52 protein-coding genes and 1 tRNA gene (1 of these 53 only partly in view) are annotated in these 57671 nt (G+C 60.1%); 30 read left to right on the plus strand and 23 right to left on the minus strand.

The window, feature by feature from the left end:
• The first annotated feature begins 535 nt into the window (after nt 1-535).
• The 5 genes from ACR0FE_RS15880 (at nt 536) to ACR0FE_RS15900 (ending at nt 6306) form a co-directional block, all read left to right on the plus strand.
• Nucleotides 536-814 carry a hypothetical protein gene (locus tag ACR0FE_RS15880; protein ID WP_480523656.1) on the plus strand — a complete coding sequence of 93 codons (279 nt, stop codon included), beginning with the start codon at nt 536-538 and terminating at the stop codon, nt 812-814.
• 144 nt (nt 815-958) lie between these two features.
• The gene (locus ACR0FE_RS15885) at nt 959-2908 is read left to right on the plus strand and encodes a S8 family peptidase (protein ID WP_480913813.1); all 1950 of its coding nucleotides are present in this window, start codon (nt 959-961) and stop codon (nt 2906-2908) included.
• A gap of 73 nt (nt 2909-2981) precedes the next feature.
• Complete coding sequence (locus tag ACR0FE_RS15890; RefSeq protein ID WP_480913814.1) at nt 2982-4061, plus strand: phosphotransferase family protein; 1080 nt, start codon at nt 2982-2984, stop codon at nt 4059-4061.
• Between the two features lie 2 nt (nt 4062-4063).
• On the plus strand, nt 4064-4990 hold the full coding sequence (locus ACR0FE_RS15895) for a T3SS effector HopA1 family protein (protein ID WP_480913816.1): 927 nt from the start codon (nt 4064-4066) through the stop codon (nt 4988-4990).
• Entirely contained in the window at nt 4987-6306 is a 1320-nt protein-coding gene (locus ACR0FE_RS15900; protein ID WP_480913818.1) for a lanthionine synthetase LanC family protein, read from the plus strand. Before ACR0FE_RS15895 ends, ACR0FE_RS15900 begins: the two co-directional genes overlap by 4 nt.
• On the opposite strand, the gene ACR0FE_RS15905 is transcribed toward ACR0FE_RS15900, so the two are convergent.
• The 5 genes from ACR0FE_RS15905 to leuB all read right to left on the minus strand — a co-directional run bounded on the left by ACR0FE_RS15905 (nt 6307) and on the right by leuB (nt 13484).
• On the minus strand, nt 6307-7854 hold the full coding sequence (locus ACR0FE_RS15905) for a trimethylamine methyltransferase family protein (protein WP_480913820.1): 1548 nt from the start codon (nt 7852-7854) through the stop codon (nt 6307-6309).
• Nucleotides 7851-9188, minus strand: a complete 1338-nt coding sequence (locus ACR0FE_RS15910) for an MmgE/PrpD family protein (protein WP_480913822.1) — start codon at nt 9186-9188, stop codon at nt 7851-7853. The genes ACR0FE_RS15905 and ACR0FE_RS15910 overlap by 4 nt, the downstream gene beginning before the upstream one ends.
• Before the next feature lie 68 nt (nt 9189-9256).
• Nucleotides 9257-10741 (minus strand): aldehyde dehydrogenase, encoded by a 1485-nt coding sequence (locus ACR0FE_RS15915; protein WP_480913823.1) that lies wholly within the window; start codon nt 10739-10741, stop codon nt 9257-9259.
• The gene (locus tag ACR0FE_RS15920; protein WP_480913825.1) at nt 10738-12402 is read right to left on the minus strand and encodes a GMC family oxidoreductase; all 1665 of its coding nucleotides are present in this window, start codon (nt 12400-12402) and stop codon (nt 10738-10740) included. Before ACR0FE_RS15920 ends, ACR0FE_RS15915 begins: the two co-directional genes overlap by 4 nt.
• Nucleotides 12399-13484 (minus strand): 3-isopropylmalate dehydrogenase, encoded by a 1086-nt coding sequence (gene leuB, locus ACR0FE_RS15925; RefSeq protein WP_480913826.1) that lies wholly within the window; start codon nt 13482-13484, stop codon nt 12399-12401. Before leuB ends, ACR0FE_RS15920 begins: the two co-directional genes overlap by 4 nt.
• Before the next feature lie 106 nt (nt 13485-13590).
• Between leuB and ACR0FE_RS15930 the strand changes: the two genes are divergently transcribed.
• Complete coding sequence (locus ACR0FE_RS15930) at nt 13591-14466, plus strand: LysR family transcriptional regulator (RefSeq protein ID WP_480913828.1); 876 nt, start codon at nt 13591-13593, stop codon at nt 14464-14466.
• A gap of 120 nt (nt 14467-14586) precedes the next feature.
• On the plus strand, nt 14587-16215 hold the full coding sequence (locus ACR0FE_RS15935) for a N,N-dimethylformamidase beta subunit family domain-containing protein (RefSeq protein ID WP_480913830.1): 1629 nt from the start codon (nt 14587-14589) through the stop codon (nt 16213-16215).
• Between the two features lie 30 nt (nt 16216-16245).
• Here the strand turns inward: ACR0FE_RS15935 and ACR0FE_RS15940 are convergent, their stop codons facing one another.
• Nucleotides 16246-16782, minus strand: coding sequence for a ZrgA family zinc uptake protein (locus tag ACR0FE_RS15940; RefSeq protein WP_480913832.1), 537 nt, complete (start codon nt 16780-16782; stop codon nt 16246-16248).
• A 243-nt stretch (nt 16783-17025) separates the two neighbouring features.
• Between ACR0FE_RS15940 and ACR0FE_RS15945 the strand changes: the two genes are divergently transcribed.
• Nucleotides 17026-18297, plus strand: a complete 1272-nt coding sequence (locus ACR0FE_RS15945; RefSeq protein ID WP_480913834.1) for an imelysin family protein — start codon at nt 17026-17028, stop codon at nt 18295-18297.
• Nucleotides 18298-18422: 125 nt separating this feature from the next.
• Here ACR0FE_RS15945 and ACR0FE_RS15950 read toward each other — a convergent pair whose 3' ends face one another.
• Nucleotides 18423-18566 carry a hypothetical protein gene (locus ACR0FE_RS15950; RefSeq protein ID WP_480441793.1) on the minus strand — a complete coding sequence of 48 codons (144 nt, stop codon included), beginning with the start codon at nt 18564-18566 and terminating at the stop codon, nt 18423-18425.
• Between ACR0FE_RS15950 and ACR0FE_RS15955 the strand changes: the two genes are divergently transcribed.
• The 9 genes from ACR0FE_RS15955 to speB all read left to right on the plus strand — a co-directional run bounded on the left by ACR0FE_RS15955 (nt 18516) and on the right by speB (nt 28113).
• The gene (locus ACR0FE_RS15955; protein ID WP_480441791.1) at nt 18516-18749 is read left to right on the plus strand and encodes a (2Fe-2S)-binding protein; all 234 of its coding nucleotides are present in this window, start codon (nt 18516-18518) and stop codon (nt 18747-18749) included. The genes ACR0FE_RS15950 and ACR0FE_RS15955 overlap by 51 nt on opposite strands.
• Complete coding sequence (bfr, locus tag ACR0FE_RS15960) at nt 18697-19182, plus strand: bacterioferritin (protein WP_170806895.1); 486 nt, start codon at nt 18697-18699, stop codon at nt 19180-19182. Before ACR0FE_RS15955 ends, bfr begins: the two co-directional genes overlap by 53 nt.
• A complete protein-coding gene (locus ACR0FE_RS15965) occupies nt 19142-20689 on the plus strand; it encodes a di-heme oxidoreductase family protein (RefSeq protein WP_480913836.1) in 1548 nt (515 codons plus the stop codon). Before bfr ends, ACR0FE_RS15965 begins: the two co-directional genes overlap by 41 nt.
• A 3-nt stretch (nt 20690-20692) precedes the next feature.
• Complete coding sequence (locus ACR0FE_RS15970; RefSeq protein WP_480913838.1) at nt 20693-21703, plus strand: imelysin family protein; 1011 nt, start codon at nt 20693-20695, stop codon at nt 21701-21703.
• Between the two features lie 5 nt (nt 21704-21708).
• A complete protein-coding gene (locus ACR0FE_RS15975) occupies nt 21709-22794 on the plus strand; it encodes a DUF1513 domain-containing protein (protein WP_170619730.1) in 1086 nt (361 codons plus the stop codon).
• Between the two features lie 103 nt (nt 22795-22897).
• Complete coding sequence (gene speA / locus ACR0FE_RS15980) at nt 22898-24787, plus strand: biosynthetic arginine decarboxylase (RefSeq protein ID WP_480913841.1); 1890 nt, start codon at nt 22898-22900, stop codon at nt 24785-24787.
• A gap of 24 nt (nt 24788-24811) precedes the next feature.
• Nucleotides 24812-26023 carry a saccharopine dehydrogenase family protein gene (locus ACR0FE_RS15985; protein WP_480913843.1) on the plus strand — a complete coding sequence of 404 codons (1212 nt, stop codon included), beginning with the start codon at nt 24812-24814 and terminating at the stop codon, nt 26021-26023.
• Nucleotides 26024-26104: 81 nt separating this feature from the next.
• On the plus strand, nt 26105-27274 hold the full coding sequence (gene nspC, locus ACR0FE_RS15990; protein WP_480913845.1) for a carboxynorspermidine decarboxylase: 1170 nt from the start codon (nt 26105-26107) through the stop codon (nt 27272-27274).
• Nucleotides 27271-28113, plus strand: a complete 843-nt coding sequence (gene speB / locus ACR0FE_RS15995) for an agmatinase (RefSeq protein WP_170615946.1) — start codon at nt 27271-27273, stop codon at nt 28111-28113. The genes nspC and speB overlap by 4 nt, the downstream gene beginning before the upstream one ends.
• Nucleotides 28114-28153: 40 nt before the next feature.
• Here the strand turns inward: speB and ACR0FE_RS16000 are convergent, their stop codons facing one another.
• Nucleotides 28154-28756, minus strand: a complete 603-nt coding sequence (locus tag ACR0FE_RS16000) for an HD domain-containing protein (protein WP_170615944.1) — start codon at nt 28754-28756, stop codon at nt 28154-28156.
• 99 nt (nt 28757-28855) lie between these two features.
• Between ACR0FE_RS16000 and ACR0FE_RS16005 the strand changes: the two genes are divergently transcribed.
• Complete coding sequence (locus tag ACR0FE_RS16005) at nt 28856-29689, plus strand: LysR family transcriptional regulator (protein WP_480913846.1); 834 nt, start codon at nt 28856-28858, stop codon at nt 29687-29689.
• Between the two features lie 2 nt (nt 29690-29691).
• On the opposite strand, the gene lptF is transcribed toward ACR0FE_RS16005, so the two are convergent.
• A complete protein-coding gene (gene lptF, locus ACR0FE_RS16010) occupies nt 29692-30834 on the minus strand; it encodes an LPS export ABC transporter permease LptF (RefSeq protein WP_480913847.1) in 1143 nt (380 codons plus the stop codon).
• 141 nt (nt 30835-30975) lie between these two features.
• Nucleotides 30976-31051: transfer RNA gene (locus ACR0FE_RS16015), tRNA-Trp, on the minus strand.
• 143 nt (nt 31052-31194) lie between these two features.
• Here ACR0FE_RS16015 and ACR0FE_RS16020 point away from each other — a divergent pair.
• The 4 genes from ACR0FE_RS16020 (at nt 31195) to ACR0FE_RS16035 (ending at nt 34121) form a co-directional block, all read left to right on the plus strand.
• Nucleotides 31195-31893, plus strand: coding sequence for a DUF374 domain-containing protein (locus tag ACR0FE_RS16020; RefSeq protein ID WP_170615939.1), 699 nt, complete (start codon nt 31195-31197; stop codon nt 31891-31893).
• A gap of 318 nt (nt 31894-32211) precedes the next feature.
• Nucleotides 32212-32976 (plus strand): hypothetical protein, encoded by a 765-nt coding sequence (locus ACR0FE_RS16025; RefSeq protein ID WP_480913848.1) that lies wholly within the window; start codon nt 32212-32214, stop codon nt 32974-32976.
• Between the two features lie 102 nt (nt 32977-33078).
• Nucleotides 33079-33327, plus strand: coding sequence for a hypothetical protein (locus ACR0FE_RS16030; RefSeq protein ID WP_480913849.1), 249 nt, complete (start codon nt 33079-33081; stop codon nt 33325-33327).
• Nucleotides 33324-34121, plus strand: a complete 798-nt coding sequence (locus ACR0FE_RS16035) for a hypothetical protein (RefSeq protein ID WP_321249054.1) — start codon at nt 33324-33326, stop codon at nt 34119-34121. The genes ACR0FE_RS16030 and ACR0FE_RS16035 overlap by 4 nt, the downstream gene beginning before the upstream one ends.
• Nucleotides 34122-34148: 27 nt before the next feature.
• On the opposite strand, the gene ACR0FE_RS16040 is transcribed toward ACR0FE_RS16035, so the two are convergent.
• The 5 genes from ACR0FE_RS16040 to ACR0FE_RS16060 all read right to left on the minus strand — a co-directional run bounded on the left by ACR0FE_RS16040 (nt 34149) and on the right by ACR0FE_RS16060 (nt 41325).
• The gene (locus ACR0FE_RS16040) at nt 34149-34394 is read right to left on the minus strand and encodes a MoaD/ThiS family protein (protein ID WP_170682168.1); all 246 of its coding nucleotides are present in this window, start codon (nt 34392-34394) and stop codon (nt 34149-34151) included.
• A complete protein-coding gene (locus ACR0FE_RS16045; RefSeq protein WP_480913852.1) occupies nt 34387-36642 on the minus strand; it encodes a xanthine dehydrogenase family protein molybdopterin-binding subunit in 2256 nt (751 codons plus the stop codon). Before ACR0FE_RS16045 ends, ACR0FE_RS16040 begins: the two co-directional genes overlap by 8 nt.
• Entirely contained in the window at nt 36642-37121 is a 480-nt protein-coding gene (locus tag ACR0FE_RS16050; RefSeq protein ID WP_170615926.1) for a (2Fe-2S)-binding protein, read from the minus strand. Before ACR0FE_RS16050 ends, ACR0FE_RS16045 begins: the two co-directional genes overlap by 1 nt.
• Entirely contained in the window at nt 37118-37984 is an 867-nt protein-coding gene (locus ACR0FE_RS16055; protein WP_480913854.1) for an FAD binding domain-containing protein, read from the minus strand. Before ACR0FE_RS16055 ends, ACR0FE_RS16050 begins: the two co-directional genes overlap by 4 nt.
• A gap of 128 nt (nt 37985-38112) precedes the next feature.
• Nucleotides 38113-41325 (minus strand): reductive dehalogenase, encoded by a 3213-nt coding sequence (locus tag ACR0FE_RS16060; protein ID WP_480913856.1) that lies wholly within the window; start codon nt 41323-41325, stop codon nt 38113-38115.
• 73 nt (nt 41326-41398) lie between these two features.
• Between ACR0FE_RS16060 and ACR0FE_RS16065 the strand changes: the two genes are divergently transcribed.
• Nucleotides 41399-42301, plus strand: a complete 903-nt coding sequence (locus tag ACR0FE_RS16065; RefSeq protein ID WP_480913858.1) for a LysR family transcriptional regulator — start codon at nt 41399-41401, stop codon at nt 42299-42301.
• On the opposite strand, the gene ACR0FE_RS16070 is transcribed toward ACR0FE_RS16065, so the two are convergent.
• Nucleotides 42292-43143 carry a LysR substrate-binding domain-containing protein gene (locus ACR0FE_RS16070; protein ID WP_480913860.1) on the minus strand — a complete coding sequence of 284 codons (852 nt, stop codon included), beginning with the start codon at nt 43141-43143 and terminating at the stop codon, nt 42292-42294. The genes ACR0FE_RS16065 and ACR0FE_RS16070 overlap by 10 nt on opposite strands.
• A 105-nt stretch (nt 43144-43248) precedes the next feature.
• Here ACR0FE_RS16070 and ACR0FE_RS16075 point away from each other — a divergent pair, with 105 nt between their 5' ends.
• Nucleotides 43249-43950, plus strand: coding sequence for an SDR family oxidoreductase (locus tag ACR0FE_RS16075; protein WP_480913861.1), 702 nt, complete (start codon nt 43249-43251; stop codon nt 43948-43950).
• Between the two features lie 2 nt (nt 43951-43952).
• Here ACR0FE_RS16075 and ACR0FE_RS16080 read toward each other — a convergent pair whose 3' ends face one another.
• From ACR0FE_RS16080 to ACR0FE_RS16095, 4 genes are read right to left on the minus strand one after another with little or no spacing between them, the layout of a single operon-like run.
• Nucleotides 43953-45224, minus strand: a complete 1272-nt coding sequence (locus ACR0FE_RS16080; RefSeq protein ID WP_480913863.1) for an NAD(P)/FAD-dependent oxidoreductase — start codon at nt 45222-45224, stop codon at nt 43953-43955.
• A 39-nt stretch (nt 45225-45263) separates the two neighbouring features.
• A complete protein-coding gene (locus tag ACR0FE_RS16085; protein WP_480913865.1) occupies nt 45264-46298 on the minus strand; it encodes an ACP S-malonyltransferase in 1035 nt (344 codons plus the stop codon).
• The gene (locus tag ACR0FE_RS16090; protein ID WP_480913867.1) at nt 46295-48487 is read right to left on the minus strand and encodes a dehydrogenase E1 component subunit alpha/beta; all 2193 of its coding nucleotides are present in this window, start codon (nt 48485-48487) and stop codon (nt 46295-46297) included. The genes ACR0FE_RS16085 and ACR0FE_RS16090 overlap by 4 nt, the downstream gene beginning before the upstream one ends.
• Before the next feature lie 22 nt (nt 48488-48509).
• Nucleotides 48510-49676 carry a pyridoxal phosphate-dependent aminotransferase gene (locus tag ACR0FE_RS16095; protein ID WP_480913868.1) on the minus strand — a complete coding sequence of 389 codons (1167 nt, stop codon included), beginning with the start codon at nt 49674-49676 and terminating at the stop codon, nt 48510-48512.
• Between the two features lie 97 nt (nt 49677-49773).
• Here ACR0FE_RS16095 and ACR0FE_RS16100 point away from each other — a divergent pair, with 97 nt between their 5' ends.
• Complete coding sequence (locus ACR0FE_RS16100; RefSeq protein ID WP_170615905.1) at nt 49774-50670, plus strand: LysR substrate-binding domain-containing protein; 897 nt, start codon at nt 49774-49776, stop codon at nt 50668-50670.
• Between the two features lie 30 nt (nt 50671-50700).
• Nucleotides 50701-51225 carry a GNAT family N-acetyltransferase gene (locus ACR0FE_RS16105; RefSeq protein WP_170615903.1) on the plus strand — a complete coding sequence of 175 codons (525 nt, stop codon included), beginning with the start codon at nt 50701-50703 and terminating at the stop codon, nt 51223-51225.
• 103 nt (nt 51226-51328) lie between these two features.
• Here the strand turns inward: ACR0FE_RS16105 and ACR0FE_RS16110 are convergent, their stop codons facing one another.
• Nucleotides 51329-52486 carry an acyl-CoA dehydrogenase family protein gene (locus ACR0FE_RS16110; protein WP_170615901.1) on the minus strand — a complete coding sequence of 386 codons (1158 nt, stop codon included), beginning with the start codon at nt 52484-52486 and terminating at the stop codon, nt 51329-51331.
• A gap of 139 nt (nt 52487-52625) precedes the next feature.
• The gene (locus tag ACR0FE_RS16115; RefSeq protein WP_170682180.1) at nt 52626-53189 is read right to left on the minus strand and encodes a TetR family transcriptional regulator; all 564 of its coding nucleotides are present in this window, start codon (nt 53187-53189) and stop codon (nt 52626-52628) included.
• 300 nt (nt 53190-53489) lie between these two features.
• Here ACR0FE_RS16115 and ACR0FE_RS16120 point away from each other — a divergent pair, with 300 nt between their 5' ends.
• Together ACR0FE_RS16120 and ACR0FE_RS16125 are read left to right on the plus strand one after the other, a co-directional pair.
• Nucleotides 53490-53954, plus strand: coding sequence for a nuclear transport factor 2 family protein (locus ACR0FE_RS16120; protein WP_480913870.1), 465 nt, complete (start codon nt 53490-53492; stop codon nt 53952-53954).
• A gap of 11 nt (nt 53955-53965) precedes the next feature.
• Nucleotides 53966-54586, plus strand: a complete 621-nt coding sequence (locus tag ACR0FE_RS16125) for a pyridoxamine 5'-phosphate oxidase family protein (protein WP_480913872.1) — start codon at nt 53966-53968, stop codon at nt 54584-54586.
• A 226-nt stretch (nt 54587-54812) separates the two neighbouring features.
• Here the strand turns inward: ACR0FE_RS16125 and ACR0FE_RS16130 are convergent, their stop codons facing one another.
• Nucleotides 54813-55475: a TetR/AcrR family transcriptional regulator gene (locus ACR0FE_RS16130; RefSeq protein WP_480913874.1), complete on the minus strand. Its 663-nt coding sequence runs from the start codon at nt 55473-55475 to the stop codon at nt 54813-54815.
• Between the two features lie 64 nt (nt 55476-55539).
• On the opposite strand from ACR0FE_RS16130, the gene ACR0FE_RS16135 reads away from it, so the two are divergent.
• Together ACR0FE_RS16135 and ACR0FE_RS16140 are read left to right on the plus strand one after the other, a co-directional pair.
• On the plus strand, nt 55540-56856 hold the full coding sequence (locus ACR0FE_RS16135; protein WP_480913876.1) for a flavin-containing monooxygenase: 1317 nt from the start codon (nt 55540-55542) through the stop codon (nt 56854-56856).
• A protein-coding gene (locus ACR0FE_RS16140) for a bile acid:sodium symporter family protein (protein WP_480913878.1) crosses the window boundary here: on the plus strand, nt 56853-57671 show its 5' portion. Its footprint extends 84 nt past the window's final position; the window shows 819 of its 903 coding nt (coding positions 1-819); its start codon is at nt 56853-56855; the stop codon falls past the right edge of the window. The genes ACR0FE_RS16135 and ACR0FE_RS16140 overlap by 4 nt, the downstream gene beginning before the upstream one ends.

Raw genomic sequence — 57671 nt, forward strand, 5'->3', positions numbered from 1 at the left:
TTGAAAAAACCAGCCTAAAACGCTATTATGATCACGTTTATACGAGTTATTGAATGTAGACGGCGGGCACCACTTTTTCTCCGCTCGGTGGCCTCAGAGCCATTGTTGCAAAGGATTGCGGCTTGAACTGCGGCTGGACCTGACCGAAGCATACAGCGCCCCTTCGACAGCAGGCTTTTCTGCCTCTGACGGAACGCCACCGCTTTCGGATGAAACACCAGACACGTGCCGTGGCATTAACAAGTTAGTCCGTATTCTTTTGACCTGATGCTTTGACGCCCGGGCGAGTTCGCATCTGCGCAGGTATTGAAAGCAACAGTCATGAGCACTCCCCGCTCGAATCTCCGACGAGAATTTGATATGGCTCCGTGTATTACGCCGGATCCCGTACGAACCGAGGTTGTGAAATGGCACTCCTTCACAAAACAGGTGTTGAGAAGACCACAACGGATCGAACCGCCTGGATCCACCGAGGGCATATTCTGCCGCGAGACCATTCGTCAGACACCACCCACCCTTTGCAAAGGGTCCGGCCGTGAATATGCGCGTTATGGTCGAGATCACCGCGTCTGCACATTTCGATTTGCAGGATCCCGAAGCACTGGCCACTCAGATGAGAAAGCTGGGGTTCGAACTCGATCCGGATCTGGAACCTGTTCCGATGAACGAGACGGGCCACGGCGCACAACGGCAGCCGACCAGCGTGATACTCAGCGGGACCATTGCCGACGCGGCGTCTCTGGACGCACTCAAGCTACGGCCGGACGTCATAAACATTTGGGGCGATACGCCAATTGCGCCTTTTGCCCCGTAGGCCGAGTTCAACCTGCTGAACCGGATTTCTTCCACCACTCAAACTCAACCAATCCCGAAATCTGTCGTGGCGACGTTCGCCGCGACCGACAACCTGCGCAACCAGTTTCCAGTTCACCAAATTTAACCCAATGGAGGTAAAAAGATGGCTGCTAAAAAAACCACGCGTGGCAGGAAGTCCAACGGCGACAACGGCTCGCCCCCAAACGGAGTTCCCCAGCCCACTGACGGCAAGGGCCGGCTGAGCATACTGGTCGAAATGCGCTATACACCCGGCGGCTCCGGTCCCATGGCGATGTCCTCGGCCGAAGGTTTCTCGGGCGACGGCTTCGCTGTCGACAATGAATTCGAGCCCGTCAGCATGGGCGGCACCGGAAGCGCCGAATTTGCCGCTTCGGGTCAGGCCCCTGACGAAACCTTCGTGGTGCGCGGCACCGTTGCAAGCGAAGACGCAATGGCAGCCTTGCGCAACCGCCCCGAAGTGGCCGGTGTCTGGCGCGACGTCCCAATCGACGGCTTCCCCGTCGACAACCCGTACGGGCCGCAGACAAGCGGCGGCATGGCAGCATGCCCGATCCCGCCCTGCGACTGCAGCCCCGGCACGCCAAAGGGCAACATGGCCGACGTCGCCACCTATCTGGGCGTCGATCAGGTCTGGGCGGCGGGGTTCCGTGGAAACGGAATCGTTGTAGGCGTTTTGGACAGCGGCATCACCGCGCAAGGCCGACCGGTCAAGACCGGAGAGACCTCGCGTCGCATCCCGCGCGTAATCGGCGGATGGCCGTCAGACTGGGGCACCGAATCCGGCAAATGGGGCAATCACGGCAACATGTGCGCCACTGATGTTCTTGGCATGGCACCCGAAGCTCAGCTTTACGATCTGCGGATTGCCGGATCTGGCGGCTCGCCCGGGACAATCAGCCGGGCATTGCAGGCGTTCAACTGGTCCATCAACCAGTTCCGAAGCAATGGCACTCCGCAAGTTCTGACAAACAGTTGGGGTATTTTCCAGGAAACATGGGATACCACCTATGCCCGCAACCCCAACCACCCGTTTACCCGCAAGGTGGTCGAGGCGATCAACGAAGGCATTCTCGTGCTCTTCGCCGCCGGTAACTGCGGAGATACCTGCCCCGACAACCGTTGCGGCGCCGATAACGGCCCGGGACGCAGCATCTGGGGTGCAAATGGCCACCCGCTGGTGATGACCGTAGGCGCGGTGAACAAGAACGAAGAGTTCATCGGATACAGCAGCCGCGGACCTGCCGCTCTGGATTCGAACAAGCCTGACTTCTGTTCCATCAGCCATTTCACGGGGTATTTCACAAGTGACTCCGGCACCTCGGCGGCGACGCCGATTCTTGCAGGTGCGGTGGCGTTGCTGAAGCAATCCCAGCCCAGCGCAACGCAGGCACAGTTGAAATCCATACTGAAAGCAACGGCCAAGGATATCGGGGCCAGCGGCTTCGACCAGCATTCCGGATCCGGCATTGTCCAGATCAAGGCCGCATATGACCGGTTGCACCGGCCTGTCCGCAGAACGATCGTCGGACCCGCATGCCCGCGCAGAACGGTGGTTGGACCCCTTTGCCCGCGCCGGACCCTGACCGGGCCGTGGTGTCCGCGTCCGACAACCGTCGGGCCGCGCTGCCCGCGCCGGACTTTGGTTGACCCATGGTGCCCGCGCCGGACCCTGGTCGGGCCGTGGTGCCCGCGTCCGACAACCGTCGGGCCACGCTGCCCGCGCCGGACCTTCACCGGACCGTGGTGTCCACGCCCGACTTTCGCCGGATGCCCGCGCCCGACCCTGAGCGGGCCGAGATGTCCTCGGGTAACGCTGGTAGGCTGTCCGCGCCCGACACTGGCCGGATGTCCGCGTCCGACGCTCGCAGGCTGCCCACGTCCCACACTGGCTTGCTTCCGCGCTGGCGACGAGGATTACTATGACAGCGGCTGGGACGACGGATACGACGACTGGGACGACGGTTACGCGATGTACGAAGACGCCTATGACGATGAATGGGTGGATGAGTACGGCGCCGAGTCCGACGCCGACTATTGGGACGACGACTACGGGTATGATGACGAGTACTAGGTCATCCTGTCGGATGTAACGACCACGCACCCTCGGGCCAACCGCCCGGGGGTGTTCCTGAGGGCCTTACGACATGACCGATGCCGCCATTCGTTCGAACACAGAACCATCGCGCAGGCCGCGTGCGGAAGAACGGGTCGCTTCTGTTCTGCGCAGGCGTAACCTGATCCCCGCAACGCGGATCGTGCAACAGGGCATGCGCATCATGGCCACCCGGCGCGACCGCGCGACAACAGCCACTGTTCATCTGGGCGGACAGGGAACGTTTCTGGTCAAATTGGGCACCCGATCAGCCAGCAACTGGAACCGGCGTGAGATAACCTGCTATCAGGCGGTACAATCGCTCAGCCCCGGCATCGCGCCCTATCTGGCGCATTCCGATCCGGATCGAGGTATCCTGATCGCCGAACTTCTGGACCCGGCCACAACCCTGCACGACTTCATGGGGCGCAACCCCTTGGATGACCCAGCCATTCTTGATGGTCTGGCAAACGTGCTGGCCCGTCTGCATCAGGGACACGTAGATGACACGCACCTTCCTCCGGCTCGTCCTTGGATGCTGGCCAGGGATTCCGGAGGGCTGCACGAACAGTTGCATCACCTCCTGCCCAATCCGGCTGCGCGTGCGGCGGTCATGGCCTGCATCAGCCGCGCTCAGGCGACATGGCGGGAATCTTGTCTGATCCATGGCGATCTCAAATGGGACAACTGCCTGCTGCAATCCGGCCCGGATGGAACGGTGCAGATCCAGCTGGTCGATTGGGAACTGGCGGGTCTGGGCGATCCCGCCTGGGACGTCGCAACGGCCGTGCAGGAGTACCTTCAGCTGGCGCAACTGCCCGCCAGCCCGGACAACAAGCCACTGGCCTCTCACCCTGAAAACGAAGCCTGCCGGGCTGCGGTTCATCTGTTTTCAGCCTACACGCGCGCCACCGGCACTTTAGGATCCGCAAATACGGATTTCCTGAGACGATGCAGCCTCTATACCGGTATCCGACTTGTCCAGACCACACTCGAGTTGCAATCGATGGAAAGCCCGGACGGGACGCGCAGTCAGGTAGCCTTGGCCATGGCGCTGAGGGTGTGCCAGACTCCGAAATGGCTTGAAACCCTTCTTCGGGACGGGCCGCGAATTGGAACAGGATCGGTATAGCAATGGGTGCTGATGCGCTGGACGAGGCCTTACCTGCGGCGTTTGACGTCATTTCGCGGGTATTGGCCAGTGAACCCCTTAGGAGCGGCGATCCCGCCCCCCTGACGGATGCGCTCTATCGGGACTGGTATTGTGCGGTCGGTGAAAAACCGGGCCTGAATGCAGAAGACCGCGATCTGTGCGAGTTGCTGAGAACAGCGCACGCATCCTCGCACCGATGGGAGGAAGGGTGGCATGTCGCGAAAGTGTCCAGACGCGGCAAGGTTGCCGTAACGCGCGGACACGAAAGGCGGGTGCTCCACGTGATCGATTGCCTGCCCGAAGATGGCCGTGGCGCGCGTATTCGCCCCGGCGACACCGTTTCGGTTGTGGCCCGCCGGGATTCCGAAACCATGAACCCTGGCGATTACGTCACCTTCTCGAAACCCTGGCATGCAAACCGGCACCCGATTGTCCGGGTGTACTGGAACGCAATGCCAATAGGTGCACCTGTTCTGGTTCACGCGCTGAGTCAGGCTTTGGGCGACGCATTCCCATATTTCCTCAAGTGCCCCAGACGCCCGGCCGAATATGATCGCCGGGATGCGCTTGTCCTTTATCTGCCCCGACCAGATTTCGCAAAGGCAGCCGAGGCCATCGCCGCTACCGCCAGGCGTGCATGCGACGACCTGTGTGATCCGGTTCCCCCCCTGACCAGAAAGCTTTGCCCCGGGGTCAGCGTGGCCGACGACCCGGCAGCACGGGGAGAAAGCTTTGGGTCGTCCCGATGCGCGTTGGTGGCGCGGGGTGTCCTGCGCTGCGTTGATCGAGGTATCGAACAGCCCACGGACTGGGTCAAATCCGTGCGCGCCGTATTCTCGTCCGAAGGCATCGCACCGGATCGGCCATGGGCCGAAGCTGCCGACAGCCTGGAGTACGCGTTGCCGTGAGGAAACTGGCCCCATCACCCCCGCCTTCTGGAGGCGACCAGGGCCCGGCCTTTCTTGCGGTCGCCACTGCTATCGCGGATCAACTGGTGCGCGATGCTATCCGGGACGAAGATTGCTGCACCTGGCTTGGGTATGAAATGGATCTGGTCGACGGGGAATGGCGGTCCGTTTACCAGACAATCGACGAATCCCTTTACGGCGGACTGGCCGGGGTTGCACTGTTCCTTGCGGAGATGTGGCGGCAAACCCGCAATCCAGCCTACGCCAACACCGCATCCGGCGCAGCCAACGGCGCCATGCACCTGATACGTGAACGGCGCAGCGTCACACCGCACGGATGGTACAGCGGCCTCATCGGCACTCTGAGCACCGTTCGGTCCGTGTACGACATGCTGCCAGAAACGGAGATTGCAGACGATACGAATATTCTGCGCGAAGCTCTGACGGCGCCGCCCCCACAGGATGGCAGCTTTGACCTGATCGCCGGGCCATCGGGAACGATTGCGGGCTTGCTGACACTGCACGGCTCGGAGTCAGGCGATAATATCTTGCGCGCCTGTCACCTCAATGGCGAATGGCTGTTGGACCGAGCGCAGTCCGGACCTGGTATCGGACTGTCATGGCAAGAGGAAAATGCGGAAACGTCACACGCCTTTCCGCATTGCGGCCTCGCACACGGTGCCTCTTCCGCCGCGCTCGCGCTGCTGGAGCTTTGGGCCGCGACCCGGGACGAACGTTATCGCAAAGCCGGTTTCCGCGCCTTTGAGTACGAGCGGCAATGGTTCGATCGCCACCAATGCGGTTGGCCCGATCTGCGCGATGTCAGGGCCGATCAGGCCGGTGACCCCAAAGCGATGGTTTACCCCACCTACTGGTGTTACGGGTCGGGCGGCATCGCGTTGTCGCGGCTTCGGGCCTGGCAATTGACAGGCGACAAGACAGCCCTTGCAGAAGCCAACGCCGCCATCTTCGCCTGCAAGCGACGGGCGCGGCAGGCTCTGACCACCGAACGCTCCGGTTTCGAAGAAAACGCAAGCGTTTGCCATGGCCTTGGAAGTATCGTCGAACCCCTGATCTACTCAACTCATCTCCGCCCTGATCCCGAGGCAATAGCCCTGGCCCGCGAACTTGGTCTGGCAATGCGACCCCCTGCAAACGAGGAATGGAGATGCGGCCTGGTCGAAGGCGGTGAAACACCAGGCCTGATGCTTGGTTTGGCGGGGATCGGGCGCATGTATCTGGGCCTCTGCGACCCAGGCCGGTTCCGGCCATCCGGCCTTGTATTGCCTGCGCCCGAGCGCGGGGATCCGGCCTGATCAACCCTTGGCGCGTCCCAGCCGGCGAATGGGATACCGCGCGCGGATTTCCGCGTCCAACCAATCCGGGATATGACCGGGGTCGGGGGCCGCCAGCAATTCGCGGGTACGCTGCCGGGCCCGTTCCAGCAGATCCCTATCTGTCGCCGCCGCCCATTCCTGTGGCGTGCGCCGGTCCGCCATCGCCGGATAGTAATAGTCGCTTTCCATCCGGTTCAGCGTCTGATCATGCGCCAGAAAATGTCCCGGCCCTCCGACACAGACATCGCGGATGGTTTCAAGGGACAACGTGTCTTCCGAAACCTCGAACCCGCGCGTTGCGCGCATCACCGAACCGATCATGTCATTGTCGAGAACAAAGCTTTCCAGCGAACAGCCCAGAAGCGAACCATACATCCCTGCCGCCTCGTAGATCAGGTTGGCACCCGACAGCGCGGACAACAGCTCGGTACAGCCCTTTTCATATCCGGCCTGAAAATCCGGCATCTTGCTATCGGTCATCCCTGCGCTGACTGCGCAGGGAATGTCATAAAACCGCGCCATCTGTGCACAGGCCGCCATCAGCAGCCCCTGTTCCGCACTGCCGCCCGACATCGCACCGGTACGCAGATCACTGACAAAGGGTAAGGCTCCAAAAGTGGCCGGATGACCGGGATTCAGCAGATTGACATATACCAGCCCTGCCAGCACCTCGGCGGTCTGCTGGGCAACCGCCCCGGCCAGCGGTGCGGGGCTGGTGGCGCCCGCCTGCCCCGCCGAAACCAGCTTTAACGGAATGCCATGGCGCGCGGCAGTCGCGATGACTTCCAGCGCCTCTTCGGCAAAGTTCAGCGGCGGCACCACAAAACAGGTTGAGATACAAAGCGGCGGCCGTGCCCGCAGCGCCTCTGGACCGCCGGTGATCATCGTCAGCATACCGACGGCCTCTTCCAGAACGGCTGCCGAACCGAATGAGGTGCCAACCGGCTTGGCCGTTCCCTTCAGGCATGCGTAAAGCGTGTTCAGATCCATCTCGCGCGGGTCCGTGATGTCCCGCGCCACCACGGTGCGCTGGAACATGTGGATGTTGGGCAGCGCTTCGGCCAGCCGCGCCATATCGTAAAGATCGCGCAAGGTCGTGTCGCGGATCTGACCGGTTTCGCTGTCGATGATATGAACCGCCGCACCCGACGTGCCGAAATGCGTTCGCGCACCTGACGGGTCCAAATCATGCTCGGGCCGCTGGCCAAACAGGTGAAACCCGCGGCCGGCGGTTTCCAGGACCCGCCGCACTATAGGTTCGGGAAACAACAGCCGCCTGTCCGTGGTCAGGGACCCACCAGCAGCACAGACCGTGTCGATGCAGTCCCGGGTCGCCCCTTTCAGCCCGATTTCCCCAAGAATACGCATCGCCGTGGTATCGATCAGCAAAAGTTCCCGGGCCGAAAGTGCGGCGAACTTTCCGCCTTCGATCCCCGGCCAGATCGCCTCGGTCACGCCCATTCCCGCGCCATCCTGTCTTGCGTGTCTGCGGGCCGCGCGACCGCCGTTGCGTTTACGTGCAGTCATCGGTCGATCCTGTCAAAAAACCTGGCAACGTTGTCCGCCTGCGGCCAGTTGAGTGCAGTCTTGTAACTGTCCTCAGGCAATCCAGTCAGACCAGAAAACTTGTCCGCCAACTGGTCAGGCGTCATTGGGTTGGATGGATGACCCAGAGGGGCGGCGCAGGTGGCCTGGACAATCTCGCCACTTGTCAGTTCAACCCTGAGCCTGTCTGGCTGATCCGGGTCATAATTCAGCGCCGGGTTTTTGGCCTGTTCTGCCTTGACGGTGGTCAAATCGATCAACCGGGCAACTTCGGGGTCGGCCCAGAACGCATCCGCGCTGTCGCGCAGCGATAGCTGTCCCTTTGCCAGAACTTGCGCAACACAGGCCGGAGCCGAAAACAGGGCTTCGGTACGCGATGCCGGGCGATCGAATGGCAGGATTTCATAGTGGAAATCTGGCATGAATGCCTCGATGGCCGTAATCCCATGCACGCCCCCGGCCAGTCGCGAACGGATTTCCACCGCCGCAGTCATCAGGCGGTGCGTGTATCCGCACGAGGGCCAGGGTTTCAGGATCAGCCCATAATCGGACAGAGCCCAGTCCCGCCCCAACCGCGACATGACGCCTGAGAACCGTTTCGCATCATAGTCACTCAGAAGCCCTGCAAACCCGCGTTCGTGGTCCATTACATGCGGTTGCCCCGTCAGGCCCTGGGCTGCCAGCAAGGCGGCCTCAACACCGTTGCGGGCGGCCCAACCGGCCTGCAAGGGCTTGGCGTTGGACCCGAATTGCCTTGTGTAGCCCGCTGCCTGCGACACCGCGAAAGACAGGGCATGCACTGTCTGGCCCGCCGACAGCCCCAACAACCGCGAAACCGCCCCGGCGACACCGATGACACCCAGCGTGGCCGTGGAATGAAACCCACGTGCATAATGCGCCAATGACACCGCTTTACCCAATTGCATGATGATTTCGGCCCCCACGGCATAGGCCGTCATCAGGTCCTTTCCGGAAACCGGGGTCAGATGCGCGGACGCCAGCAAGGCGGGCAGCAGAACAACAGTCGGGTGGGTATTTCCCGGCTCTTCCCAGTCATCCAGATCCCAGGCATGGCCCGCGACCCCGTTTACCAGCGCGGCAACCGGGGCCGACAGGGTCTGATCCGCACCGTAAACACGGACCGGACCGCGCGCGACCAAGGCCAACGCCGCCCGTGTTTGACGCGCCACCGCACTGTTCGCGCCAGCCAGTATGCACCCGAAACAATCGACGACCGCCGGGGCAGTCTGCGCCTGTACAGACGGGTCCGGGCGGGCCGCAACCGCAAATTGCGCAAGTGTTTCAATGGCCGTCACGGTGTACCCCCTTTCGGCTGAGTGGACCCGGAAAGCAGCGTCATCCAAATGCCCATCCTCGCACCCACTCAATCCGCGAAAGGATCAGGTTGATGCGGGTTCGTCGACAGCCAGACGGATTTGGTCTGCATGAAACAGCGCATCCCTTCCCAGCCGTTTTCGCGCCCGTAGCCTGATTGTTTCATGCCTCCAACCGGCGACTGGGTGGCTGCGTCGAAGTAGTTGTTGATATAGACGGTCCCGGCCTCGATCCGGGACGCCACCCGCATCGCGCGTGCGACATCGCGGGTCCATATCCCGGCGGCCAGCCCGTAAACCGTATCATTGGCGATGCGAATGGCCTCGGGCTCCTCGGTCCAGGCTTCGGTGCTGACAACCGGGCCAAAAACTTCGTTTTGCGCCAGATCGGCAGAGTTCGGGACATCGGAAAAGATGGTGGGACCGATATAATAGCCCTTGTCCCGGCAGGCTGTGCGTCCGTCCAGTCGCAGGTTGTGACCGGCCTCCTCAGCGGCGGCGATCCGGCTCAGAACAGATTCATAATGTGGCCGGTTGGCTATCGGCCCGATTTGGGTTGCGGGATCAAGCGGGTCGCCGACCCGCGCCTTTTTCACGACATCCACCAGGCGGTCGGTGAAATCTTCGATCACTTCGGCATGCACCAGCAGGCGCGAGCCGGAAATGCAGCTTTGCCCACCGGGTGGAAATATCCCGGCAGCCACGCCATTCACCGCCAGTTCCAGATCCGCATCCGGAAACACGATTTGCGGCGACTTGCCGCCCAGTTCCATCACCACCGGTTTGACCTGTTGCGCAGCCGCGATTGCTGCGGCCCGCCCGCCAGCCGTGCCGCCGGTAAAACTGACCATGCGCACATCCGGGTGTTCGATCATCGGTTTGGCGGTTGTCGGCCCATAACCTGTGACCACATTCAGAACCCCGGGCGGCAGATCGGCCTCGAGCAAGATGTCCATCAGCTCAAGCGTCGAACAACTGGAATGCTCCGAAGGTTTGATCACAACGGTATTTCCCGCCGCCAGACAAGGCGCAAGCTTCCAGATCAGCGTACCCAACGGAGAGTTCCACGGCAGCACCTGTGCCACCACGCCGAACGGCTCCCATGTCATGTAGTTGTGGATGTCCGGTGCCTCGGCCGGAATCACGCGGCCTTCGAACTTGTCGCACATGCCTGCGTAATAATGCCAGCTGTCGATCTGCCACTGACCCGGTTGCAAGCCCGGCGTGATCATGGAAGGCAGCTTGCCGTTGTCCTGTGTCTCAATCACCCCAAGACGCTCGGCGTGTCGGGAAGTCACGTCCCCGATCCGGCGCAGCACCCGCCCACGTTCGGCGGGCTGCATTCGACCCCAGGGTCCGTCGTAAAATGCCTTGCGCGCCTCCTCGACCGCTCGGTTCAGATCTGTTTCGTGGCAATCCGGTACACGGGCCCATACTTCTCCGTTGGCGGGGATTTCGCTGTTGATATATGCGCCGCCCGCCGGGTCGTGCCATTGGTTGCCGGTAAAGTACCGAAAGGTCCGGATATTGCTCATGACGCGGTCTCCATTGGATGTTCAGCGGGAAGAGGTGCCCGGCCAAGGATCATGTCGGCGGCTTTCTCGGCCATCATCACAACAGTTGCGTAAAGGTTTTCGGTGATCTGAGCGGGCATGGCCGAGGCATCGCAGACCCGCAGCCCCTCAACCCCGTGCACGCGCAGTTGGGAATCCAGCACATCACCCATCCGGGCAGTGCAGCACAGGTGATGGCCGGTATAGGCGGTTCTTCGGATGGCATCGGTAATCTGCGCATCGGTTTTGGCCCCAAGCCACGGGCCGATTTCACCCGTCAGATATTGCGCGATCTGGGGTTGTGCCATCACCTCGCGCATCGTGGCAACGCCACGCTTCAGACACTCCAGGTCGCGGGGGTCGGCGAAGTAATTGGGGTCGATGACCGGGTGCAGAAGAGGGTCCGGGCCGGACAATCGAACCGTACCCTCCGAGATCGGGCGTTCCAGATTGATGTCGATCTGCACACCAGGCCGCGCCATCTTTCGCCCACGCACCAGTAACTTGCGGCCTAATCGGTTCAGCAACGGCACAGTTTCATGCGCACCGTCACCCAGGTTTTCCTCAACCACCATCAGGGTCATGTGCACCTGAAGCTCGGGCCATTTGGGGTCGTCGAAGGCGCGAAACAGCACTGTCGAGAAAAAAGCGCCGCCCCCGGGGCCCGATCCGTTCAGCAACCATCGTCCCATCAGCAGAGCTGCCCTGTCCAGACGCTGATGTTTGGCGTGGCTCAGGTCCGCGCGGTCCGAGCCGAACTGCATCGACACATTCGGATGATCCGAAAGATGCGCGCCAACCGAGGGCAGGTCGGCCAAAACCTCGATATCATGAAGCCGCAGATGATTTGCCGGTCCAATCCCCGACAACATCAACAACTGCGGCGTCCCGATGGCGCCCTGACACAGGATCACTTCGCGCTCTGCCCGGATGACCTCGCCCGTCAAGGTCAGCAGTCCGACGGCACGGCAGTCTTCGGTGACAACCCGCGCAACATGAACGCCAGTGCGGACGGTCAGGTTCTTTGGCCGGGATTTCAGGTAGGCAATCGCCGCCGACTGCCGGACGCCTTTGGCAACCGTGCTGTCATTGTGCGCCACTCCTGTTCTGTGCGGACCGTTCAGATCGTCCAGTTCGCGATGCCCGGCGGCTGCCGCCGCCGCGATAAACGCCTGCTCCATCAGGCCGAAATTGCGCGCCGGTTCCGTCTTCAGGGGGCCATCCGCGCCATGCCAGGCATCCCGTCTGTCACGGGCACCTTCGGCCCGGCGGAAATAAGGAAGGACCTCGGCGTAAGACCAGCCCGCCAGCCCCTTCTGCCGCCACAGATCATAGTCCGCCGCGACACCGCGCATGTAGATCATGCCATTGACGATCGAGGACCCGCCCAGCGCCTTGCCACGCGGATAGTAAACACAACGGCCCCCCAATCCGGGCTGAGCAACGGATGTATAGCCCCAGTCCAGCCTTGGGTTGCCGAACACGAATCCGTTCCCCGCAGGCATCCGAATAAACAGATCGCGCCCCTCTCCGCCCGCCTCGACCAGACAGACCGATATGTCCGGATCTTCGGCCAGCCGCGCCGCTAGAACGCATCCGGCCGAGCCGCCTCCGGCGATGACATAATCGAACGAACCACTCATTGCGGCAACCTGTCCAGAATGGCGCCGGTCATCTCGGCGCCGGTTGCTGCGCCGCCCAGATCGGGCGTCATGATCCCGTCCCGCAATGTGGCAGAAACAGCTCTGTGCAGGTGGTTTTCAGGGTCGGGCAGGCCAAAGCTGTATTTGAACATCATCCCGACCGACAGGATCGTCCCCACCGGATTGGCGATCCCCTGACCCGCAATGTCCGGCGCAGACCCGGCGGTGCTTTCATACATGCCAAACACCGGACCACGGGCGGGACTGGCGCTCAGACTGGCCGAGGGCAGCATACCCAGTGACCCCGCATACACCGCCGTCAGATCGCTGAGCACATCGCCCATCTGATTGCAGCACAACACGACATCAGAATCAGCAGGCCGCTGCATCAACTGATAGGCGCAATTGTCGGCGAACATGTTTTCGAATTCGACATCCGGGTATTCCCGCGCCACCTCGGTCACGACGTTGCGCCACAGTTTGTAGCTTTCCATGACATTGGATTTGTCGCAGCTGACCAGACGCCTGCGCCGTTCGCGAGCCAACTGAAACCCACCATGTGCAAACCGGGCGACTTCGTTTTCGTCATAAGCGGTCAGGTCATAACCCTGCCGCACCCCATCGACCCGACGCTGGCCGCGTTCGCGGGCAAACATCGCACCGCCACACATTTCGCGCAGGATCAGCACGTTCGCCCTGTCGGCAACACCGGCCCGGAACGGGGTCCGGTTCATCAATCCTGCCCATGCCCGCGCGGGCCTTAGCCCCAGATAGGTCTGCAGATGGTGGCGCAGATACATCAGCCCGTCCTGGCATTCCGCGCCGCCGGATACCCGGATGTCATCCCAGTCGGGTCCGCCGACCGCGCCCACCAGAACAGCATCCGATGCCTTTGCAAGTTCCAGAACCTCGGGCGTGCAAAACGTGCCATGCACCTCCCACGAAGCGCCGTGCAGCAGCCCGTGCCTGACGCTCAGCGCAATACCGTATCGCTGCGCCAGCACTTCGGCCACCTGCAGTCCATAGCCCACGATCTCGGGACCGATGCCATCGCCACCCAGCGCAAGAATCGTCTTTTCCATGGAACGACCCTGATTTGCTTCCGCAAACAGATTTGCCCGCTTGCAGCGAAAGAAAAAGACGGAAATGATGAATGAATATTGTTCCTACAATGAATGATTGTGACGCATGTCCATTCCCCTGCACCAGATCAACGCCTTCGACGCCGCGTCGCGCCACCTTAGCTTTTCCCGTGCAGCCGAGGAGTTGAACGTGCTGCAACCCGCGATCAGCCGCCATATCGCGGCGCTTGAGGCGGAACTGGGGACCCGGCTTTTTGCCCGCACCAAGCCTCGCCTGACCCTGACAGAAGACGGGGTTTTGCTGGCCAAGGCAGTGTCACAAGGATTCGGGGCCATCCGAGGCGGGCTTGACGCGGTGCGAACCCGCGCGCACAAGGACACGATCGTGGTCAGCGCCAGCATCGGTTTCACCAGCCTTTACCTGTTGCCGAGACTGGCCGGGTTTCAGGCGGATCACCCCGACACCAAGCTCCAGATTGTCACCCGGGATCAGAACCCAGACTATGATCCGGCAAAATGTGATGTCGTTATTCTTTTCGGCGAACACGGCATTCCGGGTTGCCCATCGCTGCAAATATTCCCCGAGCGCATGGTGGCCATTTGCCGCCCCGACCTGCTGCACGACGGGCAACCCTATTCCCGCGCGGCATTGGCCGGGCAAAAACTGCTGCATATGTCCGAGTGTGACCATAACGGCGATTGGGGGCGGTATTTCCAGGGAACCGGAAAGAAAGTGCCGCCACCACCCGGCCATGACACCTACCTCAGTTTCATGGTCTATCTGCGTGCCATTCAGAATGGTCTGGGCATCGGCATTGGCTGGAGGCCCTTGATTGACGAGTTTCTGGTCAACGGAACCCTTGCGCTAGCCTGTGACCACGAGCATGAAAGCAAACGCGGCTACTTCTGCTCGGTCACGGCTTTGGGGAAAACAAAAACCGGCGCCCACCTGTTTGAGAACTGGATCGCGCAGGCGGCATGATGCGCGGTCCAGTGCCCCGCCGACAACAGCGTTTTCACTTTTCTGCTTGCAGGTTTCTCGCCATGATCGAACCACCGTGCAGGCACAGCGGATCGCAGCAACCCGATACAGGATAGCCCCATGACCAGATCGGAAAATCCCGGCCCCGCAACAACGCCGCGCACACGCGCCAAGGCCCGGCACATTCTGGATAACTATTATGTCGGACCGGCCGGAGACGGCTCACTTCTGGAAATTTGGGGCTATACGGACCGCATGTCCTATGCGCCGGGCGATCGGGTTGCGTTGCGGGTTTCGACCACTGCCCAAAACTGGACACTGGAAATTGGCCGCGACGGGCAGGATTACGAGCCGCTGCTTCACGAAACCAACCTGCCCAGCATGCACCAAACCACCCCGCCGGACTGTTCGGTGAATGGATGCGACTGGGCAGTCGCCTACGAATTCACCATCCCCGATGACTGGCGCCCGGGCGGATACCTGATCACCTTCAGTGCGGAGCAGGACGGCGACCGGGTCGAAGAGCATCACCTGTTTCTGCTGCGCCGCGCGGCGGATCGCGCGCCCGCCCCTTACGTTCTGGTCTGTGCCACCGGCACTTGGTTGGCCTACAACTGCTGGGGAGGTTCGAACCATTATCAGGGCATCACGGGCCCAGACGGCGACGCGTTTTCGCCCGTGGTTTCGACCCGGCGCCCCTGGACCCGTGGGTTTTGTAAATTGCCCCACGGCGCCCCGCGCGCGGTTCCCGAGACCCCGCATGTGCCCGGTGGAATGGTACGTTACCCCTACATGGAATGGGCCTATTCCTATGGGTACTCCAAGAAATACGCCTCGGCAGGATGGGCCAGTTACGAGCGGCATTTTGCTGTGTGGGCCGAAGCGAACGGTTTTGATCTGGATTTTGCCACTCAGCACGATCTTGATGCTGACCCGGACCTGCTGAACCGCTACAAATGTGCGATTTTCGTGGGTCACGACGAATACTGGTCTGCCCCGATGCGCCACGCCGTGGACCGGTTCACGGAAAACGGCGGCAAGGTGGCGCGGTTTGGCGGAAACTTCCTATGGCAGACCCGGATCCAGGATCAGGGCCGTCAGCAGGTCTGCTACAAGTACAATGCCGATCAGGATCCTCTGGTAGGAACAGACCAGGATAATCTGGTCACATCCGCATGGGAGGTCGCCCCCGCCAACTGGCCCGGCGCACAGACCTTTGGCGCAAACGGACTGGGGGGCGTGTATGCCAGTCTCGGACGTTGCGCGGGTCAGGGCAGCGGCGGTTTCACCGTCTATCGCCCCCGGCACTGGGCGTTTGCAGGTACCCAACTGGGTTACGGCGACCACCTGGGGGCGACCTCACGCATTTTCGGGTACGAGGTGGATGGCGTCGACTACCGGATGGAGGATGGCCTGCCCTTTGCCACCGGAAATGACGGCACCGATCCAGAGGTCGAAATCCTTGCGCTGGGTCTGGCTACAAATGTCGAACCCGACCACGGCGTCTGGGGTGAAACCGTCTACATCGGTAACGATGATGCCACGTTCAAAGCGCAGGCAATCTTTGGAGAGGTCACCGAAGAAACGCTGGACCGTAGCACCCGCGGCAACGGGGTGATCGTGCACTGGCACCGCGGCAAGGGTGAGGTGTTCAACGCCGCCACCTGTGAATGGGTCATGGGGCTGACCCGGCGGGACTGGCAGGTTGAACGGATCACAAGGAACGTACTGACCCGGTTCGGTATCTGAACGTCGCGGACGCCGCGGTTGCTTTGCGTGCTATTGGGTGCAAGCCAAACCGGCAAACGGGTCTGTGCGGGAAACTTCCTTTACCTGACCAACATCGCCGCAAACAACCTGAAGTCGCAGCATCCCGGCGTTCGGAAACCTGTCGAAATACGCGAACTTTACTCGATCAAGCTGCTCTGCGTTCTGGCAAGTGATCCGATAGTCGGCAACAAATTCCATATGCCGTTCGTCACCTGCCTTGTCGCTCTGCCCCTGTGCGACGCTGGTCAGCGTTACATTCGCTGAGGCGTTAAAACAGCCAGCTTCGATCGGAGGTTCAAACAACTCCAGCGGTTTGGACAGGTCCGACACGGCCCGGGCTACCAGCACGCGATCGTCGTTGTTTTCCGCCGGATGTTCGAACCCGACGATGTCCGCTCCGGGCGCGGAAAATGAGAGCTGTATGCTCGTATCGGAGTGGGTAACGATCAGTGTTCCCGTACCGTGGCTATGCTGCTGATCAATAGGGGATTCTTCGGCCAGAACAACGACTGGCATCAGGGAAAATGCGACCATCGCTGCTTTCATAACCAGTGCACCGTTCAAAAAGAATCACTGGCTTTATTGTATTCCGATCCGTCAATCGCGCAATGTCAGCACCCCAACCAGACCTCGCCAGATATGGGTAGGGGGCGCGGTCGGAACATAATTCGTCTATTTCCGACAATAAAACTCAGGTTGACATTCCTGACTAATTAAATCAGCTATAGGCGGAACGGTGCCTGCCACAAGACACCCGAACTATTGTTTCTGACAGGAAAGAAAATCATCATGACCAAACGCTTTGCCGCTGCGGGTACGTTGACACTACTTGCCGCAACTTCAGCAATTGCCGCTGATGCGCCCTCCCGGGCAGACGTTCTGAACACCTATGCCAATATCGCCGAAGCCACGTTTGAAGACAGCCTGATTGCCGCGAAATCCCTGCAAACCGCCGTCGACGCACTGATTGCCGATCCGTCCGACGCCACGCTGAACGCCGCGCGCGCCGCGTGGGTCGCGGCCCGCGTGCCCTATCAGCAGACCGAAGTCTATCGCTTCGGCAACGCCATCGTCGACGACTGGGAAGGCAAGGTGAACGCTTGGCCGCTGGATGAGGGGCTGATCGACTATGTCGACGCCTCCTACGGCGGACCAACCGACGAGAATGAGTTTGCGGTGCTGAACGTCATCGCCAACCCCAGTTTCGATCTGTCTGGCAACACCATCGACGCCGCCGAAATCACGCCCGAATTGCTGAGTGAAACCCTGCACGAAGCAGACGGCATCGAGGCCAACGTCGCGACCGGCTATCACGCCATTGAATTCCTGCTTTGGGGCCAGGATCTGAACGGCCACGGCTCGGGCGCGGGAAACCGTCCTTATACCGACTATGTGCAGGGTGACGATTGCACCGGCGGCAACTGCGATCGTCGCGCACAGTATCTGAGCGCCGCAACCGAACTGCTGGTCAGCGATCTGGAATGGATGGCCGCCCAGTGGCAGTCAGGCGGTGCGGCACGCGCCGCGCTGGCCGAAAGCGACAAGGCCGGTGTCAGCGCCATCCTCACCGGCATGGGCTCGTTGTCCTATGGCGAACAGGCGGGTGAGCGGATGCGCCTTGGCCTGATGCTGAACGACCCCGAGGAGGAGCATGATTGCTTCTCGGACAACACTCACAACAGCCATTACTACGACGGGCTGGGCATTCAGAACGTCTATCTGGGCAGCTATACCCGCATCGACGGCACACCGGTTTCCGGTGCGTCGCTGTCGGACCTGGTACTGGCCACCGACCCGGCGCTGGACGCTGAGATGAAGGTCAAACTGGCAAACACCATGCAAGCGCTGGGTCGTCTGAAATCGACAGGCGAGGCAGGCTTTGCCTACGACCAGATGCTGGAACGCGGTAATGAAGGCGGTGAGGTCCTGATCATGGGCGGTGTGAACGGCCTGATCGACCAGACCAAGACCATTGAGCGTGTCGTGGCCGCGCTGGACCTGGATCTGGTCAGCATCGAAGGCTCGGACAGCCTAGATAACCCAGGTTCGGTGTTCGAATAAGACCTGTCTGGCCGGGCACCCCCTCCCGGCCTGACTGAACCGGAAGCATCTGAACGTGGGTGCTTCCGGATATCCGGATCACCGGGGTTTGATGTGAAAAGCCGCATCCGAACCCCCAACTGACATCAAAGCTCGACCGCAAAAATGGGCACATTACCATGATCATCTGCCACTGCACACATATCTCGGACCACGACATCCGCGCCGCGATCGACTGGATGCGCGCGTCTGACCCGCACACGGTGATCACGCCCGGAAAAATCTACCATGCGCTTGGGAAATCAGCGGATTGTGGCGGATGCATGCCGCTTTTTCTCGACTCGATGCGGTCCTGCGATAATCTGGAAGTCCCCATGCAACTCCGCGCCCTGCGCAGCGGAGCAACACAGGAGAGTGCAGATGAAAGGCGACCCCAAAGTCATCGAATACCTCAACAAATCCCTGCGGCATGAACTGACGGCGGTCAGCCAGTACTGGCTGCACTACCGCCTGCAAGAGGATTGGGGCCTTGGCCATATGGCCAAGAAAAGCCGCGAGGAAAGCATCGAAGAGATGGGCCATGCCGACAAGCTCATCGAACGGATCATCTTCCTGGAAGGGCATCCCAACCTGCAAAAACTCGATCCTCTGAGGATCGGCCAGACCCCGAAGGAAACGCTGGAATGCGACTTGGCGGCGGAACAGGATGCCCGCGCGCTTTATGTCGAAGCCCGGGAATATTGCCGCGAGGCGGGCGATTATGTGTCGATGTCATTGTTCGAGGATTTGATCAGTGATGAAGAAGGCCATATCGACTTCCTCGAAACGCAGCTCGACCTGTATGAAAGGATCGGCGAAGCCAATTATGCTCAGCTCAACGCGTCGAAAATGGACGAAGTGGACTAAACTCTGTCTTTTGTCGGTGGTCACGTGCGTGGCCACCCCCTCCCTGTCCGCCGAACTGTGTGACATTCATCTGAACTTCCAGCCCAGAACCGAGGAAGAGCGCAACCGGATCTCCGCCGTCACGGCGTTGCCCGATGATTTTAGCGCGCCGCAACGGTTCGAGGACCTGCCCGCCGGGGCGGCCACCGTGCGGGCGCGCCAGGACGCCGATGCCTTTTCACAACCCTCGGGCAATCTGAGCTTCGAGCAGGATCTGGATTTCCGAGTCGGCAACGGGCTGTTCAGAAAGATTTGGGTCTCGTCCCCCGCATCTACATTGGCCTCGGACGGTCTGGGCCCGCTTTACAACGCCCGATCCTGTCAGCGATGCCACATCAAGGACGGGCGCGGCCATACGCCCAACGGCCCGGACGACAGCGCGATATCGATGTTCCTGCGCGTGTCTGTTCCCGGTGGCCCCGACGACGGGTATTCCGAGATCGAGGACTACATCGCCACCCGACCCGAACCGAATTACGGCGGCCAGATGCAGGACCTGGCCTTGCCCGGCCATCCGGCCGAATACCGGCTGGATATCGCATATGAGGATGTCCTCGTTGAACTGTCGGAAGGCGAAACTGCCATCCTGCGCCGCCCGACCTACAGCGCAACAGATCTGGGATACGGCCCGTTGCACCCGGGCGCGATGCTCAGCCCACGCGTGGCGCCACAGATGATCGGATTGGGGTTGCTTGAAGCCATCCCGGTCGACGATCTGCTGGCCAACGCCGATCCCGAAGATATGGATGGCGACGGAATTTCCGGACGCCCGAACATCGTCTGGTCAGCGGAATTTGGTGAACCCATGTTGGGCCGGTTTGGCCATAAGGCCGGAATGCCGACGATAATGGAACAATCCGCCGCCGCCTTTGCCGGTGACATCGGCATTTCCAGCCCGCTCTACCCGGCCCCGCACGGCGATTGCACTGACCGCCAGACTGCTTGCGTTGCGGCCCCCCATGGCGATCAGGACATTCGGGAATTCGAAATTGACCAGCAGGGCATGGACCTGGTTGCATTCTACAGCCAGAACCTTGGCGTTCCGGCCCGACGCGATGTTGATGATCCGCAAGTGCTGCGCGGGAAAGAGGTGTTCTACACCTCCGGCTGTGTTTCCTGCCATACGCCCGCCTTCGTCACGCACCGCATGGACAACCGGCCTGAACACAGCTTTCAGTTGATCTGGCCGTATTCCGACCTGCTGCTGCACGACATGGGCGAGGGGCTTGCAGACAACCGCCCCGAAGCCCGCGCCGATGGCCGGGAATGGCGCACCGCACCGCTGTGGGGCATTGGCTTCACCGAACAGGTGTCCGGCCATACCCAGTTTTTGCATGACGGGCGCGCCCGGTCGCTGCTTGAAGCCATCCTGTGGCATGGGGGTGAGGCGCAGGCGGCGCGGGACAGTGTTGTTTCGATGCCAAAAGCCGACCGCAATGCCCTTGTGCGTTTTCTCGAAAGTCTCTGACTCATGCGAATTCTCACCTTACTGGCTGCCCTCATACTGCCAATAGCTGTCCACGCTCAGGATCGTCAGGCTGTACTCGCGGACACGGTGCAATCCCACATCCTGCCGCGTTTTGCGCAGCTTGCGGACGCGTCCGGCACACTGAAAGCATCGTCGCAGGCGGATTGCTCAACGGACGCCCCCGATCTGCATGCGGCTTATCACGATGCCTTCGACGCATGGATTTCTGCCAGCCACCTGCGCTTTGGCCCATCGGAAACCGATGACCGCGCCTTTGCCCTGGCGTTCTGGCCCGACAGCAAGGGTTTCACGCCCAAGGCACTGTCAGTGCTGATCGCCCGGGAAGATGATGCGGTCTATTCCGCCGAAGGGTTCGCGGAAACATCCATCGCTGGGCGCGGTTTCTTTGCTTTGGAGCAGGTTCTGTTCGACCCGCAACTGTCCGTGGCAGGCGCGGATAACTATCGCTGCGCGCTGGTTCGGGCCATCGCGACAGATATCGAACGGAATGCGCGGGCTATCGACAACGACTGGCAGTCCTATGCCGGCAAAATGGCTCGACCCGGACCCGACGGCCCCTACCGGTCCGATGATGAAGCGATGCAGGAACTGTTCAAAGCCCTGATCACCGGTCTGGAGTTTACCGCCGACACCCGCCTTGGCCGCCCTATGGGAACGCATGACCGCCCCCGCCCCAACCGGGCCGAGGCACGCCGGTCCGAACGATCCCTGCACCATGTAGAATTGTCGCTGATCGCCTTGCACGATCTTGCCACTCATCTGTCGACTGGTCATCCCGGGATTGCCGATGATCTGGACGCCACCTTTGCAAGAGCCATAAGCCGGGCACAATCACTGGACGATCCGGCCTTTGCGGGTGTCGCCGATCCACAGGGACGCATCCGGGTCGAAGCGCTGCAACAGTCGATCAACGACATCCGCGCTATTGCCTCTACCGAACTCGGCCCGACCCTTGGCATCAGCGCCGGGTTCAACTCACTGGACGGAGACTGATCCGCATGACCACCCGCCGCCGCTTTCTGGCCGGTCTGACCGCCGCCGGTCTTGCCCCCATGAAAGGGTGGGCGTCGGTGGGCGGCCCGGACTATCTGGCTGCGGCGTTATTCCCGGATGCTACGTACCGCCTGGCCGGGTTGGATGTGAACGGAACCATCCTGTTTTCCCTGCCATTGCCCGCCCGGGGCCACGCCGCCGCCGCGCATCCACACTTGCCGCAGGCGGTGGCCTTTGCCCGCCGTCCCGGTACCTTTGCCGCGGTGATTGATTGCGCCACTGGGGTGCAAATCGCCGGGTTGCAGGCCCCAAAAGGGCGCCATTTCTATGGCCACGGTACCTATTCGCGAGATGGAACAAGGCTGTACACGACCGAAAACGACTATGACGCTGGCGCGGGCATCATCGGCATCTGGAACGGCCAAGATTACACTCGGATCGGAGAGATTTCCTCGGGCGGTATCGGCCCGCACGACTTGCGCCTGATGCCGGATGGCGTTTCTTTGGTCGTCGCCAATGGCGGGATCGAGACCCATCCCGACACGGGCCGCACCAAGCTGAACCTGCCGGTGATGCAACCCAACCTGACCTATCTTGACCTGTCCGGCGACATTCTGGAGACGGTGGAACTGCCGCGCGCGATGCACAAGAGCTCGACCCGTCATCTGGCGGTGCGCCGGGATGGACTTGTTGCCTTTGCCATGCAATGGCAGGGCGACGCGACCGCTCACCCGCCGTTATTGGGCCTGCATCACCGTGGTCAGGCGCCCAGGCTTTTGGCGGCACCCGACACCGATCAAGCCACGCTTCAAGGCTACGCAGGAAGTATCGCGTTTTCTGCCAATGGCGAAACCGTCGCGATCACCTGCCCGCGCGGCAACGCGTTGCATCAGTTCAATGTCGCAGACGGGCGACTGGCCAGCATCCACCAGCTTGACGATGTATGCGGGTTAAGCGCAGGGCCCAAGGGGTATGTCTTTACCACCGGCACCGGAGTGATCGGCAGCCTGAGCGGCATCAGCGCCAACAATTTGGCCCAACTGGACTGCCAATGGGACAACCACCTGATCCCTGTCCGGGCGTTTGGCTGAACCTCGGCATTTTCCATCGCATAGATTACACTTGGACGAATCAAACTGCTGCCGTATTGGCGGGCGCAAAACCGGCACTCCAGACGTACAAGGACTGACTTGATTGAAACATACGCCCAACGCACCGCATTCCATCTACGGGGTTGAGAAATGGGGCAAAGGCCTCATCGAGGTGACGAAGCAGGGCGAGATCGGTCTGCGCAATCCCATGGCGCCAGAGGCTGCGGCAATCAGCCTGCCCGGCATCCTGAGCGACCTTGAGGAACGCGGCATCAGGGCCCCGATGCTTTTGCGTATCAGTTCCTATCTGGAAAACGAGATCGCTCATATCAATGAAAGCTTCCGCGATGCGATTGCCCGTACCGGCTACAAGGGGCACTATCGCGGTGTCTTCCCGATCAAGGTGAACCAGCAGGCGCAGGTCGTGGACCGGATCGTCGAGTTCGGGAAGAAGTACAATTACGGCCTGGAAGCCGGATCGAAACCCGAACTGGTGATCGCGCTTGCCCATCGTCTGGCCAGCGAAGCACTGATCGTGTGCAACGGCGTCAAGGATGCCGAGTTCATCCAACTGGCAATCCTCAGCCGCAAGATCGGCTTTAACACGGTCATCGTGCTGGAAAGCCCGAAAGAGGCCGACACGGTGATCGAGGTCTATAACGATCTGGGCATCGAGCCCCTGATCGGTGTCCGGGTCAAATTGACCAACCAGATCATCGGCAAATGGGAAGAAAGCTCGGGCGACCGGTCCGCCTTTGGCATGAACACCGATCAGCTGGTCGCTACTGTCGACAAACTGAAAGCGGCCGGTCTGCTGCATTGCCTGAAGCTGCAGCACTCGCATCTCGGATCTCAGGTGCAGGACGTCAACGACGTGCGCCGCGCCGTGGGCGAGGCCTGCCGCTATTACACCGAGCTGACGCGCGAAGGCGTGCCGCTGACCCATCTGGACCTCGGCGGCGGCATGGGTGTGGACTATACCGGCGAAAAGAAAGCCGCCGAGAACTCGATCAACTACACGGTCGAGGAATACTGCGCCAATGTCGTCGAAACCGTGGCCTACGCGATGGATGAGGCCGAAGTGGCCCACCCGACTCTGGTCACCGAAAGCGGTCGCGCTGTGGTGGCAACCTCGTCGATGCTGCTGTTCAACGTGCTGGAAAGCACACTCTACGATGCGCCCAACGGGCCCGAGGTGGAACCCGATGATCACCATATGGTTTCGGACCTGGCCGCTGTGTCCAGTTACCTCAGCAGCGACCGGTTGCAGGAATGCTGGAACGACGCCACCTTCTATCGCAATGAACTGCGTGCCCTGTTCCGGCGCGGCTATGTCGACCTGCGCCAGATGGCCCGGGCCGAGCGCATTTACCTGTCGCTGATGACCCGCCTCAAGGCGCTTGCGGCCAGCGACGATCTGGAAACCGATGTGGACGACCAGCTTGAAAAAGTGGCCGATATCTACCACTGCAACTTCTCGCTGTTTCAATCCCTGCCCGATGTCTGGGCCATCGACCAGTTGCACCCGATCGTCCCGCTGCAGGGTCTGAACGAAACACCCGACCGCCGCGCGGTCCTGTCCGACATCACCTGCGACAGCGACGGCAAGATCGACCGCTTCATCCTGGCCGATGGTGTCTCTCCCAGCCTGCCGGTGCATTCGCTGCCCGAATACGGCGAATACTTCATGGGCGTCTTCTTTGTCGGCGCCTATCAGGAAACGCTGGGCGACCTGCATAACCTGTTTGGTGATACCAACGTCGTCACCATCGACCTGCGCGCCGACGGAGGCTTCGACCTGCTGCACGAGCAGGAAGGCGACACCATCTCCGAAGTTCTGTCCTATGTCGAGTTTGACCCCGGCGATTGTGTCGCTGCCTTCCGCAAAATGGTGGACGAGGCGATCTCGACCGGTACTCTGAAAGCCAAGGACCGCAAAACCCTGATGAGCGCCTACCGCGACTCGATCAACGGCTACACCTATTACGAATAACCCCCTGTGAGAGGAGAAAACCCCATGGGCAAAACACTGGTTGTCGGCGCAGGCGGCGTCTCCCACGCCGCCGTGCACAAGATGGCGATGAATTCGGACATCTTCACCGAGATCACTCTGGCCAGCCGCACGAAATCGAAATGCGACGCCATCGCCAAATCGGTGAAAGAGCGTGTGGGCGTTGATATCGCCACCGCAGAACTGGACGCCTACAAGGTCGAAGACACGGTCAAGCTGATCAAGGAGACCGGCGCGGAAATCCTCGTGAACCTCGCCCTGCCCTATCAGGATCTGGTTCTTATGGATGCATGTCTTGAGGCCGGTATCCATTACCTCGACACCGCGAACTACGAGCCCGAGGATGAGGCCAAGTTCGAATATCACTGGCAGTGGGCTTATCAGGAGCGGTTCAAAGAGGCTGGCCTGACCGCCATCCTCGGCTCGGGTTTCGATCCGGGTGTGACCAGTGTGTTCGCCAAATGGCTCAAGAAACACAAGCTGGACACCATTCGTCAGATCGACGTTCTGGACGCCAATGGCGGCTCGAACGATCAGGAATTCGCCACCAACTTCAACCCGGAGATTAACCTTCGCGAAGTATTGGCCGAAGTGCGCCACTGGGAAGGTGGCGAGTGGAAGCACTCCCCCGCCATGACCCATAAGGTCGAGTTTGACTTCCCCGCCATCGGCCCCAAAAACATGTACCTGATGTATCACGAGGAACTGGAGTCGCTGTCGACCCACTTCCCCGAGATTGAGCGCGCCCGCTTCTGGATGACCTTCGGTGACGCCTATATCACCCACGCCAAAGTGCTGGAAAACGTCGGCATGACCCGTATCGACCCGGTGATGCACGACGGCAAGGAAATCATCCCGATCCAGTTCCTGAAAACCCTGCTGCCCGATCCTGGCGATCTGGGCGCGGAAACCAAGGGCAAAGCCTGCATCGGCGACATCGCCACGGGTCAGGCCAAGGATGGCTCGGGCGAGAAGACCTATTACATCTACAACATCTGCGACCACGAAGAATGCTACCGCGAGGTTGGCAGCCAGGCCGTCAGCTACACCACCGGCGTCCCCGCCATGATCGGCGCGGCACAGGTGCTGAAAGGGAACTGGACTGAGCCGGGCGTCTGGAACATGGAGCAACTCGACCCGGATGATTTCATGGACATGCTGAACGACCATGGCCTGCCGTGGCAGGTTCACGAACTCGACGGTCCCGTCGAATTCTGATCTGGTCTTCATCTTTTCCCAAATACTCCGGGGGTCCGGGGGCAGGGCCCCCGGCCTCTCCACCCCAAGGAGACGCCGGTTATGTCCGACATGATGACCACACAAGCCGGGGATGCCGGAGCCTTCCGCAACTTCGATCTCAGCCGCGTTCCCACGCCGTGCTTTGTGGTCGACGAAAAAGCCGTCGAACGGAACCTGAGCATCCTCGCCGATATCGGCACCCGCTCGGGCGCACATGTGCTGAGTGCTCTGAAAGCCTTCTCGATGTTCTCGCTTGCCCCGCTGGTACGCGAACATCTCGGTGGCACTTGCGCCAGTGGCATCTACGAGGCTCGGCTGGGCCGCGAGGAATATGGCGGTGAGGTCGCCACATTCTGCGCCGGGTACAAGGACGCGGATATCGACGAGATCCTGTCACTGTCCGACCACATCATCTTCAACTCTCCGGCGCAAAAGGATCGGTTTCTCGCCAAGGCACAGGCTGCGGGCGTTCAGGTCGGCTTGCGCATCAACCCGGAACACTCCGAGGGTGAAATTCCGAAATACGATCCCTGCGCCCCCTGTTCTCGGCTGGGAACGCCCGTCAGCCAGCTCACCTCGGAAACCCTGACCGGGGTTGATGGCCTGCACATGCACACGCTCTGCGAGCAGGGATTCGAGCCGCTGCAGCGCACGTGGGACGCCGTCGAACCGAAACTCATGCCGTTCATGGGGCAACTCAAATGGCTGAACTTCGGCGGCGGGCACCATATCACCCGCGACGACTATGACCGCGACGGGCTGGTCGCTTTCATGAAGGGCATCCGCGAAACATATGGCATCGATGTCTATCTTGAACCCGGCGAAGCCGTCGCACTGGACGCAGGCGTTTTGATTGGCGAAATCCTCGACCTGCCGACCAATGGCATGAACCTTGCGATCACCGATATCTCGGCCACCTGCCATATGCCCGACGTGATCGAAGCCCCCTATCGTCCGGCTTTGATGGATGAAGCCGAGGCTGGCCACACATACCGTCTGGGCGGCCCGTCCTGTCTGGCGGGCGACGTGATCGGCGACTACACATGGGACAAGCCGCTGGAGATCGGGCAGCGCTTCGCCTTCCTGGACCAAGCCCATTACTCAATGGTCAAGACAAACACATTCAACGGCGTGCCGCTGCCGACCATCGCGCTGTGGAACAGCGAAACGGACGAACTGAAAATCATCAAAAAGTTCGGCTATGAAGACTTTAAGGACAGACTCTCATGAGCATTTTCCTCGACAGTGAACTGACCGCCTCCGAGCGCACTGAAGATGCGCGGTTCCACGTGATCCCGGTGCCGCTGGAGCGCACGGTGTCCTATGGCTCGGGCACGGCCAAAGGGCCCGAAGCAATTATCGAGGCCTCAAATGAGCTGGAGCGGATCGTCGGCAGCGCTGAACCCTGCCTGCAGGGCATCTTCACCGAGCCGCCATTGGATTGCGATGCCTCGCTGCCGGAAATCATGGAACGCCTGGCCCAACGCACCGAAGCCGCAGTGCGCGCGGGTAAGGTGCCGGTGACGCTGGGTGGCGAGCATTCGCTCAGCTACGGTGCAGTCATGGGTGTTGCCCGTGCGTTGGGTCAACCAATCGGTATTGTTCAGGTGGACGCGCATGCCGACCTGCGCAACGCCTATCAGGGCGAAAAACACTCCCACGCCTCGGTCATGCATCTTCTGGCCGAGGAAGGCATCCGACTGGCCCAGTTCGGCGTTCGTGCCTTCTGCAAAGAAGAGGCCGAGAGCCGTGTACAAAACAACGTTTTTCACGTCGATGCCGAAGAACTGGTGACCGACAACATCCACGCCATCGACCTGCCCGAAGACTTCCCGGAACTGGTTTATGTCAGCTTTGATGTTGATGGACTGGACCCGGCGATCATGCCGGCAACCGGCACCCCCGTTCCCGGTGGGCTGGCCTATTACCAGGCGCTGCATCTGGTGGAACACGCGTTGAAGGGGCGAAAATGCGTCGGACTCGATGTGGTCGAACTGGCCCCCGATGGCGATGCCGCATGGGATTTTACCGCCGCGCAGATCGTCTATCGTCTGATGGCAAGCTGCTGATCGGTTCAGGCGGGCGGCTCAGGCCCGCCTGTCATTTTTCTTAATCAATTTTGCCGTCGTCCGCCGTCTCGTTCAATTCCATGTGGCCTTCTCCCTTGTTCAGAACCCGGCGCAACATGGGTTCAAAGAACTCCAGCGGTTTGGTCGGGTAATCGGGGTCGAAGGCGCACTGGTCGTATTCGTGGCAGAAATACCGGCAGTCTTCCCAGTACGGGCTGTCACGATACTTGTCGCGGGCGTTGCGGTCGCCACCCAGGAAGTGATTGTAATAATACCCCTGAAACACGCAGTGATGCTTGAGAATCCAGTAGGTTTTTTCGCTGACATAGGGCTTCATCATCGCCGCTGACAGCTCACCATGGTTGTAGGGGGACAGGATATCGCCTGTATCATGCACCAATGCAGCGATGACGATCTCTTCGTCGGCCCCGTCGTTATAGGCACGGGTCGCGGCCTGCAGGCTGTGTTGATAACGGTTTACAGGATAGGGCGTCCACTCTTCATCGAGCGAACGGATTGCATCCAGAATGCGATCCGGCAGAGCCGCGTTATAGGCGTCTTCGTATTCCATCACCGCCAGAAAATCTTCCTTGGTGGCGTTTTCGAAACTGGTCCAGGTGGGTTTGTGGCTTTTGTCCAGCATGGCGCGTCCTTTGGCTGAAGTTGCGCATCATGATAGTGCAATCCCTGTGGCCAAAAAAATGAATTGATTTTATCGGTTCGATCAAAAAATACTTTCGGCATGCAGATCAAAGCGCTCGAAACATTTCTGTGCGTTGCCGAGGTCGGAGGCTTTCACGCCGCGGCCCGCAAGCTGAACGTGACCCAGACTGCCGTCAGTGCGCGTATCCGCGCGATTGAAGATGAAACGGGAAAGCAACTGTTCAATCGGGGCGCGGGTGGCACCACACTGACTGATTTCGGGCGGCAATTCCGCCCTTACGCTGAACAGATGCTGTCGCTTTGGTCCTTTGCTTCACACGACCTGCCGTCTCAATCCCAGAACCGCATCGCCTTGCGGCTTGGCGCACAGCTGAGCATCTGGGATCCGTTGCTGGTTGATCTGGCCGTGCGGTTCGAACGGCAGTCCGGAAAACTGTTGCTGACGCTGAACTATGACCACGATCTGAACATGGTCGACGCTGTCGCGACGCATGTTCTGGATGCCGCCCTGACCCATGAAAAACCGGCCGATCCGCGCGTGGTGTTTCACGACTTGGGCACCGAGCGCCTGATACTTGTCCGAACCCGGGGCACGGCCGACACCGGCCAGGATCTGGTATTTGTCAATCTGGAATTGGGTGAAGTCTATCAGGACCACGTGAAATCCGTGGCCCGACAGGCGCCGGGGCAGACGATTTTTCTTGGCAATTGCATGATGGCGCTGCGCTATGTGTTGCGCCGGGGCGGAACCGGGTATTTCCCGCGCTACGTCATCGAAGACCACCTGCGATCGAAGGAACTGATCCCGATTGAGGGGGCACGTGACCTGTTACTGCCGCTCTATCTGGTGACCCGCCGTGATGGCGCGGGCATCGACGATATCCTGAGCTGCCTTGCCGATCTTCGCGGCTGAACTCAGGTGCCTGCCTGCGGCATTGTCTGGCTTTCGGTTCGCCGCATCACGACAAGCGGCCGGCCCGCAACAAACAGGAACATGCAGGAAATCAGGATGCCCCCGAAGGCCGGCAGATACAGCATCGGCCACATGGCAGGATCGGCGATGACAATGGGAGAGATAAATCCGCGAACACCCTCCAGCAGAATAAGGATGGTGAAAGCCCCGAATATCTGTGGCCAAAGGCCAAACCGCGAGAAACTGCCCAGCATCAGCGTGGAATACCCCGCCATCGCGACAGCAATACAGATCGCGATCCAGGAGAACCGCTGGTGCAGCTCCTCGATCATCTCACCCTGACTGAATCCTTCCGCTGCCGAGATTGCGTCCCGGTCATTGAGCAACTCGATTGTCGGAACCGCTTCGAGGCTGCGGTCGTTCATGCCGCGCGAACTGGTCAACCCGGATATGTCGTAAGACGCGTCCTGAAACAGGGTCGAAGACAACGTCCGGCCTTCACGGTCCAGGCGCAGCGCAATCCCGTCCAGCATCACAAGATGCAGACCCGCATCATTGTTGACCAGATACGCCGTCTTGCTGGAATAGCTGGCCGAGTTCAGTTTGTCGCGACGATCGGAAACAAACACTTCGTGCAAAGTACCGTCCAGATCAATGCTGCCGATATAGACCGTCACCGAAGCGGCCGGGTGCAGAAATTCACCCTCGTTCAGCAATTGCGCGGTAACGTCCCCGGCGACTTCGGCCTGCCGCTGCTCAAGCTGATCGACGGATGCTGGGCGCAGGAAGATGCTGATGACCGCCATCATCAGCCCGGCAATGACACCAAAAACCAATACTCCGCGCGCCAGCCGCCACGGGCTTGACCCGGTGGCCAGCATCACCGTCATCTCGCTTTCCCGACTCAGCCGGTTGGTGGCGTAGACTGCGGCAGCAAATACGGCCATTGGCATCACCGTGCGGATCAGCGTCGGCAGCGTCAGGGCCGTGAATTCAAGAAACACTATGGCCGACTGACCACCGCTGATTACCCGGTCAAACAGGCTGACTGATCGGGTAATCCAGAAGACGCCAACCAGAACCAGAGTGAAAAATCCGAACAGCACCAGCAACTGCCGCAGGAAGTAACCATCGAAACGCGACATGTATCCCCATCCCGGTGCGTTCTGTCTGCACGGGACAATAGGCCATTCATTCGCCGGAGGGAACAGCGATTGCCCGTGAAACTGAACCCGCACAAGGAAGGGTATCCCCAACCTGGGCTTCGTCGACAACATGGAAGGAAATGGCAGGGGCAGCAGGGTTCGAACCCGCGACCTACGGTTTTGGAGACCGTCGCTCTACCAACTGAGCTATACCCCTGTGGTGCGACCCAGATATGCCAGCCGCGCGGCGGACTCAAGAGGCTTTTTGCGATTCATCGTCAGATCACCCCGGGGACAAACAAGTTGCACAGAACGCGCAGTTCTTTAAGACAAGGTCTGGTCAGCAAAAGGATACAATACGTGAGCCTCCGCAAGAAAATCGCAGACAGCGAAGCCGTTCTCAACTGGGCGGCGCGGCGGATCGCCAGCTACATCCGGATGGTTCATCGCAACACGAACTGGCAGCGCCTCGGGTTTGAGGAAATGGACAAACTGGTGGAACAGGGTGAGCCGGTGATTGTTGTGATGTGGCACCAGCGGCTGACGCTATCGCCCTACCTCTTTCCATTGGACAAGGGACGGGTTTGTACCATCACGTCGGCCGCGCGCGCCGGCAGCATGGTGGGCCGGGTGCAAAAGCTGTTCGGATTGGACTCGATCGCCATGACCAGCCGGAAACGCCACGTCGCCTTGTCGCGCGAGGTGCTGGGGATGATCAAGCAAGGCATTTCGATTGGCATTGCCGCCGACGGTCCGCGTGGGCCCGAACGGGTGTTGTCGACCGTGCCGCTGGTTTGGGCCCGCACCTCGGGTAAACGGGTGTTTGGCATTACCTTTTCTACCCGCTACGGGCGCGAGGCCGGAACGTGGGACCGCATGCTGCTGCCCCGCCCCTGGCGCAATCAGGGCGTTTTCCTGTGTCGGGAATGGACCGAAACCGTCCCCCGCAAAGCCAGTGAAGAACAGATCGAAACGCTCAGGCAAAGCCTTGAGCACCACATGAACGATATCACGGCAGAAGCGGACCGGATGGTCGGGCGTGAACCCTGGCAGGGTTAACAGCCAAGCATCAATTCCAGCCAAAACAACCGGACTTCAACTGCTTCGAACAAGGTGTAGTTGATTTGTCTTCTTGCAACAGTCATTTCGAACGGCAGGTTTCGCCGGTACTGCATTCTCGCAGCGGTTGAAATTTTCAATTAACGTCGGTGCCGAATCACGAGATACGACACCATGACTGATTCAAAGCAAAAGCAAGATTTTTCAGAACGAATACAACGCATTCAGCAGAAACACGGCACCCCTCCGCCACCGCAAGTCCAAACAGAAGCTCCGCCCAGTGAACCGGCGCCGAAAGGTCATAATCTCCGCAACGCGATGATCTGGGCCATATTGGCGGCCATGGCCGGGGTTGCCGGGTTCCACGGCCTGATGATGTTCGACGAGTGGAAACTGTCGCAAGCAGCGGCCCCAGACAACCAGCCGGCCCCACAGCCACAACCCAAGCCTGTGCAGGACGTTCGCCAGATCACCGATCAAGGCTGGAGCATTCCCAGCCCGGGTCTGGCAACTGCGGGCCGGGGACAATTGACCGTGTTGGATGTGGCGACGGGCTTTGAATCTTCAGTGAAGGACGCCCCACCCAACGTGCTGATCCCTTTTGCCGTTAACTCCAATTGCACCTTCAAAAGACCGCAGCCGAATGATGTTGCCTATAACGTGCGCATGGAGACCGGCACGCTGCTGACAACGACCCATGTGTTCTCGAACCGGGCCATCGCAAATGCACTGATCGACCAAATCAAGGGTGTGCAGGTTTCGGAAAAACACTATCAGAACGGATCCCGGGCGCAGGGACGGATGTTTGCCGTGGACGTGTTTGTCACGGACACGTCGGCACCCGTCTATCTGGTGCTGCAAAGCTTCCGCCAGAACGTGATCTGGAACCTGCAACTGGCCAGGGGTGTCACCCTGTCGCATGTCGCGATGATCGGCGAGAACTCGGGTCTTGTGGTGCCGGAACAGGACATGCCGCTCGAGGCAATCAGGATCAGCGACTTTGTAACGAACTTTGAATTTGGCGCGAATGATGACCCGGGGCCTTGCATGGTTGCACCATGGCGAAGGCCACAGGTGCATTAGCCCGCGCAGACCAAGGCGGATAACGGAAATGATCTGTACACGAACCAAATTTACAGCTTCAACACCGGTTACCGCGCGTTTGACGCATGGTACCGGCAGGTCATGGGTGTGCCTGCGGACACCAATGTAACAGCCCCCCACAGTGCGGCCCATGTCCTGGTGGGCGACCTGCCGGACCAGCCAATCGAATATCGCAGCATGGCCGGACGTGATGTCTATGTCTCGGAAAACGACTTTACGCTGATCGGAGATGACACGTTTGAGGACACGCATATCATGCTGCTGACCGCCGCGGTCGGTGGTGACCTTGCGCTGCTTGATCCCGCGCCGCAGGAGGTTTCCCGGCAATGAAACTGATAGGTACGGCCCTGACTCTGTCGATCCTCGCCCTACTTGCGGTTTGGTATCTGCCGACGATGTACTGGGGCTATCAAATCAGCCGCGCGGTTTCACAGGCGCAGTCCGGCGACGACGCGGCGTTTGAAACCGTGGGTGAACTTGCCGAAGGCCCACCACTTGTTGCCTGGCTGCGCAACAACAAGAAGCTGAACGCAGCATTCAACCCCACGGACCTGACCACAGGCCGCTATGTGTCATACAAGCTGGAAATGCCGTTTGAGGCTTTGCTGAAGCCCGGAGAAACCCTGCCAGAGCCGGATTTTCAGGAACTTTATGCCCATGCACGCGCGCCGCAAACTCTGGCGGGATACTGTTTCGAAGTACTGGGCAACCTGGGAACAAAATGTGATGTTTCCAAATCCAACGCCACGCTTTCACGGGATGGAACCGTCAGGATCATCGGAAACCTGCAATATGTCCCGGATTACGAAACCGGCGATCCGTCAGTCGTCAAGAACGGCGAACTCATCTCGGCCCGGGTGCGGCTGATTGGTGGCCGCGATCTTCACAACACTCTGGGCAACCGCGCAGAGGTGTTCGAAAAGGTACGCAAAATCTGTACTGAAATCCGCACCTTGCTGGGAAACTGCATTATTTCTTCGATCAGTTTCGAAATCACCCCACGGGACGGCGTTCAAATTCTGCGGGCCTCGGCCCGTTTCGACGCCTTCGCCGACAGCACGCAATATCGACGCGACTCTCTGCAATCCGCCGTGGATCAAATAGCCGAAGGTCTAGTGAACTGATCGTTGCCCCTTCCGGGTCAACCTCGCTTAGCCGCCACGCAGGCGTTGCATCAGGTAAATCTCGCTGCCTTCCGGGATCGGTTCGGTCAGTCCCGAGGCGATGACGCGGCCGTCGATGGCGATCGACACACCGGCATCAATCGGTGCCTGCAATTGCGGATGCGCGCGAACAAGTTCGCGCAGCAGCTCGCCGGTGGTTGTGGCCTGCACCTCGACCACCTGCTGGCCCCCGGTCAGAGACCGGAGGCCGGACCAGAGGTGGACTTCAACCATTGTCCTTGAGCGCCGCCAGAATGCGGGGCGGCGACATTGGCAGTCGCTTCATCCGCACGCCCGCCGCATTGGAGACAGCGTTGGCGATGGCCGCGAGCGGCGGCACGATGCCGGTCTCGCCCACGCCGCGCACACCGAATGGGTGGCCGGGGTTGGGCACTTCGACAATCACCGTGTCGATCATCGGCAGATCACTGGCCACAGGAATGCGATAGTCGAGGAAAATCGAGTTCTGCAGCCTGCCATCTTCGCCGTAGATATACTCCTCGTTCAGCGCCCAGCCGATGCCTTGCGCGGCACCGCCCTGATACTGACCTTCCACGTAAGTCGGGTGGATGGCCTTACCGGCATCCTGAATGACCGTATAGCGCGTGATCGCGGTTTTGCCGGTTTCCGGATCGACCTCGGCATCGACGATGTGGGTGCCAAATGACACGCCCGCCCCTTCCGGAGTGGCTTCGAAATGCCCCGAGATCGGACCACCGGTCGCACCCATATCTGCGGTGATATCGGCCAGCGGCATTGGATCGAAATCGCCTGCGTTCGGACCCGAAGGCACGGCACAGCCGTTTTCCCATTTCACCGCATCGACCGGGATACCCCATTTGGCCGCCGCGCGTTCACACAGACGTTCCACAGCGTTTCTGGCTGCCTTGATGGTCGCCAGCCCGCTGGCATAGGTCACGCGCGAGCCGTGGCTTACGTCATTGTAGCCCAGCGTCGCCGTATCCGCGACGGTGACACGAATGTTCTCGTATGGGATACCCAGCACTTCGGCCGCCATCAGGGCCATCGACGCACGCGAGCCACCGATGTCAGGTGTGCCGACCATAACCTGGGCCGAGCCGTCCTCGGACAGCGCAAGCGAGACGCTGGTTTCACCACCGTGATTGAACCAGAACCCGCACGAAATGCCGCGCCCCTGCCCCGGTTTCAGCGGTGCCGAATAGTGGGGATGGGCCTTGGCCGCCTCAAGTGTTTCGACCAGACCGATACGTTCGTAAGTCGGGCCATAACTGGCTTTGGTGCCTTCGTGCGCCGCGTTCTTCAGACGCACGTCCACCGGATCCAGCCCCAGCTTTTTGCACAGCTCATCCAGCACGGATTCCACCGCAAAGGCCCCCATGGGCGCACCGGGCGCGCGATAAGCGGCTTGTTTCGGACGGTTGGCCAGAACGTCATAGCCGACCTGACGAACATTGGTCAGGTTGTAGGGCGCAAAAGCGCACATGGCGGTCATATCCCCGGGCGCTCCCGGAAAGGCACCGCCCTGCAGTCGGAAGATACCTTCGGCCGCCGTGATCGTGCCGTCTTTCTTCATGCCGATTTTGATATCCATCGACGCGGACGAGGTCGGGCCGGTAGCTCGGAACACCTCAGAGCGGCTCATTACGATCTTAACAGGCCGGTTGGCCTTGCGGCTCAGCGCCAATGCAACCGGTTCGATGAACACGGTGGTCTTGCCACCAAAGCCACCACCGATTTCCGAGGCGGTCACCCGCAGCTGCGCCGTTTCAATGCCTAGCAGCGTGGCGCAGTATTTCTGCGCGTACCAATGGCCTTGCGTGCAGCACCACAGCTCACCCTTGCCGTCACTGCCCAGAGATCCAAGGCAGGCGTGCGGTTCGATATAGCCCTGATGCGTTGCCTCAGTCACAAAACTGTCTTCCAGGATCAGATCCGCCTCGGCAAACCCGGCCTCGACGTCGCCATGGCCGCTTTCGTGATATCGCACGACGTTGGGGTGCATCCCTTCGGGCACGGAATAGTCCGCAGCCCCTTCGCGGATTACCGGCGCATCAGGGGCCATCGCCTTGTCCACATCCGTGACGTGGGGCAGCACTTCGTACTCGACCTCGATCAGCTTGAGCGCATCGCGCGCAGCCAAAGCCGACGTGGCCGCAACCGCCGCAACAGCGTGACCATCATAGAGGGCCTTTTCACCCGCCATGACGTTTTCCAGCACGCTCCAGAATTCGCCTTCCAAACCGGGCTTGAAGGGCACATCCGCGAAATCGGCCCGGGTCACAACGGCTTTGACGTCCTTCAGCGCCTCGGCCTTCGATGCGTCGATCTTCACGATCCGGGCATGCGCATGAGGGGAACGCAGGATCGCGCCGTGCAACATCCCGGGCGCATAAGCATCGGCGCCAAACCGGGCCCGGCCCGTCACCTTATCCAGACCATCCGGCCGGTCAGGACGGGTACCCACGAAATTGAATTCGGATTTCCGATCGTCGAGTGCCATTACGAAGCCTCCCGCATCTCAGCTGCCGTATCCATCACGGCACGAATGATCTTGTCATATCCCGTGCAGCGGCACAGGTTGCCCGCCAGCCAGTACCGGGTCTCCTCCTCGGTCGGGTTCGGGTTCTTTTCCAGCAGGGACTTCGCCGCAACCAGAATACCCGGCGTGCAGATGCCACATTGCAGGGCGGCGTATTCGATGAATTTCTTCTGCAGCGGGTGCAGAACATCGCCATCCGCGATACCTTCGACGGTTTCGATCTGCTTACCTTCCGCCTCGACACCCAGCATCAGGCACGAGCATACCAGACGGCCATCAACCGTGACCGAGCACGCGCCGCAATCGCCGGTGCCGCAGCCTTCTTTGGCGCCGGTCAGGTTCAGCTTATCACGCAGGCAGTCCAGCAGGGTTTCGCGGGGATCACACAGGTATTCAACCGCGTCACCGTTCACGGTGGTGGATACGTGTAACTTGCTCATGCTTGCTCTCCCTTCGCGCGGGCATAGGCGATTTTTGCGGCGCGCTTTGCCAGAACACCCGAAACTTCGGTGCGGAATTCGATTGTGCCGCGTTTGTCGTTGATCGGATTACAGGCGGCGGATGCAGCCGCAGCCAGTGCATCAAGCGCGGCGTCGTCCAGAGTGGTGCCGATGATGGCCTTGGCGCAGTCTTCGACCAGCAGAACGGTCGGGGCCACCGCACCCAACGAAACACGCGCCTCGGTGATCTTATCACCATCCAGGCGCAGGTTCACGCCGACGCCGACGACGGCGATGTCCATCTCGGTACGTGGAATGAAGCGCAGATATGCGTCTCCACCGTTGTCTCCCCGCGCCGGAATGTGGACCGCGGAAATCAACTCGCCTTTGGCCAGCGAGGTCTTTCCGGGGCCGACAGGAATATCTTCGACCGCGACCTCCCGCATGCCGCCAGGACCGGTCACGGTCACCGTGACACCGGCCGCTACCATGGCCGGCACGGAATCAGCCGCAGGCGAGCCATTGCACAGGTTGCCCGTCAAAGTCGCGCGTCCCTGTACCTGGGTGGAGCCGATCAGATCCATTGCCTCGACCACGCCGGGCCAGTCGCGGCCAAGTTCGGGGTGCTCGCTCATTTCGGCACCGGTGGCGGCGACGCCCAGGGTCCAACTGCCATCGGCGTTTCGGGTGATGTCCCGCACCCCATTGATTTTTTTCACGTCGATCAGTGTATCGGGGGTCACCAGTTCCGAACGCAATTGCACCAGTACGTCGGTGCCGCCTGCAAGAAACCGGGTCGTGCCCGTTGCATTCGCTGCCAGCGCCGAAGCTTCTTCGAAACTGTTGGGGCTGTGATAGTCCATTTGTTTACCTCGCACCTGTGGATCAGGATTAACTGGGGTTTGAACGGGACGTTAGTGCAGCAACCAGGTGGCGTCCATGGCCGGAACGACCAAAATTTAGGTTTCCCAAAGTCGTTTTTGAACAATTGTCAGAGGTCAATCTCGATCACGCCATCCGCATTCGCGGCGCGGCTTTGGCATAAAATGATAGCTCCTTCGCGCTGCCGGTTCGACAACACAAAATCACGATGCTCAATTTCGCCCGAGATAACCCCGCATTTGCAGACCCCGCAAATGCCGTCGGCGCATTTCACATCCACATGAATTCCCGCCTCATTCAGAACCTGCGCGGCATCCTTGTCCGATGGGACGGTCAGCTCCCTGCCTGACTTTGCTAGCTTCAGAATGAACGGATGGTTTTCGTATTCGGGTTGCTCGGGAACCGAGAAATACTCCAGATGCCGGGCGTCTTCGGGAAAACCCTGTCGTTCTGCCGCTTGTATCACGCCGTCCATATATCGATCCGGACCGCAGGTATAAACGTGCCATCCTTCCTGATAATCAGACAGGATGACATCCAGATCGGCCCGGGTGTTTTCGTCTGAAAAATGGTAGTGCACATGATCGCCCCAGGGCGCTGCGGCAAGGTCCTGCAGGTATCCAGCGTCCGCCCGCGTACTGGCGGAATAGTGCAGCTCGAAGTCTCTGCCCAGCGCGTGCAGCCTGTGCGCAAAGGCAATCATCGGGGTGATGCCGATACCGCCGCCCATCAGGAACGTCTTGCTGGCAGTCTCATCCAGTTCAAAGTGATTGATGGGTTTTGAAATGAATACCTTGCGCCCCTTGCCGAAGATACGGTGCAACAGCGCCGAACCGCCGCGCCCTTCATCTTCGCGCAGGACGCCGATCTGATACGTGGTCCGGTCAGCAGGATCGCCCGACATGGAATACTGACGCAGAAATTCCGGGGCGACCAATACATCCAGGTGTGCGCCGGCAGTCCAGTCCGGCAAAGGCGTACCATCCATGGCCGAAAATTCGTATTTCGTGACATCCGGAGTCATCTTGTCGACCCTGGTCAGTTCAACCCGCATCACCGGTGCGTCTCCGGCAATCTTATAGCGGTGAACCACACTCATATCCCCGGCAGCTTTGCGCGCCTTGTACTCGTCTGCCGAAACCAGAGCGTCATAGGCGGCGATCCCGGCCTCGCGGTCCATCGCGAACGGATAGGGCCATGGGTGCGGGGCCAGGTAAGCCGGGTAGACGGCCAGCGTCTGATCCTCGTATTTCAGGTCCAGATCCTTTTGCAGGTCACGCCGGTTCAGGGGATGGGTCGAAGGGCGATAGGCCCCGTCCGCCTGCAGCTCGATATCCCACCACCATTTCTTGGTGTCGTTCAAACCGCCATTTCCGACCGCGTCGTCCAATCGCGCCAAAACGGGTGCGGCGGATGGGATGTTCATCGCTGCCCAGCGGAAAGGGCGTTCGCTGAACAGGCCTTCAAGGTTCCAAGGGCAGGTTTTCATGCACCGCCCGCACATGGACCCGCCCGGTGTCGTGATCCGATAGGTGGCGCATTTCTGGCTGTCAGATTTCCAGATTTCATAGCCGTTGAACATCAGTTTCGGTCCGGCAGTGATCGCCCCCGAGGGACACTCGCGCGCGCATTTGTTACAGGACTCGCAAAAGCTTTGCAGGCCAAAGTCGATGGGCTTGTCGTGGCTCATCGGCATATCTGTCGTTACCACGCCCGATTTCAGACGCGGGCCCAGATAGGGGTTCAGGATCACCTCGCCAATGCGGCTGACTTCGCCCAACCCCGACAGCAACAGCAGAGGTGGCTGAAGCACTTCGCCATCCATCACCGTATGCGCCTTGGCCTTGTAGCCCAGATTGCGGATTTGCTGGGCAATCACTCCGCCCAATAAGGAAAATCTAAGATACGCACGCATGGACTGGGCGACGCTGATCCAATCGTCACCGCTGGCGCCCTCCATCGTCTCATACCCTTGGTCAATGATCATGCTGACGGCCTGATCATGGGGCGGGTCGATGACTTCGCCGGTTGCGTCGTGGGAATACCAGGCCCAGTCCGGGCATCGGCTGAGACCGACCGCGTCGACCCCAAGATAGTAGGACGCCGCCTTGATCTTCGCCGCGTTCCGCTGCGCATCTGTTGGATTGCGTCCTTCGGCGCTGTCGCCATCCTGCAGCAGAACGAAGGCACCCAGCGCGCGCCTTTGTGCGAAGCTGGGCGCGGATTTGCGGACATAGTGCCCGCCTTTGGCCGCGTCCTGCAGGGGCTTGCCCATATCTCCGAATTGCGCGCGGGCAAACATGTCCGCCCGTTTCGGCACGCGGGCCACGTTTTCTTCGTCAATGTATGTGGTTGGATCGTCGACACGCGTCAGCTTTTCGAACGGATGCGCGCCATCTACATAGCGGCGCTTGGCATACGGGTCACGGTTCAGCGCACCTTTGGCGAAACCTGCACCCAGCCACCACGCGGGACCCTGAGTTTTGAACCACGGTTGCCGCGCCATGGGCTTCAGGGGCCTGTCATGGGCGATCTTCATCTCGGTGGTGATTGCAGCCAACCCGAACCGTTTGCCAAGCCAGGGGGCGACAAGCGCGCCGTCCTCGGCCGTGACCAGCCCCGCGGCAACGGCCAACCTGTTCAGATCCACCTCGGACGACATGTCCGTGTGCGCCCGCGCATCAAACCCGAGCAATCGGATATAGTTGGCAATCACCACCGCGTTTTCGGTCGACAAAAGGCAGGCACGATGGTCCTGTGCATCTCTGATCCACTCTGTCCCCGGCTCATCCGCGTCCGGGTCGCGATGATGTTCGTACAGGAAAACAATCGCATGTCGGTGAGCGTCTATCGAGCCGGTCTCCGCCTCCATGCTTTCCTTCAGATCCGCCATGATCACATCGATGCCCGAGGCCAGCGTCTTGGTCTGGCGCGTTCTCAGGGCGTGGGCCAGCCGGTCGATGTCGCGATTTCTCCGGGGTTCGGGCAACAGCGCCTCAGTCGGCAGCGGTCCGCATCCGATCATTGAGGCATCATTGAAATAGCCAAACGCCTTCAGATGATTGGCCCGCTGCAACGGGCTGTCCGGAATTCCCGCAATCGCGGGGTTCACGAACCCGTCACGGATAGCATCCATCATGGCCTGAAATTCGCCCATCGCGTTCACGATGCTTTCAGGCTGGTCGGGGCGGTGAAAGCTGAGCTCTTTCATCGGCGGCACAAGCGACAGATCCGGAAGGTTGTCCTGCCGGGCCAACCGCTCCATTGGGTAAGCCCCCATATGGACGGGTCGGTTCTTGTCCGAGAAAAAGCGTATTCCCATTCGCGCCTCCTGATCTGAAAGCTGCCTATCCTGCCGTGGACAGTAAATCCATTCATGAATAATCATAGATTGTATGAGCAAAACTGATTTTATTGATTTGGATGGCAAGGTGCTGCGCATCTTCCTGACAATACTCGAGGAAAGCTCGGTCTCGAAGGCGGCCGACCGGCTTGGCGTTACGCAATCCGCAATCAGTCATACACTGGCGAAGCTGAGACTGGTGTTGAACGATCCGCTGTTCATTCGTTCAGGCCAGGGCCTGACCCCGACCGAGCGCGCCTTGTCCCTGAAAGAGCCGGTTCAGACGCTGCTCGACGATATGCGGGCCCTGACCCACGAGCGCCCATTCGATCCCTTGTCCGAAGAAATGGCGTTCCGTATCGCCACCAACGACATGCCGCGCGAGCTGATCTTTCCCGAACTGCTGCGCGCCAGCCGCGCGGACGGCATTCGCGTTGAACTTGGTTTTATTCCGTCAGGCGTTCCCGACCCCGACCTGCTGCGCGGTGACAGGTGCCAACTGATGCTGACGCCGCTGCCGCCGGACGGGCCGGACATCATTCAGAAGCTGTTGATCAGCAGCCCGCTGATGATTTTCTATGACGGCGCGATGCGAACGCCTCCGGACAGTTGGCCCAGCTATTGTCAGGCGGAACATGTCGAAGTGCGGTTTGCCGATGGGCGCAGTTCGCGCGCGGTGATGCGCGGCGTTGATCAGTCGCAGATCAGGCCACCCACCGTGGCCCTGCCGCATTTCAACGCTATTCCATCTTTCGTGAAAGGCAGCGATCTGATCTCGACCGACACGGCGCTGATGAAACAGGGGCCGTTGTCTTCGCTTGATTGCGCGCCGCTTCCGTTCAGCTGCGACCCGGTTTCGATCTACATGGTCTGGCACCAACGGTCGACCAACGACCCCGCGCATCGGTGGCTGCGAAACCGGATCGAAGCGGTCGCGGCAAGGCTTCAGGTCTGAGACAACAGCCAGTCGCGAACCAACCCGACCAGTTCAAGCTGTCGTGGAATGGCAGGTGCCACGACGTGAAACCCCATATCCCCGATCAGAACATCCGGCAGTGCTTGCACAAGACGACCGGATTCCAGTTCCCTCTCTACCAGCGGCGCGTTTGCCAGCGCGATCCCCTGCCCCGACATCGCCGCATCGATGGCAAGGCTGGTCTGGCTGAAACTCATCATCCGGGGTTTGCCGGTTACTCCGACACGCTCAAGAAAAAGCGGCCAGAGTCCGTGCGTATCGTTCAGCAGGACCTGGCCCAGAAGATCACGCGCAGCCCTCACATTCCCTGCCAGGTCCGGACTGCAAACGGCGACGAACTCGGTCGAAAACAGGGGTGTTACGACCAGCCCGGGCCCGAAAGGTGCGCGACCCTGCCTGACGGCGATGTCCACATTGTCGATCCGGAAATCTGCCAACCGCTCTCGGGCGTCTACCTGAACCGAGATGTCGGGGTGCAGGTCCGTGAATGTGTTCAGGCGCGGGACCAGCCATTTCGACGCGAAACTGGGTGTAACCGAAATGGTGATCTGTCTTTTGCCGGCCAGGTCATTGACGGCCTCTTCGATAAGCTGGAAGGCCCGTTGCAGCGGTGCGTGAAACCGCCGCCCCGCTTCGGTAAGGCGCAACCCGCGTGGCATGCGGTCGAACAGTTTTTCCGCCAACCGCGCCTCCAACCCGCGCACCTGCTGCGCGACCGCGCCTTGTGTAACGCCGAGTTCATCAGCGGCGCGTCGAAAGTTCAGGTGTCGTGCCGAAGCTTCAAAAGCCCGCAATGCATTCAACGGAGGTAGAGCGGCCATCGCAATAACCAGTAGATTTTCTACTGTTTTATGGCAGAAGAACTGATTGGTCAAACCCGGCCGCAACCTCCACATTCAATCCAGGCATTCAATCGGAGAGAAGAAATGGCAAAAGTGGCTCTGATCACGGCAGGCGGCAGCGGCATGGGGGCGGATGCGGCCCGGCGGCTGGCGGCGGATGGCTTCAAGGTCGGCATCCTGTCCTCATCCGGCAAGGGCAAGGCGCTGGCGGATGAGTTGGGCGGCGTCGGTGTCACCGGATCGAACCAGTCCAATGACGATCTGCAAAGGCTGGTTGATACGTCCATGGCACAATGGGGCCGCATTGACGTGCTGGTCAATTCCGCCGGACACGGACCGCGCGCGCCTGTTCTGGAACTGACGGACGAGGACTGGCACACCGGAATGGACGTCTATTTCATGAATGCTGTCCGCCCGACACGGCTGGTCACACCAATCATGCAGACGCAGGGCGGCGGATCGATCATCAACATCTCGACCTTCGCCGCATTCGAACCGGATCCGGTGTTTCCGACCTCAGGCGTGTTCCGGGCTGGGCTGGCGGCCTTTACAAAACTGTTTTCGGACAAATACGCAGCAGACAATATCCGCATGAACAACGTCCTGCCCGGCTTTATCGACAGCTTGCCCGAGAAAGAGGAATTCCGGGCGCGCATACCCATGGGAAGGTACGGTCGCAGCTATGATGAGATCGCGTCCGTCGTTGCCCTGCTGGCATCCGAAGGAGGCGGGTACATCACGGGTCAGAACTTTCGCGTCGACGGTGGCATCACACGATCCGTCTGACCTCACAACCGTGCCTTCACCAGATGCATCAACGCCGCGCCTGTTTCGAAAAAGGCGCGGCGCAATCCTGTCCAGCCTTCACGATGCGCATCCACGGGCTGTACTGGCAGCACTGACGGATCATCCATCAGAAGGCTTTCGGCCATGAGACGCCCAAACACGGTTCCCGGCCCGATGCCGCGCCCGGAAAAGCCGTGTGCGGACAAGGCGCGCGGTCCAATCCAAGTGATTTTCGGGATGTGATCCGATGTCATTGCAATTCGCCCATGCCAGCCATCTGTCAGCGGCTGATCCGCCAGTTGCGGATAAAGCTCGGCCATCTTGCGGCGTACCCACCCGGAATGAGCCCACCGCCCGGCGTGGCCCAGATCCCCCATCGCGCCGATGATAAAGCGCCCATCGGCATCCATTCTGAAGGATGTCATGATCAGGCCGGTGTCCCAGCACCCTTCGCCGCCCGCAAGGATGCTTTCGCGCACATCATCCGGCAAAGGCTGCGTTGCGTATTGGAAATAGTAGACCGGCACATAGGCAGGCGCGGTTTCCTGCAGGTCGCAGTGATAGGCGTTTGTCGCCTGAATGAGCGCCTTGGCCCGAACAACTCCGCCTTCCGTGATCAGTGACCAGCCGCCCTCGTTCTGTGTCAACGAACGCACGGGGCTGTTCGTGAACACCCGCGCCCCGGCCGCGATTGCGGCCCGGGCAAGCCCCTGAACATAAGATAGCGGCTGGATGGTTCCCGCTCGGGGGTCAAAAAGCGCACCGTGAAACGCGGAACTGCCGGTACGTCTACTGGTATCCTCGGCAGTCAACAGCTCGACCGGCGCGCCGGATGCGCGGAGCTGCGCATGGCGTTTCGCAATGTCCTGATTGCCTGCCGGGGAATGTGCGCAATGCAATGTCCCGTTCCTGACCGGCGCACAGTCAATTCCGTGTTGCCCGATCAGGCGAAAGACTTCGTCCGGAGCCCCGGCCAACAGGTCAATCAGTCGGTCGCCTTCCGCCTTACCGAGATACGCGCGGATGTCGTCCGGAGGCAGCCATAGGCCCGCATTGGACAGCCCCACATTGCGCCCCGATCCGCCGTGCCCGATCTCCTGCGCCTCGAGCAGACAGACCGATGCGCCTGCTTTGGCGGCCGTCAGGGCAGCGGAACAGCCGGTGTACCCCCCGCCGATTATCGCCAGATCCACGGTCAGATCGGCAGTCAGCCGGGTGCTGTCCACATGCTCGCGGCTGGTATTCAGCCACAATGGCTTTTCATGATCGCTCAACTCGACGCCCTCGGATTCGCACCAGTCCTCATCGGTGTATCAGCCGGTTACCAGCATTCTCTGATCGTCGCGACCCATGGCAATCAAAAGGGGCTCTGCCTCCTGTCGGCCCTGAAACGCAGCCTTGTCGGCCATGCCCTGCCAATTTGCCAGAACCAGTGATTGCGCGACCGCGCCACCAAGCGTTGCGCCCGGCCCGGTGACAATGAACAGATCGGGGGCAAACTCGCGCGCGGCGGTCTGCACGGCACGTGAAAAGTCATAGGTTTCCGTGACCTGATGCCCCAGCGTGTAGTCCCAAAGCGCCTCTGTGTCGGTTGCGCCGGGCCACCAGATCTTGCCGCGTCCGTCGATCAGCGGCAGATCCGGCTGAGCGAACAGTTCCTGGCCAAGCAGGGCACGGCCCCTAGCTGCAACCGGTGCCTGAAGCCCGGTATGGAACGCCGCGTGATTTGCCAGTCGCATAGGAAACCGTTCCTGCACCACCGGCTGCGACTGCTCAAACGCTTTCAGCCCGTCCTCGTTACCCGCCAGCACAAGCATCCCACCCAGATCAATGGAGAGTGCCAGAGCGTGTCCGTTTAACGCATCAATTCTCGCCACATCTGCCAGCAACTCAGCCTTCCGTGCAGGATCGTTCACCCAATCGTCACCCACAAACGGATATACCAGCTGACCACCAATCAGCTGTTCCTGCATGAGGGTTCCCATCGTGTTAACCACCCGGAACCCATCTCGCGTACTCAACGCGCGCGCGGCGGCCAGTGCGATATACCACCCCATCGAATTGCCGGTAACGGCCACAATTTCGATATCGTCCGAAAGCGACTGAGCATCCGCAAGCGACGCCGCATAAATCAGGGGTGAGGCCACATCGCCTCTGGAGTACTTGCCGACCATATAGCGCTGAGCGCCATCCAGCGCCGTGACACCTTCCTGACCCGCTTCGGCGCGAATGGCATCAAACCCGGCGAACATGTTCATCCGATCCGAATGGTGTCGGTGCAGATAACCCAGTTCGGGCTTGTTATAGGTACCCCGTCCGGGGCAGATCACAACGGCGGTTCGGGTCATGGCTGCACTCCGGTCAGCTTCAGTGCAGAGGCGACGATACCATCTTTGGACGGCAGCGGCGCGGCATAGGCGGGGCCCGTCGCTATGAAACAATCTTCGGCCACGATGCGGGCGGTTGGTATCCCGTCACTTTCTTCGCAAAAGAACGTCATCAGCGCCTCGGACTGGCTTCCGGTCCTGCGGCATTCGTCCACGATCAACACATGCCGGCACGGTTTGGTAGCCTGCCGCAACGCGTCTTCCGGCAGGGGGGCCAGCCAGCGCATATCGATGACACGCACGCTCAGCCCTGCGGCCTCCAGTTCGGGCAAAGCCTGCCGCGACAGGTAATGTCCGTTGCCATAGGTCACGATCGCAAGATCGGTTCCTGCGCCATGCACGCCCACATCCCCCAACGCAATTCTCTGGTCGGGCGAAGGATAGGTCGTCATCCAACCGCCATCCTGCGGTGCATGCAGATCCCGCATCGGATACAGCGCGATGGGTTCCAGGAACACCACCACCCGTTGCTCTTCCCGGGCCAGACGGGCACACTCGCGCAACATTTTCGCTGCATCCACTCCGTTCGACGGGCAGGCAATGATCACACCCGGTATGTCCCGCAACACTGCCAGCGAGTTGTCGTTGTGGAAATGCCCCCCAAAGCCTTTCTGATATCCAAGGCCCGCAATCCGCAGAACCATCGGGTTCGAGAACTGCCCGTTCGAGAAAAACGGCAGAGTCGCCGCCTCGCCCCGGATCTGATCCTCGGCGTTGTGCAGATAGGCGAGGAACTGAATTTCCGGGATCGGAATGAACCCGTTGTGCCCCATTCCGATCGCCAGCCCCAGGATGGATTGCTCGTCCAGAAGGGTGTCGATGACCCGATCCGGCCCGAACCGTTGCTGCAGCTTCTGGGTTACGCCATAGACACCGCCCTTGCGCCCGACATCTTCGCCCATGCAGACGATCTCGCGATGTTCCAGCATCAGATCGGTCAGCGCCCAGTTGATCAGGCGACTCATCGGTTGCGGTTCATCCATTGCCCGCATGTCACCGCCAAACGCCGTGGATCGCGCACCGGCGCTGGGGCCGTTTGTGGGTTTGCAGACGCGTTTTGGTGGGACCAGGCTGGCCACAACGTCTTCGGCACTGGTCAGATGCGGGCGGGTCGCGGCCTCGGCGGCGATCCGGTCAGTACGGGCGCAGGTCTGGTTATAGATTTTCAATGCCTCGTCCGGCGTCATGGCCCCGGCCTGATCCAGCAGGCGAACGGTATGCAGCAAGGGATCGTTGGCTTCATCGGCCTCGACCTCGGATTTGCTGAGATAGGTTGTCGGCACATCCGCCCCCGCATGGCCATAAAGACGAACTGTTTTCAGATGCAGGAAAGCGGGCTTGCGGCGCGTCCGGACATATTCGGCGGCCTCCTGTGCCACGGCAAAGGTTTCGAAAATATCCAGCCCGTTGGCCTGGAAGTACTTGATGCCCGGCCGATGCTCCATCGAGGCCTGAATCCAGCCTTTTGGCGTCTTCATCGAAATACCGATGCCGTTGTCCTCGCAGACAAACAACAAGGGCAGCGGCGTTGACTGCACACTGGTCCAGCCGGCCGTGTTGATTGCACCCTGTGCAGTCGAGTGATTGGCCGACGCATCACCGAAGGAACACATGGCGATCCCGTCTGCGGGCAGGTCCCGATGCTCGGGGTCATGACGCCGGGCGGCACCCAGCGAATAGGCCGCGCCCACGGCCTTGGGCAAATGACTGGCAATGGTCGAGGTTTGCGGCGGTATCATCAGCGCCCGGGATCCCAGCACCTTGTGCCGGCCGCCTGACGTCGGATCCTCTTTCGAGCAGGCAAAGCTGAGAAGCATGTCCCAGGCGATCTGCTGACCAGGGACCTGTTCAGCCCGCGCAATCTGAAACGCGGCATCGCGGTAGTGCAGAAAGGCAATGTCGGTCGGCCGAAGCGCGTGGGCCACGGCCGCCATGCCTTCGTGCCCTGAAGAACCGATGGTATAAAACCCTTGACCTGCCTTCTGCATCGCCCGGCTTGTCCGGTCCAGCGCACGGCTGAGAACCTGCGATCGGTAGAGCGAGACAGCCTCGGGCCCGCTTAGCCCCGGATGCGGCGGCGCGCCTTCGGGCAAGTCGCGACGGGCGACGCGGGTCAGGAAGTTGTCGTGAACGATCTGGGCGCGGTCCATTGCAAATCCCCGGTCTTTGAATTCAAATCTTTTCGACGGCGGCCGCGATGCGGCTCAGCCCTTGTTGCAGGCTTTCGGTGGCATAAGCAAAAGAAAGCCGCAGATGCCCCGGCATCCCGAAGGCCCGCCCCGGCACCAGCGCGACACCTGCTTCCTCCAGCAGGTAACGGCAAAATTCGTGATCGACCGGCATTTTAGGTGGAGTTTCGGGGAACACATAAAAAGCCCCGTCCGGCACCGCACATTTCATCCCCGCCGCATTCAGACCACGGACCACCAGATCACGGCGCGCCTGCATTTCGGTGCGCCGGTCCACCAACAAATCCTGCGGTCTGGTAATCGCAGCCAAAGCCGCAGCCTGCGCGACCGAACACGTACCCGAAGTGATCTGCCCCTGCACCGCGATCATCGCCTTGATCAAGGGTTCAGGCCCAATACCCCAGCCGATCCTCCAACCGGTCATCGAATAGGCTTTGGACACGCCGTTTACAGTCAGCGTCCGGTGCGCAAGCTCGGGCAAGGCCTCGACAAACGGGGAAAACGGCACATAGGACAAATGCTGATAAATCTCGTCGGCAATGACCCAGACCTGCGGATGACGTTGCAACACCGCGCCCAAAGCCTGCAATTCCGCCTTGGAATAGACTGCTCCCGTCGGGTTTGACGGCGTATTGAGCAGCAGCCAGCGCGTGCGCGGCGTGATCGCCGCCTCCAACTGTGCTGGCAAGAGTTTGAAACCTTGCTGTTTCGGGCACTCCAACACCACAGGCACACCGCCCGCCAGCCTGACCATGTCTGCATAGCTGGTCCAGAACGGCGCCGCGGTGATAACTTCATCGCCCGGGTTCAGGGTTGCCATCAGCGCGCCGGACAAAACCTGCTTGGCACCTGTCGACACGATGACATTCGCGGGCCCGACCCCCGCTTGGCCTGCAATCGCCGCGCGCAGGGCCGGTGTTCCCCCCGTGGCCGGGTATCGCGTCTGACCCTGAACAGCAGCAAGATGCGCGGCCTCGACCACGTGCGGCGGCGTGGGAAAGTCGGGTTCTCCAGTGCTGAGCGCGATCACATCCACGCCCTCGGCCCGAAGACGCGCCGCATGTTCGGAGATCTGAACGATTTCCGAAAGCTCTATCCCGTCGAGCCGCTCGGCCCGGTTAAACTCGGCCACTGTTTCTAGACTGCCCATTTGCCAGATTCCTGTTACCCATCAGCCTGCCCTGTATCGGGCTAGCAGCTTCGCAATGCCAGTGATATTCCATCCGAAAGGTATGAGGATTCGTTATATGATTGCGCCGCGCCGTTTTCTGCCTTCGATCCCGTCGTTGCTGGCGCTGGAAGCGGTTGATCGCCTCGGCAGCGCCTCGGCAGCGGCCGAGGAACTGTCGCTGACGCAAAGTGCGATCAGCCGTCAGCTCAAAACCATGGAGGAGCAGCTGGGGGTTGAACTGATCCGGCGCACCCAGATGCGCCTGCATCTGACACCGGCGGCCAAGGAATATGTCCAGATTGCCCGAACCGCACTGCACCAGCTTGCGCAGGCCTCTCTCAAGCTCAAGGCAAACCCGACGGGCGGATCGCTGAGCCTGTCCATTCTGCCCGCGTTTGGCATGCATTGGCTGGCCCCCCGGCTTCAGGATTTTGCACGCCGTCACCCCGAAGTGACCGTGAACCTGAATACCCGCCTCAGACCGTTTGACTTCCAGACCGAGCATTTCGATGCCGCCATCCATTTCGGACAACGGGACTGGCCCGGCGTCAATTACCTGCCCATCATGCGGGAAGACATTCTGCCTGTCTGCGCCCCGGATCTTCTGCCAAAGAATCAAGGCGATATTGAATGGCTGACATCGGCCCCATTGCTGCACATCGAAACCCGCCCGGACGCGTGGGAGCAATGGTTCGCGATACAGGGACACCCCGTCAAAGGCTTGACCGGAATGATGTTCGATCAGTTCTCAACCATGATTCAGGCCACAATCCACAGGCTGGGTGTCGCACTGCTTCCCAGCTATCTGGTTGCCGAGGATCTCAGGAAAGGCAGACTGTCGCTGGCGTGGCAGGGTCCGCCGGTCAGCCTGGGTGACTATTACCTGGTGTGGCCGCAGCACCGACCTGCCGCAACACCGCTTGTTTCTTTCCGCACCTGGCTTGAGGGGCAGGTCGCAACACCACCGGATTAAGCGGCTGGACCGCTGTCAAAGGAGGCCGAATTGGACGACAAGATCACCATTCGCGAAACGGGCGCATCAGATCGGGCACAGATTCTGGAATTGTACCCTGAAGCGTTCCCGGACGAAGATCTGACACCGCTGGTCGCGGAACTTCTGACGCTGGAAAAGGATATCCTGTCACTGGGTGGGTTCATCGGTGATCGGCTGGTGGCCCATGTCCTTTTCACCACCTGCCGGACAGAAAACGACCCGGCACCGGGGGCCCTGTTGGGGCCGCTTGCCGTTTCATCGGACCTTCAGCGACAGGGGATCGGCACACGGCTGGTCAACGCAGGCATCAGCAAGCTTGAGACACTCGGGAACCAGCAGGTCTATGTGCTTGGTGATCCGCAGTATTACAGCCGTTTTGGGTTTCTTGCGGAAGACCGGGTATCCACGCCCTATCCCATTCCAACGGAATGGGCCCCGGCGTGGCAGTCCCTGCACATCAACCGGAACCAGACAAAGGCGTCTGGCGTTCTACACCTGCCAGATCCGTGGATGAACCCTACTTTGTGGGGCTGATCCATCTGCTGTCACGAACGCAGCGCGCCCCGGCGCGCTGCGCGGCCCAACAGGAGGAGGTGTTCCGCAAGGAACATTGACGACTGGCGGGAGCGTTCAGGACTCAGACGTCCAGGGAACGGGCGATGAGCTCCTTCATCACCTCATTTGTCCCGCCGTAGATCATCTGAACCCGCGCATCCGCATAAAGGCGGGCAATCGGATACTCCATCATGAACCCGTATCCACCAAACAGTTGCAGGCATTCATGCATGACCTCGTTCTGAACCTCGGAGCCCCAGTACTTCACCATTGACGCCGTGGCCGCATCCAGTTCGCTCGCTTCAAGCTTTCCGATACAGTCATTCACAAAGCTGCGCAGAACTTCGGCCTTGGTCTTGCATTCGGCCAGCTTGAATCGCGTGTTCTGAAAATCCATCACGCGCTGGCCAAAGGCTTTTCGTTCCTGCGTGTATTTCACCGTTTCTGCGATGGCGAAGTCGATCGCGCCCAGTGCCATGATGCCAATGGTCAGACGCTCCCAGGGCAGCTGCTTCATCAACTGATAAAAGCCCTGCCCCTCTTCCGGGCCGATCAGGTTCGTCATCGGAACCTTGACGTCTTCAAAAAACAGCTCGGCCGTGTCGTTGGCCTTCATACCCAGTTTCTTCAAGTTGCGGCCCCGACGAAACCCCTCCGCGCCGTCGGTTTCAACCGCAATCAGGGACACCCCTTTGGACCCCTGCGATTTGTCGGTCTTCGCCACCACAAGGACAAGATCGGCTGTCTGGCCATTGGTGATGAATATCTTGGATCCGTTGATCCGGTACGAATTGCCATCCTTATCAGCCGTGGTTCGCACCGCCTGCAGGTCTGACCCGGTTCCCGGCTCGGTCATGGCAATGGCGCCGACCATCTCGCCGCTGGCCAGTTTTGGCAGCCATTTCTGTTTCTGATCTTCGCTGCCATAGGTGGTGATGTAATGGGTTACGATGGACTGAATCCCAAATCCCCATCCGGCATCGCCTCGTGAAGCCTGTTCGTACAGCGTGACCGAGTCGAACCCCATGCCGCCACCGACGCCGCCGTAAGCCTCGTCAATCGAGCCCGCCATCAGGCCGGTCTCGCCCGCTTTCGTCCAGAACGCGCGATCAACGATCCCCTGATCGACCCAGCGATCAATGCTCGGGACAAGCTCGTCATCCATGAACCGGCCGGCCATTTCGGCAAACATCCGGTGTTCGTCGGTGACCCATGCGGCGGTCGAAGTGAAAAGCGACATATCGTATTCTCCGGTCTTTGATAGTCCGATGCTATCCCCGGCCCCGAATTCTTCCAATCCGCGTGACGCCGCGTCCTTAATCCTTGCTACGCGACGTTCCATTACGCGGTCTGGCGTCTGACCTGCTCATCAAATCCGATCATGTCAGCGCGTGGTCCAGCAGAACCTGCGCCGCCTCCTTTGCATCCTGCGCAGGGTCGCATTTTTTCAGAAGAACCGCCGTCACAATCGCGCCTTCTTGCAAAAGCAGCAGCTGGCACCCCAGACTTTCGGGATCACGAACCCCGGCCTTGCGGCACAGATCGGTCATGTAGTCCAGAAGCAACCGCTTGTGCTCGGCCGCCTGAACGTGGATCGGGTGGTCTTTTTCCTGATACTCCGCCCCGGCCTTGATGAACATGCAGCCGCGGTATTTGTCTTCCTCGAACCATTCCTTCAGCACATCGAAACTGGCGATCAGCTGACCGGCGGGCGTTTCGGAAAGGTCTTCAATCCTTCGGACGAACCAGTTTCGGAAGTTTTCATCTCGCAGGCGCAATGCCGCAAGGATCAACTCCTCCTTGGTGCGGAAATGCTTGTACATCGATGTTTTGGATACGCCTGTTTCAACCACCAGCTTGTCCATTCCGGTGGCATGAAAACCGTCCCTGTAGAAAACCTCCAAGGCCTTGCGGACAAGCTCATCACGTTTGTTGGGGCGCATTCCTAGCTCCTGATTGTACCAATCAGTACATATACAATTTCTAAAGAGGCTTCAATGACAACAATTAACATATTGTTTTATAACGCTATTACCAAAGTCAGGAGGGTGAAGTCGAATATTTTGAAAAAAGGGGCTTGAAAACATGTACCGATCTGTACATCTTATCATCAAGATTGACCGATCTGTACACCAAAGGATTTCAACGATGCGACGCCGTGCCAGCCTATTTTCACCGCAGTACGTTCCCTTTCTTCTGACTCTGGCGCTGATCACGGCCGCCTTAACCTGAAAGCCTGTAATATGAACCGCCCCCCTTTGCCGCCCTTCACGCATGTAACGGCCACCCGGAAAGTGCGCATGGCGGAAAACGCCTGGAACAGCCGCGACCCGGACGTCGTAACGCCCGCCTACACGGAAGACAGCCGCTGGAGAAACCGCGCCGAGTTCCTGAGCGGCCACACCGAGATTCACGCGTTTCTGACACGAAAATGGGCCAAGGAGCTTGAGTACCGCTTGATCAAGGAATTATGGACCTATCGCGACCATCGCATCGCTGTACGGTATGCTTATGAATGGCACGACGACAGCGGTCAGTGGTTCCGGTCATATGGCAACGAAAACTGGGAATTTGCTGAAGACGGCCGAATGGCCTCGCGCCACACGTCGCTGAATGACCTGCCGATCACGGTAGAACAACGCATGTTCCACTGGCCCGCAGGACAGCGCCCCGACGACCATCCCGGCCTGTCTGATCTGGGTCTCTGAAAGGACAGCCCATGCCACGCGCGTTTTCCGAACTGACCTTCACCCCCGCCGTTCGCGCCCATCAGGAGAGGATGGGTTCGGCGCGAAGTTATGCCAAGTTCCTGGACAGCGGTCCGCAAAAGGGGCACCTGATCGGAGAGGCTGAAAAGGCATTCATTCAGGCCCGCGATAGTTTTTACCAATCCACTGTATCCGAGACCGGTTGGCCCTATGTTCAATTCCGCGGCGGTCCAGTCGGGTTCCTGAAGGTGCTGGGGCCGCAAACCCTTGGATACGCTGAATTTTCAGGCAACAAACAGTACATTTCACGCGGGAATTTGGACGGCAACGACCGGATTGCCCTGATCCTGATGGATTATGCCAATCAGCGCCGTCTGAAGATTCTGGGACGGGTCGAATTCACCGAAGGCGAAGCCGCAGCCGCCAGTCTTTACCCTGACAACGCCGAAGCCCCCGCCGAGCGCGCAGTGATCATCAAGGTCGAGGCCTTGGACTGGAACTGCCCCCGCCACATCACCCCTCGTTTCACCGAGGCCGAGCTTCGGCCTCACCTGAATTCGCTTGGCCAGCAACTGGCGCAGCTTCAGGCCGAAAACGAAAAGCTCAGGCAGCAATTGGCAGGGCGATCCTGAACACGACGTCAACAACGCTCCTTACCCTTGAATTAGAACAAGGAATTACCCGAATGATGCGATCAACAATGAATTTGGCCAGCGCGCTGTTAGCTGGCATCGTTTTTTCACTGGCAGTGACTTCGTTTGGGTTCTTTGCCTCGCCCGAAGCGGTTCGAACGTCTCCGCCCGCGGCGTATAACTCGCTTCTGCTGATACAGTTTGAATCCAGGTAACGCCGAACCGTCTAGGGGTTTGCGGATCGAACAAGCGCTTCGATCCCTGCCGCGCAAAAATCGATCAGTTCGTCGGTCCCGGCAAGTTGTCCGCCTTCTGACAAGGCATCCACCCGCCATGCACTGTTGAGATGCGCCAGAACTGCGGACACCGAATACACCTGCCCGCTGGCCAGCAAAGCGGCATCAACCTTCGGGTACAGCACAGCGATTTCCGCAATGAAACGCCGCGCCGTTGGGTCGAAGCATTCCGCCGCGATGGCGCGCCAGCGCGGGTCCACAGACACATGCGCCACCAGACGCCCATAGGCCATCCATCCCGCTCCGCCCGTTTCGGCTAACGTAATGTAAGGCCGAATGAAGCAGTCCAGAACACCGCGCAGTGTTGGCTGACCAGCTTCTTTCAACGCGTTCAGGGCGTCCAGCCGGATTTGGGCCAGTTCATCCGCGCGACGCGCAACGGTCTTGTGAAACAACTCTTCCTTGCCGCCTCCGTGGTGATGCACCAACCCGACTTGCACACCGGCTTTGGCCGCGATGTCCCTGATCGACGCCCCTTCGAATCCGCGATCGGCAAACAGCGCCTCGGCCGCGTCCAGAATGCGCGCCCGGGTCTGCAGCGATCGTTTCGATGGTGCCCTTTGTCGTTTTATTTCAGTCACTTTGGCGGTCATGAAAATCATCTTGCCTTATTTTGTACGATCGTTCAACTTAAGCCGTGCGAACAGGGGAGAGTTCATGTCAGAAAAGCGCGAGGCATTCGCCCTCATCGGGGCGGGCCCGATGGGGTTGGCTGCGGCCAAGGTGCTAAAGGAACAAGGTATTCCATTTCAGGGGTTCGAGCTGCATTCGGATGTCGGTGGTCTGTGGGACATTGATGCCCCCAGATCAACCATGTATGAAACTGCGCACCTGATCTCGTCAAAACGGATGACGGAATTTACCGACTTCCCAATGGAGGATGGTGTCGCCGAATATCCGTCGCATCGGGCAATGCGGGATTATTTTCGCGCCTTTGCTGATCACTTCGATCTGCGCAAGTTCTTCACATTCAATGCCGAGGTAACGAAAGCTAGGCCGTTGGGCGCACCCGGCGATGGCTGGCGCGTTTGCTGGCGGGATCAGGACGGGGAACATGAGGCCGAGTTTGCCGGTGTTCTGATCGCCAACGGCACCCTGTCCGAACCTAACATGCCGCAGTTCGCAGGCACTTTTGAAGGCGAACTGATCCACGCCTCGCAATACAGGTATCCCCAACAGTTCGATGGCAAACGCGTGCTGATCGTGGGCGCAGGAAACTCGGGTTGCGACATTGCGGTGGACGCCATTCACCATGCCGTGCGCTGCGATCTGTCGATGCGGCGGGGGTACTATTTCGTTCCGAAGTACGTGTTTGGGAAGCCAGCTGATACGATGGGCGGAATGATCCGCCTGCCCATGTGGCTGAAGCGCAAGATCGACAGCCTGATCCTTGGGTGGTTCGTCGGCGATCCGCAGAAATACGGCTTTCCCAAACCGGACTACAGACTGTACGAGAGCCATCCTATCGTGAACTCACTGGTGCTGTACCACGCGGGTCACGGAGATCTGCGCGTTCGGCCCGACATTCAGCAGATCGACGGCAAAACTGTGCATTTCACAGATGGCGGCAGCGAAGACTATGATATGATCCTCGCCGCGACCGGGTACAAACTGCATTACCCGTTCATCGACCCGGATCTGCTGAACTGGCAGGGCGATGCGCCGCATCTTTACCTCAACTCCATGCATCCGGACCGCGACGACCTGTTTGTTCTGGGCATGATCGAAGCGACCGGTCTGGGCTGGCAGGGACGCCACGAGCAAGCCGAGATGGTGGCGCGCTATATTAAAGGTATTCAGAGCGGCTGCACCGCGGCGGCCGAACTGAAAACCACAAAACAAAAATCCTATGAGCGCGCCACCGGGGGCATGAACTACCTCAACCTCGCCCGCATGGCGTATTACGTGGACAAGGCGACCTACCGCAAAGCGGTCACCGGCTGGATCGACAAGTTCAGGAAAGCCGCCCCATGACCGGCATCGATGAAATTACCCTGAACTTCAGCCCTGCCTCTCTGACTTTGCTGAATGGCATTCTTGCAATCGTGATGTTTTCGATTGCAATCGACCTCACCCCGCAGGATTTCAACCGCCTGCGCCGGGCGCCCAAGCCTGTGATCGTGGGGCTGACCTCACAATTCGTGGTGCTGCCTGCGCTGACGTTTGTACTGGTCTGGCTGGCGGCCCCGCGTCCTTCGATTGCTCTCGGGTTGATCCTTGTCGCAGCCTGTCCCGGCGGCAATATTTCTAACTTCATAACGCATCGTGCTGGCGGCAATGCCGCCCTGTCCGTATCGATGACTGCATTCGCCACGATCGGGGCAATCGCAATGACCCCGTTCAACATTGCGTTTTGGGGCGGGCTTTATCCACCTACCCGGGAAATCCTTCAAAGAACGGCAATCGACCCCTGGCAGATTGCGATCATCGTGGGGCTGATGCTGATCCTGCCTCTGGTGCTTGGCATGGCGCTGAACCAGCGCCGGCCGGATCTGACCGCGCGGTTGCGGACACCGCTGCAGTACCTGTCCATGGGCATCTTCGTTGCGTTCATCATTCTTGCTCTGGCGGCCAACTGGGACTTTTTCCTGGGCTTTGCCGGAGCCGTCGCCGGGCTTGTGATCATTCACAACGCGCTGGCTTTTGGGGGCGGTTGGGTTGTGGCCACTCTGACCCGGCTGTCCCCCTATGACCGCCGTGCCATAACGATCGAAACCGGTATTCAGAATTCCGGCCTCGGGCTGGTCCTGATATTCGCGTTCTTCAACGGATTGGGCGGCATGGCCGTT

The sequence above is a fragment of the Ruegeria sp. K7 genome, from assembly GCF_056531785.1.

What these genes read in the sequence shown, in the direction of transcription:
- ACR0FE_RS15970 (WP_480913838.1), top strand. Translation starts at nt 20,693, where the DNA reads ATGCGAATTCTCACCTTACTGGCTGCCCTCATACTGCCAATAGCTGTC.
- ACR0FE_RS15890 (WP_480913814.1), top strand. Translation starts at nt 2,982, where the DNA reads ATGACCGATGCCGCCATTCGTTCGAACACAGAACCATCGCGCAGGCCG.
- ACR0FE_RS15885 (WP_480913813.1), top strand. Translation starts at nt 959, where the DNA reads ATGGCTGCTAAAAAAACCACGCGTGGCAGGAAGTCCAACGGCGACAAC.
- ACR0FE_RS16120 (WP_480913870.1), top strand. Translation starts at nt 53,490, where the DNA reads ATGAACCGCCCCCCTTTGCCGCCCTTCACGCATGTAACGGCCACCCGG.
- ACR0FE_RS16095 (WP_480913868.1), bottom strand. Translation starts at nt 49,676, where the DNA reads ATGGGCAGTCTAGAAACAGTGGCCGAGTTTAACCGGGCCGAGCGGCTC.
- ACR0FE_RS16045 (WP_480913852.1), bottom strand. Translation starts at nt 36,642, where the DNA reads ATGGCACTCGACGATCGGAAATCCGAATTCAATTTCGTGGGTACCCGT.
- ACR0FE_RS16115 (WP_170682180.1), bottom strand. Translation starts at nt 53,189, where the DNA reads ATGCGCCCCAACAAACGTGATGAGCTTGTCCGCAAGGCCTTGGAGGTT.
- ACR0FE_RS15950 (WP_480441793.1), bottom strand. Translation starts at nt 18,566, where the DNA reads ATGGTAGATTTTTCCGGGCGTGATCACCGTGTGCGGGTCAGACGCGCG.
- ACR0FE_RS16025 (WP_480913848.1), top strand. Translation starts at nt 32,212, where the DNA reads ATGATCTGGGCCATATTGGCGGCCATGGCCGGGGTTGCCGGGTTCCAC.
- leuB (WP_480913826.1), bottom strand. Translation starts at nt 13,484, where the DNA reads ATGGAAAAGACGATTCTTGCGCTGGGTGGCGATGGCATCGGTCCCGAG.
- ACR0FE_RS15905 (WP_480913820.1), bottom strand. Translation starts at nt 7,854, where the DNA reads ATGACTGCACGTAAACGCAACGGCGGTCGCGCGGCCCGCAGACACGCA.
- ACR0FE_RS15955 (WP_480441791.1), top strand. Translation starts at nt 18,516, where the DNA reads ATGCGCGCGTCTGACCCGCACACGGTGATCACGCCCGGAAAAATCTAC.
- lptF (WP_480913847.1), bottom strand. Translation starts at nt 30,834, where the DNA reads ATGTCGCGTTTCGATGGTTACTTCCTGCGGCAGTTGCTGGTGCTGTTC.
- ACR0FE_RS16050 (WP_170615926.1), bottom strand. Translation starts at nt 37,121, where the DNA reads ATGAGCAAGTTACACGTATCCACCACCGTGAACGGTGACGCGGTTGAA.
- ACR0FE_RS15915 (WP_480913823.1), bottom strand. Translation starts at nt 10,741, where the DNA reads ATGAGCAATATCCGGACCTTTCGGTACTTTACCGGCAACCAATGGCAC.
- ACR0FE_RS15920 (WP_480913825.1), bottom strand. Translation starts at nt 12,402, where the DNA reads ATGAGTGGTTCGTTCGATTATGTCATCGCCGGAGGCGGCTCGGCCGGA.
- ACR0FE_RS15975 (WP_170619730.1), top strand. Translation starts at nt 21,709, where the DNA reads ATGACCACCCGCCGCCGCTTTCTGGCCGGTCTGACCGCCGCCGGTCTT.
- ACR0FE_RS15895 (WP_480913816.1), top strand. Translation starts at nt 4,064, where the DNA reads ATGGGTGCTGATGCGCTGGACGAGGCCTTACCTGCGGCGTTTGACGTC.
- ACR0FE_RS16100 (WP_170615905.1), top strand. Translation starts at nt 49,774, where the DNA reads ATGATTGCGCCGCGCCGTTTTCTGCCTTCGATCCCGTCGTTGCTGGCG.
- ACR0FE_RS15930 (WP_480913828.1), top strand. Translation starts at nt 13,591, where the DNA reads ATGTCCATTCCCCTGCACCAGATCAACGCCTTCGACGCCGCGTCGCGC.
- ACR0FE_RS16035 (WP_321249054.1), top strand. Translation starts at nt 33,324, where the DNA reads ATGAAACTGATAGGTACGGCCCTGACTCTGTCGATCCTCGCCCTACTT.
- ACR0FE_RS16000 (WP_170615944.1), bottom strand. Translation starts at nt 28,756, where the DNA reads ATGCTGGACAAAAGCCACAAACCCACCTGGACCAGTTTCGAAAACGCC.
- ACR0FE_RS15985 (WP_480913843.1), top strand. Translation starts at nt 24,812, where the DNA reads ATGGGCAAAACACTGGTTGTCGGCGCAGGCGGCGTCTCCCACGCCGCC.
- ACR0FE_RS16040 (WP_170682168.1), bottom strand. Translation starts at nt 34,394, where the DNA reads ATGGTTGAAGTCCACCTCTGGTCCGGCCTCCGGTCTCTGACCGGGGGC.
- ACR0FE_RS15940 (WP_480913832.1), bottom strand. Translation starts at nt 16,782, where the DNA reads ATGAAAGCAGCGATGGTCGCATTTTCCCTGATGCCAGTCGTTGTTCTG.
- ACR0FE_RS16110 (WP_170615901.1), bottom strand. Translation starts at nt 52,486, where the DNA reads ATGTCGCTTTTCACTTCGACCGCCGCATGGGTCACCGACGAACACCGG.
- ACR0FE_RS16130 (WP_480913874.1), bottom strand. Translation starts at nt 55,475, where the DNA reads ATGACCGCCAAAGTGACTGAAATAAAACGACAAAGGGCACCATCGAAA.
- ACR0FE_RS16005 (WP_480913846.1), top strand. Translation starts at nt 28,856, where the DNA reads ATGCAGATCAAAGCGCTCGAAACATTTCTGTGCGTTGCCGAGGTCGGA.
- ACR0FE_RS16075 (WP_480913861.1), top strand. Translation starts at nt 43,249, where the DNA reads ATGGCAAAAGTGGCTCTGATCACGGCAGGCGGCAGCGGCATGGGGGCG.
- ACR0FE_RS16125 (WP_480913872.1), top strand. Translation starts at nt 53,966, where the DNA reads ATGCCACGCGCGTTTTCCGAACTGACCTTCACCCCCGCCGTTCGCGCC.
- ACR0FE_RS16065 (WP_480913858.1), top strand. Translation starts at nt 41,399, where the DNA reads ATGAGCAAAACTGATTTTATTGATTTGGATGGCAAGGTGCTGCGCATC.
- ACR0FE_RS16055 (WP_480913854.1), bottom strand. Translation starts at nt 37,984, where the DNA reads ATGGACTATCACAGCCCCAACAGTTTCGAAGAAGCTTCGGCGCTGGCA.
- ACR0FE_RS16070 (WP_480913860.1), bottom strand. Translation starts at nt 43,143, where the DNA reads ATGGCCGCTCTACCTCCGTTGAATGCATTGCGGGCTTTTGAAGCTTCG.
- ACR0FE_RS16030 (WP_480913849.1), top strand. Translation starts at nt 33,079, where the DNA reads ATGGGTGTGCCTGCGGACACCAATGTAACAGCCCCCCACAGTGCGGCC.
- ACR0FE_RS16060 (WP_480913856.1), bottom strand. Translation starts at nt 41,325, where the DNA reads ATGGGAATACGCTTTTTCTCGGACAAGAACCGACCCGTCCATATGGGG.
- ACR0FE_RS15945 (WP_480913834.1), top strand. Translation starts at nt 17,026, where the DNA reads ATGACCAAACGCTTTGCCGCTGCGGGTACGTTGACACTACTTGCCGCA.
- nspC (WP_480913845.1), top strand. Translation starts at nt 26,105, where the DNA reads ATGTCCGACATGATGACCACACAAGCCGGGGATGCCGGAGCCTTCCGC.
- ACR0FE_RS15935 (WP_480913830.1), top strand. Translation starts at nt 14,587, where the DNA reads ATGACCAGATCGGAAAATCCCGGCCCCGCAACAACGCCGCGCACACGC.
- ACR0FE_RS16085 (WP_480913865.1), bottom strand. Translation starts at nt 46,298, where the DNA reads ATGACCCGAACCGCCGTTGTGATCTGCCCCGGACGGGGTACCTATAAC.
- speB (WP_170615946.1), top strand. Translation starts at nt 27,271, where the DNA reads ATGAGCATTTTCCTCGACAGTGAACTGACCGCCTCCGAGCGCACTGAA.
- ACR0FE_RS15965 (WP_480913836.1), top strand. Translation starts at nt 19,142, where the DNA reads ATGCTCAGCTCAACGCGTCGAAAATGGACGAAGTGGACTAAACTCTGT.
- ACR0FE_RS16135 (WP_480913876.1), top strand. Translation starts at nt 55,540, where the DNA reads ATGTCAGAAAAGCGCGAGGCATTCGCCCTCATCGGGGCGGGCCCGATG.
- bfr (WP_170806895.1), top strand. Translation starts at nt 18,697, where the DNA reads ATGAAAGGCGACCCCAAAGTCATCGAATACCTCAACAAATCCCTGCGG.
- ACR0FE_RS16090 (WP_480913867.1), bottom strand. Translation starts at nt 48,487, where the DNA reads ATGGACCGCGCCCAGATCGTTCACGACAACTTCCTGACCCGCGTCGCC.